At 40.5% G+C, this 57671-nt stretch carries 56 protein-coding genes (2 of these 56 only partly in view); 36 read left to right on the top strand and 20 right to left on the bottom strand.

All coding sequences use genetic code 11. The features are described from left to right. The 3 genes from BUA59_RS17930 to zntR all read right to left on the bottom strand — a co-directional run. A protein-coding gene (locus tag BUA59_RS17930) for a ShlB/FhaC/HecB family hemolysin secretion/activation protein (RefSeq protein WP_084122528.1) crosses the window boundary here: on the bottom strand, positions 1 to 1222 show its 5' portion. It extends 608 nt beyond the left edge of the window; only the first 1222 of its 1830 coding nucleotides appear in the window; it begins with the start codon at positions 1220 to 1222; its stop codon lies off the left edge, out of view. 106 nt (positions 1223 to 1328) lie between these two features. Continuing rightward, positions 1329 to 2345, bottom strand: coding sequence for a helix-turn-helix domain-containing protein (locus BUA59_RS17925; RefSeq protein WP_072841044.1), 1017 nt, complete (start codon positions 2343 to 2345; stop codon positions 1329 to 1331). A 166-nt stretch (positions 2346 to 2511) separates the two neighbouring features. Continuing rightward, complete coding sequence (gene zntR, locus BUA59_RS17920) at positions 2512 to 2946, bottom strand: Zn(2+)-responsive transcriptional regulator (RefSeq protein ID WP_072841043.1); 435 nt, start codon at positions 2944 to 2946, stop codon at positions 2512 to 2514. A 184-nt stretch (positions 2947 to 3130) separates the two neighbouring features. Here zntR and BUA59_RS17915 point away from each other — a divergent pair, with 184 nt between their 5' ends. From BUA59_RS17915 to trhA, 3 genes are all read left to right on the top strand, one after another. Further along, positions 3131 to 3895 (top strand): undecaprenyl-diphosphate phosphatase, encoded by a 765-nt coding sequence (locus tag BUA59_RS17915; RefSeq protein ID WP_072841042.1) that lies wholly within the window; start codon positions 3131 to 3133, stop codon positions 3893 to 3895. Between the two features lie 167 nt (positions 3896 to 4062). Beyond that, positions 4063 to 5157: an amidohydrolase family protein gene (locus BUA59_RS17910; protein ID WP_084122526.1), complete on the top strand. Its 1095-nt coding sequence runs from the start codon at positions 4063 to 4065 to the stop codon at positions 5155 to 5157. Between the two features lie 108 nt (positions 5158 to 5265). Further along, positions 5266 to 5925, top strand: coding sequence for a PAQR family membrane homeostasis protein TrhA (gene trhA / locus BUA59_RS17905; RefSeq protein WP_072841040.1), 660 nt, complete (start codon positions 5266 to 5268; stop codon positions 5923 to 5925). Between the two features lie 43 nt (positions 5926 to 5968). On the opposite strand, the gene BUA59_RS17900 is transcribed toward trhA, so the two are convergent. Next, positions 5969 to 6367: a helix-turn-helix domain-containing protein gene (locus BUA59_RS17900; RefSeq protein ID WP_072841039.1), complete on the bottom strand. Its 399-nt coding sequence runs from the start codon at positions 6365 to 6367 to the stop codon at positions 5969 to 5971. A gap of 162 nt (positions 6368 to 6529) precedes the next feature. Here BUA59_RS17900 and BUA59_RS17895 point away from each other — a divergent pair, with 162 nt between their 5' ends. From BUA59_RS17895 to BUA59_RS17880, 4 genes are all read left to right on the top strand, one after another. Next, positions 6530 to 7693, top strand: a complete 1164-nt coding sequence (locus BUA59_RS17895; protein WP_072841038.1) for an EAL domain-containing protein — start codon at positions 6530 to 6532, stop codon at positions 7691 to 7693. A 253-nt stretch (positions 7694 to 7946) separates the two neighbouring features. Then, complete coding sequence (locus BUA59_RS17890) at positions 7947 to 9566, top strand: methyl-accepting chemotaxis protein (protein WP_072841037.1); 1620 nt, start codon at positions 7947 to 7949, stop codon at positions 9564 to 9566. Between the two features lie 154 nt (positions 9567 to 9720). Further along, positions 9721 to 11340, top strand: a complete 1620-nt coding sequence (locus BUA59_RS17885; protein ID WP_072841036.1) for a methyl-accepting chemotaxis protein — start codon at positions 9721 to 9723, stop codon at positions 11338 to 11340. 162 nt (positions 11341 to 11502) lie between these two features. After that, positions 11503 to 11793 carry a YkgJ family cysteine cluster protein gene (locus tag BUA59_RS17880; protein ID WP_072841035.1) on the top strand — a complete coding sequence of 97 codons (291 nt, stop codon included), beginning with the start codon at positions 11503 to 11505 and terminating at the stop codon, positions 11791 to 11793. Between the two features lie 39 nt (positions 11794 to 11832). Here the strand turns inward: BUA59_RS17880 and BUA59_RS17875 are convergent, their stop codons facing one another. Beyond that, complete coding sequence (locus BUA59_RS17875) at positions 11833 to 12210, bottom strand: VOC family protein (protein ID WP_072841034.1); 378 nt, start codon at positions 12208 to 12210, stop codon at positions 11833 to 11835. 89 nt (positions 12211 to 12299) lie between these two features. On the opposite strand from BUA59_RS17875, the gene BUA59_RS17870 reads away from it, so the two are divergent. Continuing rightward, a complete protein-coding gene (locus tag BUA59_RS17870) occupies positions 12300 to 12638 on the top strand; it encodes a thioredoxin family protein (protein WP_072841033.1) in 339 nt (112 codons plus the stop codon). 21 nt (positions 12639 to 12659) lie between these two features. On the opposite strand, the gene BUA59_RS17865 is transcribed toward BUA59_RS17870, so the two are convergent. Further along, a complete protein-coding gene (locus BUA59_RS17865) occupies positions 12660 to 12929 on the bottom strand; it encodes a hypothetical protein (RefSeq protein WP_072841032.1) in 270 nt (89 codons plus the stop codon). A 115-nt stretch (positions 12930 to 13044) separates the two neighbouring features. Here BUA59_RS17865 and BUA59_RS17860 point away from each other — a divergent pair, with 115 nt between their 5' ends. Beyond that, positions 13045 to 13992 carry an N-acetylmuramoyl-L-alanine amidase-like domain-containing protein gene (locus BUA59_RS17860; RefSeq protein WP_072841031.1) on the top strand — a complete coding sequence of 316 codons (948 nt, stop codon included), beginning with the start codon at positions 13045 to 13047 and terminating at the stop codon, positions 13990 to 13992. 16 nt (positions 13993 to 14008) lie between these two features. Here the strand turns inward: BUA59_RS17860 and BUA59_RS17855 are convergent, their stop codons facing one another. Continuing rightward, the gene (locus tag BUA59_RS17855) at positions 14009 to 14416 is read right to left on the bottom strand and encodes a DUF2721 domain-containing protein (protein WP_072841030.1); all 408 of its coding nucleotides are present in this window, start codon (positions 14414 to 14416) and stop codon (positions 14009 to 14011) included. A gap of 227 nt (positions 14417 to 14643) precedes the next feature. Here BUA59_RS17855 and paeA point away from each other — a divergent pair, with 227 nt between their 5' ends. The 10 genes from paeA (at position 14644) to BUA59_RS17810 (ending at position 26775) form a co-directional block, all read left to right on the top strand. Then, the gene (gene paeA, locus BUA59_RS17850; RefSeq protein WP_072841029.1) at positions 14644 to 15927 is read left to right on the top strand and encodes a polyamine export protein PaeA; all 1284 of its coding nucleotides are present in this window, start codon (positions 14644 to 14646) and stop codon (positions 15925 to 15927) included. A gap of 233 nt (positions 15928 to 16160) precedes the next feature. Further along, positions 16161 to 16301 (top strand): hypothetical protein, encoded by a 141-nt coding sequence (locus BUA59_RS23910; protein ID WP_175550796.1) that lies wholly within the window; start codon positions 16161 to 16163, stop codon positions 16299 to 16301. A gap of 459 nt (positions 16302 to 16760) precedes the next feature. After that, positions 16761 to 17066 carry a DUF883 C-terminal domain-containing protein gene (locus BUA59_RS17845; RefSeq protein WP_072841028.1) on the top strand — a complete coding sequence of 102 codons (306 nt, stop codon included), beginning with the start codon at positions 16761 to 16763 and terminating at the stop codon, positions 17064 to 17066. Positions 17067 to 17083: 17 nt separating this feature from the next. Continuing rightward, positions 17084 to 17461 carry a hypothetical protein gene (locus BUA59_RS17840; protein WP_072841027.1) on the top strand — a complete coding sequence of 126 codons (378 nt, stop codon included), beginning with the start codon at positions 17084 to 17086 and terminating at the stop codon, positions 17459 to 17461. Between the two features lie 3 nt (positions 17462 to 17464). Then, on the top strand, positions 17465 to 17881 hold the full coding sequence (locus tag BUA59_RS17835; RefSeq protein ID WP_072841026.1) for a hypothetical protein: 417 nt from the start codon (positions 17465 to 17467) through the stop codon (positions 17879 to 17881). Positions 17882 to 18094: 213 nt separating this feature from the next. After that, positions 18095 to 19678, top strand: a complete 1584-nt coding sequence (locus BUA59_RS17830) for an ABC-F family ATPase (protein WP_072841025.1) — start codon at positions 18095 to 18097, stop codon at positions 19676 to 19678. 153 nt (positions 19679 to 19831) lie between these two features. Continuing rightward, positions 19832 to 20209 (top strand): MmcQ/YjbR family DNA-binding protein, encoded by a 378-nt coding sequence (locus BUA59_RS17825; RefSeq protein WP_084122524.1) that lies wholly within the window; start codon positions 19832 to 19834, stop codon positions 20207 to 20209. A gap of 299 nt (positions 20210 to 20508) precedes the next feature. Then, on the top strand, positions 20509 to 22410 hold the full coding sequence (locus BUA59_RS17820; RefSeq protein WP_072841024.1) for a PhoX family protein: 1902 nt from the start codon (positions 20509 to 20511) through the stop codon (positions 22408 to 22410). 329 nt (positions 22411 to 22739) lie between these two features. After that, positions 22740 to 25160, top strand: coding sequence for a putative bifunctional diguanylate cyclase/phosphodiesterase (locus BUA59_RS17815; protein ID WP_072841023.1), 2421 nt, complete (start codon positions 22740 to 22742; stop codon positions 25158 to 25160). 52 nt (positions 25161 to 25212) lie between these two features. Next, a complete protein-coding gene (locus BUA59_RS17810) occupies positions 25213 to 26775 on the top strand; it encodes an FMN-binding glutamate synthase family protein (protein WP_072841022.1) in 1563 nt (520 codons plus the stop codon). Between the two features lie 83 nt (positions 26776 to 26858). Here BUA59_RS17810 and BUA59_RS17805 read toward each other — a convergent pair whose 3' ends face one another. The 10 genes from BUA59_RS17805 to BUA59_RS24290 form a co-directional block, all read right to left on the bottom strand. Further along, complete coding sequence (locus tag BUA59_RS17805) at positions 26859 to 27920, bottom strand: protein-glutamate methylesterase/protein-glutamine glutaminase (protein WP_072841021.1); 1062 nt, start codon at positions 27918 to 27920, stop codon at positions 26859 to 26861. Between the two features lie 17 nt (positions 27921 to 27937). After that, complete coding sequence (gene cheD, locus BUA59_RS17800; protein WP_072841020.1) at positions 27938 to 28558, bottom strand: chemoreceptor glutamine deamidase CheD; 621 nt, start codon at positions 28556 to 28558, stop codon at positions 27938 to 27940. Positions 28559 to 28567: 9 nt separating this feature from the next. Beyond that, positions 28568 to 29365: a CheR family methyltransferase gene (locus BUA59_RS17795; protein ID WP_072841019.1), complete on the bottom strand. Its 798-nt coding sequence runs from the start codon at positions 29363 to 29365 to the stop codon at positions 28568 to 28570. A 5-nt stretch (positions 29366 to 29370) separates the two neighbouring features. Further along, complete coding sequence (locus BUA59_RS24295; protein WP_072841018.1) at positions 29371 to 31251, bottom strand: methyl-accepting chemotaxis protein; 1881 nt, start codon at positions 31249 to 31251, stop codon at positions 29371 to 29373. A gap of 71 nt (positions 31252 to 31322) precedes the next feature. Beyond that, on the bottom strand, positions 31323 to 31805 hold the full coding sequence (locus BUA59_RS17785; RefSeq protein WP_072841017.1) for a chemotaxis protein CheW: 483 nt from the start codon (positions 31803 to 31805) through the stop codon (positions 31323 to 31325). A 13-nt stretch (positions 31806 to 31818) separates the two neighbouring features. Then, positions 31819 to 33747, bottom strand: coding sequence for a chemotaxis protein CheA (locus tag BUA59_RS17780; RefSeq protein WP_072841016.1), 1929 nt, complete (start codon positions 33745 to 33747; stop codon positions 31819 to 31821). 33 nt (positions 33748 to 33780) lie between these two features. After that, the gene (locus BUA59_RS17775; protein WP_072841015.1) at positions 33781 to 34146 is read right to left on the bottom strand and encodes a response regulator; all 366 of its coding nucleotides are present in this window, start codon (positions 34144 to 34146) and stop codon (positions 33781 to 33783) included. Between the two features lie 8 nt (positions 34147 to 34154). Continuing rightward, complete coding sequence (locus BUA59_RS17770; RefSeq protein WP_072841014.1) at positions 34155 to 35810, bottom strand: SpoIIE family protein phosphatase; 1656 nt, start codon at positions 35808 to 35810, stop codon at positions 34155 to 34157. After that, complete coding sequence (locus tag BUA59_RS17765; RefSeq protein WP_072841013.1) at positions 35803 to 36081, bottom strand: STAS domain-containing protein; 279 nt, start codon at positions 36079 to 36081, stop codon at positions 35803 to 35805. The genes BUA59_RS17770 and BUA59_RS17765 overlap by 8 nt, the downstream gene beginning before the upstream one ends. Before the next feature lie 19 nt (positions 36082 to 36100). Further along, positions 36101 to 37255, bottom strand: a complete 1155-nt coding sequence (locus BUA59_RS24290; RefSeq protein ID WP_072841012.1) for a methyl-accepting chemotaxis protein — start codon at positions 37253 to 37255, stop codon at positions 36101 to 36103. A 450-nt stretch (positions 37256 to 37705) separates the two neighbouring features. On the opposite strand from BUA59_RS24290, the gene BUA59_RS17755 reads away from it, so the two are divergent. The 6 genes from BUA59_RS17755 to BUA59_RS17730 all read left to right on the top strand — a co-directional run bounded on the left by BUA59_RS17755 (position 37706) and on the right by BUA59_RS17730 (position 42262). Next, positions 37706 to 38119: a VOC family protein gene (locus BUA59_RS17755; RefSeq protein ID WP_072841011.1), complete on the top strand. Its 414-nt coding sequence runs from the start codon at positions 37706 to 37708 to the stop codon at positions 38117 to 38119. Next, positions 38116 to 39051: a 2-hydroxyacid dehydrogenase gene (locus tag BUA59_RS17750; protein WP_072841010.1), complete on the top strand. Its 936-nt coding sequence runs from the start codon at positions 38116 to 38118 to the stop codon at positions 39049 to 39051. The genes BUA59_RS17755 and BUA59_RS17750 overlap by 4 nt, the downstream gene beginning before the upstream one ends. A gap of 37 nt (positions 39052 to 39088) precedes the next feature. Continuing rightward, positions 39089 to 39439, top strand: a complete 351-nt coding sequence (locus BUA59_RS17745; protein ID WP_072841009.1) for a 5-carboxymethyl-2-hydroxymuconate Delta-isomerase — start codon at positions 39089 to 39091, stop codon at positions 39437 to 39439. A 30-nt stretch (positions 39440 to 39469) separates the two neighbouring features. After that, entirely contained in the window at positions 39470 to 40468 is a 999-nt protein-coding gene (locus BUA59_RS17740) for a phospholipase A (protein ID WP_072841008.1), read from the top strand. 181 nt (positions 40469 to 40649) lie between these two features. After that, a complete protein-coding gene (locus tag BUA59_RS17735) occupies positions 40650 to 41165 on the top strand; it encodes a phosphatase PAP2 family protein (protein ID WP_072841007.1) in 516 nt (171 codons plus the stop codon). After that, positions 41162 to 42262: an MJ1255/VC2487 family glycosyltransferase gene (locus BUA59_RS17730; RefSeq protein ID WP_072841006.1), complete on the top strand. Its 1101-nt coding sequence runs from the start codon at positions 41162 to 41164 to the stop codon at positions 42260 to 42262. The genes BUA59_RS17735 and BUA59_RS17730 overlap by 4 nt, the downstream gene beginning before the upstream one ends. Before the next feature lie 28 nt (positions 42263 to 42290). On the opposite strand, the gene BUA59_RS17725 is transcribed toward BUA59_RS17730, so the two are convergent. Continuing rightward, positions 42291 to 43214: a dienelactone hydrolase family protein gene (locus tag BUA59_RS17725; RefSeq protein ID WP_072841005.1), complete on the bottom strand. Its 924-nt coding sequence runs from the start codon at positions 43212 to 43214 to the stop codon at positions 42291 to 42293. A gap of 248 nt (positions 43215 to 43462) precedes the next feature. On the opposite strand from BUA59_RS17725, the gene folM reads away from it, so the two are divergent. The 4 genes from folM to BUA59_RS17705 all read left to right on the top strand — a co-directional run bounded on the left by folM (position 43463) and on the right by BUA59_RS17705 (position 46651). Further along, on the top strand, positions 43463 to 44185 hold the full coding sequence (gene folM / locus BUA59_RS17720) for a dihydromonapterin reductase (protein ID WP_072841004.1): 723 nt from the start codon (positions 43463 to 43465) through the stop codon (positions 44183 to 44185). 73 nt (positions 44186 to 44258) lie between these two features. After that, positions 44259 to 44942 (top strand): GTP cyclohydrolase I FolE, encoded by a 684-nt coding sequence (folE, locus tag BUA59_RS17715; RefSeq protein ID WP_072841003.1) that lies wholly within the window; start codon positions 44259 to 44261, stop codon positions 44940 to 44942. Between the two features lie 189 nt (positions 44943 to 45131). Next, positions 45132 to 45407, top strand: coding sequence for a hypothetical protein (locus tag BUA59_RS17710; protein WP_072841002.1), 276 nt, complete (start codon positions 45132 to 45134; stop codon positions 45405 to 45407). A 68-nt stretch (positions 45408 to 45475) separates the two neighbouring features. Next, positions 45476 to 46651 carry an MFS transporter gene (locus BUA59_RS17705; protein ID WP_072841001.1) on the top strand — a complete coding sequence of 392 codons (1176 nt, stop codon included), beginning with the start codon at positions 45476 to 45478 and terminating at the stop codon, positions 46649 to 46651. A gap of 28 nt (positions 46652 to 46679) precedes the next feature. On the opposite strand, the gene BUA59_RS17700 is transcribed toward BUA59_RS17705, so the two are convergent. Beyond that, entirely contained in the window at positions 46680 to 47891 is a 1212-nt protein-coding gene (locus BUA59_RS17700; protein WP_072841000.1) for an MFS transporter, read from the bottom strand. 380 nt (positions 47892 to 48271) lie between these two features. Here BUA59_RS17700 and BUA59_RS17695 point away from each other — a divergent pair, with 380 nt between their 5' ends. Beyond that, positions 48272 to 49489 (top strand): MFS transporter, encoded by a 1218-nt coding sequence (locus BUA59_RS17695; protein ID WP_072840999.1) that lies wholly within the window; start codon positions 48272 to 48274, stop codon positions 49487 to 49489. Positions 49490 to 49501: 12 nt separating this feature from the next. On the opposite strand, the gene BUA59_RS17690 is transcribed toward BUA59_RS17695, so the two are convergent. After that, positions 49502 to 50425 (bottom strand): AraC family transcriptional regulator, encoded by a 924-nt coding sequence (locus BUA59_RS17690; protein WP_072840998.1) that lies wholly within the window; start codon positions 50423 to 50425, stop codon positions 49502 to 49504. Positions 50426 to 50719: 294 nt separating this feature from the next. Here BUA59_RS17690 and exaC point away from each other — a divergent pair, with 294 nt between their 5' ends. From exaC to BUA59_RS17660, 6 genes are all read left to right on the top strand, one after another. Further along, the gene (gene exaC, locus BUA59_RS17685) at positions 50720 to 52237 is read left to right on the top strand and encodes an acetaldehyde dehydrogenase ExaC (RefSeq protein ID WP_072840997.1); all 1518 of its coding nucleotides are present in this window, start codon (positions 50720 to 50722) and stop codon (positions 52235 to 52237) included. 300 nt (positions 52238 to 52537) lie between these two features. Then, positions 52538 to 53920: an L-serine ammonia-lyase gene (locus BUA59_RS17680; protein ID WP_072840996.1), complete on the top strand. Its 1383-nt coding sequence runs from the start codon at positions 52538 to 52540 to the stop codon at positions 53918 to 53920. A 303-nt stretch (positions 53921 to 54223) separates the two neighbouring features. After that, the gene (locus BUA59_RS17675) at positions 54224 to 55798 is read left to right on the top strand and encodes an inorganic phosphate transporter (protein ID WP_072840995.1); all 1575 of its coding nucleotides are present in this window, start codon (positions 54224 to 54226) and stop codon (positions 55796 to 55798) included. Positions 55799 to 55932: 134 nt separating this feature from the next. Continuing rightward, positions 55933 to 56628 (top strand): hypothetical protein, encoded by a 696-nt coding sequence (locus tag BUA59_RS17670; protein ID WP_139248913.1) that lies wholly within the window; start codon positions 55933 to 55935, stop codon positions 56626 to 56628. Positions 56629 to 56718: 90 nt separating this feature from the next. Then, positions 56719 to 57501: a hypothetical protein gene (locus tag BUA59_RS17665; RefSeq protein ID WP_072840993.1), complete on the top strand. Its 783-nt coding sequence runs from the start codon at positions 56719 to 56721 to the stop codon at positions 57499 to 57501. 120 nt (positions 57502 to 57621) lie between these two features. Further along, on the top strand, positions 57622 to 57671 hold the 5' portion of the coding sequence (locus BUA59_RS17660) for a LysE family translocator (RefSeq protein ID WP_072840992.1). 571 nt of this gene lie beyond the right edge of the window; the window shows 50 of its 621 coding nt (coding positions 1-50); its start codon is at positions 57622 to 57624; its stop codon lies off the right edge, out of view.

The raw sequence follows: 57671 nt of genomic DNA, 5'->3' as shown, positions 1-57671 counted from the left end.
TTCCATTTCCCATAAAGCGATCACGTGAATCGCCAGCCAATTCGATTGTTCCTATCAGCGAGCGTTTATCCTGTAAATGTCCAGAGATACTGTCATCAACTAATGCTTTGGCATTTAGACTGCTATTAAGGTGTAAGTTGAAGTCTCGACTGCGAATAAGACTGTAATCTAATCCTAGGCCTAAAAAGTGAGCATAACCTTCAAGCTCTAGAGTTTTGCCTGTATCATCGATATTGTGATAATCGAGGTATCCGTAATTTGCCTGCGCGATGAAATCACTTACTCCGATAGGTGCACTAAATGAACTGTTGGCGAATGTCTGTCCTTCTGAGGAAACGATAGTCAGCTCTGTCAAATCACCGTGTCCAGATAAGTCTGTAAATGCAGCGCTGGCTCTAAATTGCTCGCGTCCTGTGCTGTATGAGCCAGAATTATCGACGGCAGCGGTTGCTGAAAAGATAGGTGCTTGTTTGACGTTTACAATAAGGTTGCTGGTGTTGGGTTCATTTCCTGGCGCTAGTCGAGCTTTTGCCGTGACGCCTGGGTGATCATTAATACGTAAGAGGGCTTCTTCTAGCTTAGACTTGGTCACTTGATCCGGTGAAATATAAGCATTCGCTATCGTTTGTAAACGCTCTTCATTGGCCCGTACTGATGTCGATCTATCGAAGGCAATGTTGCTTAAACGCCCATCAATAATCTGGAAAGTGATAGCTCCCTCAGTAATGTCTTGTTGTGGCAGTATGACGCTTGCTAATAGATGACCTTGTTGCTGTAGAGCCGATGTTATTGTATCGACGAGCGCTTGAATTCCCACGATACCGAGACGTTTCCCCATAACGTTGTTTGTAATCTGGGTGCGAACTTTTTCGGGTAATAACCTTGTTTTACCAGTAAAGCGTATTTCGCTAACAATAATAGTTTTACCAATTTCTGGTGTTTCTACTGTAGATGACTTTTGCTGTTCTTCTTCCGCCTGTGGAAAGGGGGTTAAACGCTGAATGTCTTGTTGATTTTGTTGTTCGCGTAAAAGAGAACCTGAGTCTTCCGCTTGTGCTGTGTAGAAAGGTGTAAATATCAAAATAGCGGTTGTTGCTGTGATTCGTTTACGCCCATGAGAAAGTGTAGACGGTTTGCCTAATGTGATGGCGCAGCTGGGTTTCTGTACAAACTTGGCGAATGTATTTTTCCAGAATGTATTTGTTATTACTGTTTTAAACATTGCCGCTCTGCTCTTTTATCGGAAAATTCTATCTAAGATACTTGGCAGGAATAAATGGGACTATCCGGTTTCCGCAAAAGTGCAAACAATGTTAATTATTGGTAAGTTAACGGTACTGTTTAGTGAGCGTAGCAGAGGGGGATTCGCTAAATACTTGTTTGTAATCAAGCGCAAAACGACCAAGATGTAAAAAACCAAAGCGCATAGCAAGGGCCGTCACTGTCGTGGTTTGAGGATCTGAAACAAGTAAAGTCGCACGTACTTGATTTAAACGACAAAGTCTAAGGTAGGCCAGAGGTGGCATATTGACGTAAGCACGGAAGGCATATTGAAGCGTGCGCTCAGATACGCCAACGAATGCACAAATATCCGCTATTGTTGGGATGATATCGGCGGCTAGTTTGTGTTCAACAAAGGCACGGGCCATACGGCAGGTATGGAAAGCGCGTTGCCGTTCTGTGGGTGAAGGGGGAGAGTCTTCAAGGTTGGTCGCTGTGACAATGTGTAGCACCTGCTGTAATAAACTATCGCTGACAATATTGTCATCGGCGATAATGCCTTTTGAACGAAGTGCTTCGGCCGTATTAAACCATAGATTTAATGCGGCCTTGAAATGAATAAACTGATCGGTTTTTAGTGAGACTAATTGTTGTGGGGGATTTTCCCACAAGGATGGATTGAGGATACGAGCATTATTTAGAAATGTTTCCTGACTTAAACTTACATAGTTGGTTTGAACACCTGTAGGGACAAAAATGTCGTACTCAGTTTGCTCAGGTAAAAAGAATAACGTATCGGAAATGTCTGTGCTTAGTTCGGTAAAGCGAAAATTTGGGTCAAGTGTGCAATAGGATATGGTGCAAAAGTTTGCAGGCGTTACCCCTACCTTTTGTACAGTCGCTAATTGTGACTCCCTAACAACCTGTTGACGGCCTAGATCAATGATATCCATCTTGGCTAACGTCTTGCCAGAGCTTAGCTGGTAGCATTCCATATTAGCCCAAGGTTGCATTGACGCTTGGATTGTCGCGTCTTCAACCGTCGCTGAATGTAGGTGTTTGTCAGTTATTGAATCAGCACTGTCAGCTTGTAGGTCGACTATTGTTCCTATTTTTTTATTCACCTCTGGCTTTCCTGAAAGATGTGTAAGTAATTATTTAATTATTATGATGCCATAAATATTAATATTTAATTTAGAAAGATAAATATATTATGGTTTATCGTAAGTTTTTTTCAAATGATTTAAATATTTTAAGTGGTTCGCTTTTTTAACTATTTCTTTGCTCGATTTAACTGTGCGAATGCTCATGGCGAACATTGTTTGTATTCGATTCTAGGGCTTCGAGTATGGTGCAATGCTCGGCACTTTCTTCACCACCGCAGCAGGCATCAGATAGGCGTTTGAGTGAGGTCTGAAAGCGAGTAAGTTCCGCAAGTTTTCTTTCGACGTCAGAGAGCTTTGTATCGACAAGGACTTTTACATCGGCACAGGCGTTGTCGGCTTTGTTTACTTCAATAGAAAGCAGCTCACGGATTTCAGCAAGGGTGAATCCGACCCCTTTTGCGCGCAAGATAAATTGCAGAATTTCTTTGTCTTTCTCTGTGTAAAGACGGTAGCCAGATTCAGACCGACTCGAAGGGCTGAGTAGGGCGTTTTTTTCATAAAATCGTAATGTGTCATTGTTTATGTCACATGCTTTAGCGAGTTCTCCAATGCGATACATATATTGCTCCTATTTATTTCCTCCTAGTATAAACCTTAGACTTAGATCCTAGGTCAAGATTTCTTATTGATCATTTTTTATTTTTCTTTCACCTAAGATGCTTTATATTGCTGGCGCAGTTTTTTATGCATTTGATTTTATTGTGTTGTTATTAGTAGTTGTAAATAGTGGAAGGTAGGTTTTAATGGATGTATTGCATAGTGTCATTCTCGGATTGGTAGAAGGAGCGACGGAGTTTTTACCTATCTCTTCAACAGGGCATCTGATTGTTGTCAGTCAATGGTTGGGAATGGAGCAGACGGAAGGCAATAAAGCGTTTGAAGTGATTATTCAGCTGGCTGCGATTTTAGCGGTTGTCGCGAATTATAAAGAGCGTTTTACATTTAAACATTTCCGTTTGTGGTGCCAAGTATTTGTAGCTTTTTTACCTGTCGCTATGGTTGGTTTTTTGTTTCGTCACCAAATAAAAGCCATGTTTTCGGTTTCTGTGGTGGCGACCATGTTTATTGTTGGTGGTGTGATTTTCCTGATGACAGAGAGATGGATCAAACATAAATCACCTAGTGTCGATAACTTGGACAACTTAAATTTCAAGCAAGCTCTGTGGATTGGTATTGCGCAAGTATTTGCGCTTATTCCTGGTACTAGCCGCGCAGGTTCAACCATTGTTGGTGCTTTGTTTGTAGGCTTAAGCCGAAAAGCGAGTGCTGAGTTTTCTTTCTTATTGGCGTTGCCTGTGATGATGGCAGCTTCTGGTTATGATTTGCTTTCAAACTACAAAGAATTTGCCGGCGAGCAATGGATGCCCTTGGTGATCGGCTTTGTGGTGGCTTTTCTAAGTGCTTTTGTTGTTATGAAGCTGTTTATGGCGTTTTTGGAAAAATTCACCTTTGTAGCTTTTGGCTGGTATCGTATTTTGTTTGGCGGGCTTTTGTTGTTTCTTGCTTAGTTAAGACCTTTTTAAGGAGTGAAATCTTGCAAAGGTCTCTTAATCTATACAAGAGCGTACATTGAAACATGATTTACATTGAATAGTGGTTTACACATAGAAAGGGATGTTTTGTAATGTCTCTTGCTGTCTGCCATTTATCATGTATTTAATAGGGAATGTTTGTCATGCGTCGTTGTTTTCCTTTCGCCATTTTGGCTTCTTTATTAGCGGCTGGTTGTGCTTCTTCTGATAACACGCCAGCAAATCGCTCTTTGGATTCCTTTAGAGGCACATCTGCCTGTTATGACAGAGAGACAGAGCCTTACACCTCTGTTGTAGATACGCATTTACATTACCGACCTTTTGATGGCCTGGCGATTCCTTTTAATGAGGTAAATGAATACTTGTCTCGCACCACGGTGCGTTTTGCCAATGTTTACGGTATTGGGCAAATGTTGCCAGCTAATTCATCCTGTTCTAATTACCTGAAATGCCCAGGAACACCAGTTTCTCCAACGATTCGTAATGATTTCGTTAATGCTGCAAACATGCTGGAATACAAACCTGACGACCTTCATCTTACTTTATCGATGACCTTCACTGATTTATCTAATCCAGAGCCGACTATTGAGCTAATGAAGCTTTATGAAAAGGAATACCCTGGTATGTTCCATTGGATGGGGGAAGTTAATTTGGTGAAACAAGCCCAATTTAATAATCGTCATAAGCCAGCAACGCCGAAAGATATTACTAAGTGGGCTGGTTTTATGGCGGAGTTAAGAGCCAGAGATTACCCAATTACGATTCATTCAGATATCGGAAACGATGCATCACCTACCTTGTATTTGCCTTTAATGGAGCAAGCATTAGCACTTTACCCTGAGAATAAAATAGTCTGGGCGCACATGGGCTTGTCTTATGAGCAAAAATCTATGAAGGCATCTGAGCATATTGCTATCTTGTCTCGTTTGTTAGATCAGTATCCCAATTTAATGCTGGATATTTCATGGCGAATTTTGGAGGACTATTACTTTAGTAAATCTGCTTATCGTCCTCAATATGTTGCTTTTATAAATCAATATTCGGATCGAATTTTGCCAGGATCTGACTTTGTTGCCTTTCGAGATAATAGCTTTAAGGTATATCAGCAGGAGCTGGAAGTAACGAGTCGAATACATCAATATCTAGATGACAACGCTTTTCGTAATATTGCCTTGGGGGAAAATTACTTTAAGTTATTAAACCTCGATTATCAGGCACCACAGATATGTAGCAAGTAGTGATATTTGATATGTTCTTGCAGTTTGCATAGTTTATTCGCTGTCTTTCGTTGTTAAATCGATCCACTTGTTCCATGCTTTTATAAGTGCATTTAGGAGGGGTTGTGTATGGGGAAGTATATTTCGACTGTGTCTAATCGAGGGCAGTCATTAGGTGAGGAAGTGGCAAATAGCATCAGCCATGGCTTGGGGCTGGTGGCTGCTATTGTCGGTACCCCATTCCTTATTCTGAGTGCAATCGACTATGCTGATGTGAGTTTTGTTGTTGGGGTAAGTGTTTTCTCCGGCACTATGATTTTGCTGTATTTGGCATCAACGCTTTATCATGCGATGCCAAGAGGCAAAGCCAAATACGTTTTTCGGGTGATTGACCATTCTGCTGTGTACTTATTGATCGCTGGGACTTATACACCTTTTATGTTGGGGGTTTTGGAAGGCGCATGGGGATGGTCTTTGCTTGCAGCTGTTTGGACGTTAGCACTTATTGGTGTTGGTCTTAAGGCATTTGGTAAAGCTTCCCATCCAGCTATATCCACTACACTTTATGTGGTGTTGGGTTGGCTTATTCTTATCGTAATTAAACCGCTTGTTTCCTTGATGGAGCCTAATGGTTTGCTGCTGTTGGTGTTGGGAGGTGTTCTTTACACGCTTGGAGTGGTATTTTTTGTTATTGATTCGCGTCTGCGCTATGGGCATTTTGTTTGGCATTTATTTGTTGTAGGTGGGACGGTTTGTCACTATTTTGCAATTTTTTATTATGGAGCTTAGTAATAGAAAGTTGAGTTACTGCTCTTTTGATTTTCTTAAATATTCATTGGCCTAGTTTTGTTTGCCATCTATGCAGTGTTTTTAACTGCTCTAATAACAAGGATTTGTTGTCTGGTGTCAGCTCGCTGAATAGTTTTAGAGCCACTTGTGTATCGTGGTTGAGCAGCAATTGGTTAATGTTCTCTTCTTTTTTTTCGTCATTCCCTTCTTGTTCTAAAAAATCCGAAATATTAGTTATTGGCTGTTCGCTGGCTGCATAGAGCACAGATGGCTTGGTATTGAGTGCTTTAGCTAGTTTTTGAAGTACTTTTTGGGACGGTTGCCTTAAGCCTTTTTCAATGCGTGAAACATTACTGGTAGCCATATCAGCCTCCAGTGCAATTTGTTCTTGTGTCATCTTACGTTGAATACGCAAAATTTTAATAACGTGGCCAATGTTCATGGCAAGATTATCTGTTTAATTTTGCCTATGTGGCAAAACCTGTGAGGCAATTCACTTGACACTATTTGCCATATAGGCAATATTGACGAACCTTTGTGTCTAAAAGACAAATAATTGATGGTGATCTGTGTTAATCGAAGCATGCAGTAGAAGGATTTTTTTGTGAAAACGGATAGTTTGAATACTGAGCGTGATTGGCAGGAGTTACAAGAAACGAATAGTCGCTTTATTGTGTTAGACAGTAATGATCTGATTGTTTCGTGTAATGACAAGGTAAAGCATGCTCGATTAGACTTACACAGAGAGGATATTCTTCCGTCAGATTGCTTCTGGCTAGACGCCGATCAACGTACATTTTGCTTTAATGAATTCAAAGAAATTGCTGGAAAAGAAATCAAGCTTCTATTTATGCCGAGTGGCTCCGAAGCTCGTAGAGTGAAAGTGCTGGTAGAAGCGTTTCAGTTATTCAATCAACAATATTACAGCCTCCTTATCCAGGACGAACATGTAGAGTTTGTCCAGAACGAGTATGTAGAATTTGATCAGGGCAAAACACATCCATTTTATGGCATGGCTCAGGCGTTAAGTGCTGATTTGAAAAACAGTCTGTTAGAGCTGCACTATCAACCTCAGATAAATACTGTTGATAACAGTCTTTATGGAGTGGAAGTCTTAGCTAGATGGACTAGCGATGAATTTGGAAGTGTTACACCTGATCGCTTCGTTGCTCTTGCTGAAGAATTTGGGCTAATTGCTGAATTAGATTTATGGGTATTACGCCAATCATGTCTACAATTAGCTTCATGGCGAGATAGAGGAATTCATATTCCTATGATTGCTGTTAATTTCTCCCCTCTCAGTTTTAATTATCCTAGCCTAAAAAATGAGATTCAAGCCCTTCTTGATCAGACTGGTCTTTTGGCTTCTAGCTTGGTGATTGAAGTCACAGAAAGTAAGAAAATAAAGACATCAGATCTTTTCATTGATGCAATTAATGACCTTCATTCAATTGGCGTAATTATTTCCTTAGATGATTTTGGTACAGGATATTCTAATTTAAAAAGGCTTCTGAAGTTTCCAGTATCTCAATTGAAGTTAGATAGAGCTTTTGTTAGTGACTTACCGAATAAGCTTTCTAAAGAGCTCAGTGCAGTAGTGCTTTCTATTAGTAAAAAAATAGGTGCTGTAGCGATAGCAGAAGGTGTTGAGACTCAGCAGCAGCTGTCTTGTCTAAAAAGTATGGGTTACGAGGTTGTTCAGGGTTATATATTTTCTCCCCCTTTATCTAAATCTGAACTAGAACATTGGTTTTATGCTGTGGAATAAATTAGAAAATCACTGATTGAAAAACATTTATTTTAAATTAATTTTGTCTTTACAAAAGTATACATTATTTATCTGATGGGTTTTTCTATTTTATTTATTTTATTATGTATTTACAAATCTACACATTTTTATTTTTTTCTTCTTGATATGTTTAATTTGAATAAAATAATTGTTTAATCTTTTAGCACTTAATATTCATTAGTTGTTTCTGATGTGTTGTGCTTTTAAAACGGAAATTTTAAGAGGAATAGAAATGTTACGGAATGTAAGTATTAGGTCTCGCCTGTTATTGGCTTTTTCGGGTGTTATTTTTTTGATGGTTTTGTTGGGAGGTGTTGCCATCTCTTCTATGGGGAAAATCCGAGCAAATTCAGAAATGATTGAAACGAATATTTTGCCAGCGATTACAAGCTTAGGCGACGTTAATAGTAACTTGATGCGAGTTAGGATTTTTACCTTAAGACTGCTGAATGATACTAGTGAAGAAGATAAAAAAAGTACCTTGGCTGCGCTTGAAAATATTAAAAAAGAAGTTGCTAAATATCGATCAGAATATGAAGCGACTATTTATTTAGATAGTGAACGTGGCTTGTTTGAAGAGTTTAAAAAGGCAGAATTAAATTATTATAAATTGCAAGATGATGTTTCTTCCTTATCAATGCAAGGAAATAAAGATGCTGTATTGGTTTTAGTGCCAGATATGAATCACGCAGCTGATAGTATGGTGCGACTACTGAAAGAAATCGTAGTTGCCAATCAAAAAGGCGCAGATGAAGCCAGTATGGACTCTGAAAAATCATATGATGAAGGCTTTATTTTGATTAATATTGTTATCGCCATAGCTGTAGCTATGGCGATAACTATTGCTTTAGTACTATCAAAGAGTATCAATGCACCGTTAAATGATGCTGTTATTTCAGCAGAAGAGATTGCTAAGGGAGATCTTACGCAGTTAATTACTGCGCAAGGAAATGATGAATTAACGCGTTTAACCAGTGCATTAAAAGCGATGCAGGGTAATCTACGAGAAGCGATTATCCACATTGGCGATTCATCGAGTCAGTTAGCATCAGCGGCAGAAGAATTAAATACGGTTACGGAAAGTTCGTCGAATGGATTGATGTTACAAAATGAAGAAATCCAACAAGCTGCAGCGGCTATTACTCAGATGAGCTCTGCGGTAGATGAGGTGGCTCGAACTGCGCAGCAAACTTCTGAGGCTTCAGCAGATTCGGCTAAGTTGGCTGCCGAAGGTAAAGCGCGTGTAGGTGATACGACGGCCGTTATTCTTGATATGAATAAAGAAATGACGACCAGTACCCGAGTGATTAACCAATTGGCTGAACAAGTTGCATCGATTGGTCAGATTCTTGACGTGATTCGTGCTGTTGCAGAACAGACCAATTTGTTGGCTCTAAACGCAGCTATCGAAGCAGCGCGTGCCGGTGAAGCGGGTCGAGGATTTGCGGTAGTGGCGGATGAAGTAAGAAGTCTTGCTCATCGAACTCAAGAATCTACTGGTGAAATTGAAACCATGGTTCGTCAAGTTCAGCTTTCAGCAAATGAAGCCGTGTCTTCAATGGAAAGCACGAGCCAAAAAACCAATCAAGCTCAAACGGTTGCGGCTGAAGCGGCGAAGGCGTTGGAGCAGATTACTGCACGTATTATTGCGATTAGTGATAGTAACCGTGTTATTGCTAGTGCCGCAGAGGAGCAGTCTAATGTTGCGAAAGAAATTGATGGCAACATCACGACCATTAGTGATTTGGCTGCGCAAACAGTGGTTGGTGCAAACCAAACTAGTGCAAGTACAGCAGAATTAACTCGATTAGCCATTGAGTTAAATGAATTGGTGGTTAAATTTAAGGTATAAATTTTAACTGTTAGTTTTTTAGGTTTAATTTAAAATATATTTTTGATCTAGTTTGGTAAGTTTATATTCCATTAATAACTTCCAAACTAGATTAAAAAGATGTTTTTTTTGTGATAAAGTAATAAGGGTTTTTTTCTTTAAAAAGGATGGTAAAATGTTAAGGAAAATCAATATCAGGTCACGTTTAATGATGGCCTTTACTATAATTATATTTTTACTGGTTTGTCTAGGTGGCGTTACTATGTCAGCTATGAAAGACATTCGAGCTAATTCTGAGATGATTGAAACGAATATATTGCCTGCTATTACAAGCCTAGGTGATGTGAATAGTAATTTAATGCGAGTGAGGATTTTTACTTTAAGATTACTGAATGAGACTAATGAAGGTGATAAGAAAGCAACCTTAGTCGAACTTGAAAATATAAAAAAAGAAGTAGGAAAATACCGATCAGAATACGAATCAACTATTAACTTAGATAGCGAACTGCATTTATTTGAAGAGTTTAAAAAAGCAGAAGAAAGTTATTATAAATTACAAGGCGATGTCTCTTCGTTATCTATACAAGGTAATAAAGAAGCGGCTTCAGCTTTAGTGTCTGATATGAATAGTGCGGCTGATAATATGGTGCGTCTACTGAGGGCACTTGTAAAAGCTAACCAAGAAGGTGCGGATGAGGCCAATTCAGATTCGGTAAGAGAATATGATGCAAGCTTCACACTAATTATCGTTATTATTGGAGCTGCCGCCGCAATAGCATCGACCATTGCGGTTGTCCTTTCTAAAAGTATCAATACTCCATTACAGGATGCTGTTATCTCAGCAGAAACCATTGCCAAGGGGGATTTGACTCAACCAATTACAGCACAAGGAAATGACGAATTAACGCGTTTGACTAATGCTTTAAAAGCAATGCAGGGTAATCTACGAGAAGCAATTATTCATATTGGCGATTCATCGAGTCAGTTAGCATCAGCGGCAGAAGAATTAAATACGGTTACGGAAAGTTCGTCGAATGGATTGATGTTACAAAATGAAGAAATCCAACAAGCTGCAGCGGCTATTACTCAGATGAGCTCTGCGGTAGATGAGGTAGCTCGAACTGCGCAGCAAACTTCTGAAGCATCAGCAGATTCAGCTAAGTTGGCAGCCGAAGGTAAAGCGCGTGTAGGTGATACGACGGCCGTTATTCTAGATATGAATAAAGAAATGACGACCAGTACCCGAGTGATTAACCAGTTGGCTGAACAAGTTGCATCGATTGGTCAGATCCTTGACGTGATTCGTGCTGTTGCAGAACAGACCAATTTGTTGGCTCTAAACGCAGCTATCGAAGCGGCGCGTGCTGGTGAAGCGGGTCGAGGCTTTGCGGTAGTGGCGGATGAAGTGAGAAGTCTTGCTCATCGAACTCAAGAATCTACTGGTGAAATTGAAACTATGGTTCGTCAAGTTCAGCTTTCAGCGAATGAAGCCGTGTCTTCAATGGAAAGTACGAGCCAAAAAACCAATCAAGCTCAAACGGTTGCGGCTGAAGCAGCGAAGGCGTTGGAACAAATTACTGCACGTATTATTGCGATTAGTGATAGTAACCATGTTATTGCGAGCGCAGCAGAGGAGCAGTCTAATGTTGCAAAAGAAATTGATGGCAACATCACGACCATTAGTGATTTGGCTGCGCAAACGGTGGTTGGTGCAAACCAAACCAGTGCAAGCACAGCGGAGTTGACTCGATTAGCCATTGAGCTAAATGAGTTGGTAGTTAGATTTAAAGTATAGTTTTAGCTATTAGGTTTTACGCTTTTTTATCGATCTGGTTTGGTAGGTTTGTTTTTCATCAATATCTTCCAAACTAGATCACGTGTATATTGCTCCCTTCTGTGTTGGCTTGGTTCGCGAAATCGGGCAAAATTTTCTCTTCTTGGTAATCCGTCGTTATTTATGAATATCGCTCTCAAAAATATTGCTGAATCAGATGTTACTTGCTCTAACTGCCAAGCTTGCTGCTGTCGTATGGAAGTGATGATTATTAGTGATACTGGTGTGCCAGACAAACATGTATCGGTAGATGAGTGGGGAGGAGAAACCATGCTTAGATTAGATGATGGTTGGTGTTCGGCTGTCGATAGAGATACTTTTTTATGTACAATTTATGAAAATCGTCCATGGATTTGTCGTGAATTCGAAATGGGCTCTGACGAGTGTCGAGAAGAGTTTAATGTTATCAGGTAGTAACTGAACTGATAGCGACTACCTGATGCGATTAAATGATCAAAGTTTATACAAAGCGCAAAGCTTATTGCCGGATGGATCACGTAAATAAGCTAAATACAGCTTAATACTGCCCATTTCACGAATGCCTGGTAGATCTTCACAAGTGGTCCCACCGTTTGCTATGCCCGCTGCATGCCATGCATTGACAACTTCTTCAGATTTTGCTGAAAATCCTATTGTGCTGCCATTTCCGTGACACGCTGCTTCGCCGTTAATAGGTTTTGTAATGGCAAACGAACCTGTATCTGTGCGATAAAAACATCTTCCTTTTGGATCGACAAAGCCTTCGCCGTAGCCAAGCGTTTTAAAAGTAGCATCGTAAAATGTTTTTGAAGCTTGTATGTCATTAGCGCCTAGCATAACGTGACTGAACATGGTGTCTTATCCTTACCTTATTATTATTTAGTAATGCTTTATCTCATATAGACGTGATTTGTTCAAACATTGAAGAGAGGGCTTTTTTGATGCACGCAACGCAAATAGGGTTTAATCCAGAATATAAAGAAGAATCCCCAAGTCTTGATGAGATCAATAGCCTAAAAGGCATGGCTATTTTGGAGTTTGGTGCGCCTTGGTGTGGCCATTGTCAGGCTTCACATGACTCGGTCGAAGAAGTAATGAAGGAAAATCTAGAGCTAACTCATATTAAGGTGTTTGACGGTAAAGGAAAGCGGCTAGGTCGCCAATTCGGCGTAAAGCTTTGGCCTACATTAGTTTTGCTTCGAGATGGGCAAGAAGTTGCTCGCATTGTGCGTTTTACATCGGTTGATGAAATTCACGAGTTGCTGGACTCAAATGTTTAAGCTGTAAGTAGATCGGATTGTTTAGACTGTTATGTCGATGAGGCGGCCAATGGTCTTATCGGAAGTATCTAGAACTTTGGCATTCGCTTGCGCTTCTAATACACTGCTTTTTGCTTCTATCAAGCCATCTTGAATAGGAGAGCCGTAAAGTCTAGAGTTTTGGGCGGAAGCGGGCTGGCTCAATGTTTGAGTCGACGCATCGGCTACTTTTTGGCTTGCTTGATCTAGCTTGTCTTGGCTACGCTGTAGACCTTGTTGGCCATAAATAAATGACGAGTTATTGATTTGCATTGTCGAGCCTTTATTTCAAATTATCAGTTGAGTCTAGCACAATAGGGCGATTGTTTTTTAAACAAGGATTGTTTTTTTATGTTTCAAATTGAAAGCTGTATGAGCAGGAATGTGTATGAAGGGTAGTTTTAAAAAGGCGGTTGTTGCTAGTACGCTTATTCTTTTCTTGTCGCCTGCTATGGCTATTAATGCACTTGATTCGACGAATAAAGTGCTTTTCTATAAAATAATAGATGATAACTCTACTAAACTTTCCTCTTCTTCAGCTTCGACTCATGCAGAAAAAATAGATACTTTGAGTCGCACTTTACTTGGTTCTGAGTATGTAGGTGGTAGCGTTGGGGAAGGAGAACAAGGGAAATATGATAAAGACCCTCTTACTCGTTTTGATGTATTTGATTGTACTACCTATGTTGAAACGGTATTGGCTGGTGCTATGTCATCCACTTCTGAAGCATTTAAAGCAAACTTGATGCGTTTGCGTTACAAAGATGCAAAAGTTTCCTTTGTGACGCGAAATCATTTCCCTAGCTTAGATTGGTTTCATAATAATCAAGCTATTTTGCAAGATATAACGCCAGATGTTGCTAATGGTGGTGCTCGAGTTGCAAAGACGATTGTCGATAAAGCCGCCTGGTATCAACGTATTAGCAGTGATGTGATTCATTGTGATGCAGAATTTTCCCGCGATTGTCGAGAGTTATTGGCTCAGTTGCATGCAGAAGGAAAGGCTTTTGTTCCAGAACCGGCTTATTTGCCTTATGTTCCTTTAACTGAATTGTTTCTTGGCAGTGATCGGCACGTTAACCAAGAGGTATTAGATCGTATTCCTTCCGGCAGCGTGATCAGTATGGTTCGCCCTGATTGGTCATTAAGACAATATATTGGTACGAATATGAACGTCTCACACCAAGGGCTTGCTATTCGCAAAAATGGCACGCTGTTTCTTCGGCATGCCAGCTTAACCCATAAAAAAATAGTGGACGAAAACTTCGCCGAATATTTTTCGCAGTATTCTGCTAGCTCTTCTTTGAAAGGATTTAATGTTCAAATTTTAAGATAGCGAAGCCTGATTGGCTCTATTTTTTTCGATTTTGTTTTTTAAAATTGGTACTAAAGTGTTGCAAATGTACTTCTAAGGCATCGCAAGAGATCGTGATCTCTCTGACAGATAGATACAGAGAATACATCAGGCAAATAAGGCTAGCACCAAAAATGTAACTGCCTATTTGTTGGTACTCAAGATAGATCGCCATCATGGATAATACACAAAGGAAAAAGCTGATAACACCGGCTTCCTGCATGCGTCTTATCAAATAAATTCGCTTACGTAAGTTGGTTATTTGCTCTGTAATGTTTGCGTCTTCTAGCTTTGGGTCAAAGTTACGAATAATCGAGGCCAGTGTCACAAAGCGGTTGGTGTAAGCCAATAGCAACAGTGAAACCGCAGGAAACAACATGGCTGGTGTAGTGAGTGTGATAATCATGGTCAACCTTGTGAATTAATAGATGTTTTTAATACTGTTTAATTGCTTTATTCTACGTCTTCGTAAAGGTATTTAGTATTGCATTTTACCCTTCTGAAAGTATAAAAAATAAGCGTTGTATCGACTCAACTTCCTTCTATAATGCGCTTATATTTATATATTTTGCCCTAGGAATAGAATATTCCTGCCCGCGTTTGAGTTAGCATTTTCGTAAAAGAGAGAAAGAAATGAGTGATATGTTTAGTATTGGCTTATTGATTATTGCCAGTGCATTGTTTGCTATGTCTGAAATAGGCATGGCGGCCGCGAGAAAAATTAAATTGCGCGTCCTCGCTGACGAGGGCGATGTTAAAGCGCAAGCTGTTCTTACCTTGCAGCAAAAGCCGGGTGCTTTTTTTGCTATGATTCAAATCGTACTAAATGCGATTGCTATTTTGGGCGGTATTGTGGGTGAGCAAGCGCTTACACCATATATAAAGCAAGTGGTAAACTTGCTTTATTCTGGACCCTTATTGGATCAAGTCAGCTTTGTCTTTTCTTTTCTTTGTTTAACATCACTGTTTATCTTATTTGCCGATCTGTTACCTAAGCGTTTGGCGATGATTATGCCTGAAGCCGTAGCAATTCGAATGGTTACGCCTATGCTTTGGGTGACTTTCTTATTAACCCCCGTGGTTTTTTTGTTTAATGGTTTTACCAATTTAATTCTACGTTTGTTTAATGTGCCTATTGAGCGCCAAGAAGTTGTTACCACAGAAGACATTGTCGCCATGATGGACGCTGGTGCTGAAGATGGTAGTTTGCAGAGTCAAGAGTATCAGCTTATTGGTAATGTGTTTGAATTAGAAACTCGAAACATTTCTAGTACCATGACGCCTCGTGATCAAATTATCTATTTTGATATTGATGACAGTAGTGAAGAAATCAGCCAGAAGATTATCGATCATCCACATAACGATTTTCTAGTCTGTAATGGTAGCTTAGACAAAATCGAAGGTATTATTGAATCGAAAGAAATATTACGTTTGGTACTAAAAGGTGAGCCGGCGCAAATTAAACCGGAAAAAGTTGATAAAGAAGTATTTTATCTGCCGGAAACTTTGACGCTTTCCGAGGCTCTCAACGCATTCAGAGTGGCGCCACAAGCTTTTGCTGTCATTGTAAATGAATACGCGACTATCGTAGGTATCGTGACAGTGAAAGATTTATTGGGTGGCTTTATGGGCGGTTTATTAACACCGCATGATGAAGAGCAAATTGTACAGCGTGATCCGAACTCTTGGTTGATTGAAGGGTTAACGCCGATTAATGACGTGATGCGCAGTTTGAGTATAGAAGAATTTCCTGACCGAACTCAGTATGAAACACTTGGTGGCTTTATTACGTACAGCTTAAAACGCTTGCCTAAGCGTACAGATTTTTTTGTCTATGAAGGCTACAAGTTTGAAGTACTGGATTTGGAAGGCGTGAGAGTCGAGCAGCTATTAGTAACGCGGATGAAAAAATCATGACACTTTTTCTATCATTGTCTTGCTAGAGTACCAATCTCCTTAAAGCATTCATATAGTGTTATTTTTAGGCGTATTAGAGTGTTTTTTACCTCATATAAGAACTATACGTCAAGAAACTAAAGGATAGTTCGAGTAATAGGGAAATAGACTTTCTTTAGGGGTTGCTGACGTACCCTTTAGTTTTTCAATGCTAGCATGATATTTCCAAAATCATGAAAGATAAGGAAGCTTAGATGTCTCGTTTAATTAAAAAATTGATTAACGTACAAGTGTTTAATAGACGCGCTGAACCCCTTGAAGATATTGAAACAGTAAGTAATTCTGATATGGATGAGTGGAAAGGGTGGGATGCCTGGGTCGATATTAAAAAATAAAGTTTCTTCTGCCCCATGTTCGAAAAATATATGAACTCGGAATAAACGCAGAGTGGTCGTTATGAGTCGATTCTAAAAGGGCAAAAATGTACTAAATAGTATGTTTTTGCCCTTTTTATTATCAACATATTCAAAAAAAATGATGCTTCTATTCATTTTAGAGGGTCGCCCTTAGTTATTTATAAGATGTTTCATTCTTTAAAGATCAACCATAAATAAAGGAAAGATGATGCGTTTTGCTGACTGTATTTGACCATCATAAATTAACCAAGTAGTGTAAATAGCGGAATGTAAGGGGGCTTTCTTGTTCAGTTTTTTTATATCTCTACTATAACTAATACAAGAAACTCTATTCTTACCTTATTTGTAATGCCCACTAAGCGCTATAAGCTTAGTTAGTTTTTTTGTCGCTAGATTGGCGTTGAAAAGTTAATTTTAATTCTAAAAGGAGAATAAAGAATGGCTACAACAACCAAAAGTACGACCCAAGCAAAAGCACATGAAAAAGTAGATAGTGTTGCTGAAGCGGCTCATAAAGGAGTAGATGGTGCTGCTGAAATGAAAGAGCACAGCCAAGAGCGCATCGAAGAAGTGGCTCACCAAATCAGTGAGCAAGCACATAAAATCGCGGATACTGCAAAAAACCAATCTGAAAAAATATCTTCAGCAGTTGGTGAATATGCTAAAGAACATCCTGTTAAAACCATTGGTATTGCGTTCTTAGCAGGTGCGCTAGCTGCTAGTTTCTTATGTAAACGTAAATAAGCATGGAAACCGTATAGATGGAAACACCACAGCACTCTGATTCACCGCAAAAAAAATCTGACTTGGATGATGTGATTGATACTCATAAAAGTTGGTTAAAGAGTGTATTGGGGCTTGGAGCATTAGAAGCGAAGTTATGGGTGACGTCCAGTGCCCAGCTCCTTGCCTTAATGTGTGGTGTGATCTTCCTATTGCTTACTACTTGGTTATTAATTATCGCCAGCAGTGCCGCGATTGCATGGAGCTACGGATTTTCTCTTGCTGGTATTTTGTTAACCGCTACCTTAGTGACCTTCTTAAGCTCCATCGTCTTGCTTTATTTTGTGAAACGAACATTGAAAAGCATGGATTTTACTCGTACTTTGGATGCCATTATTCCAACTGATGAGGAGTAGGATATGTTTGGTCTTAAACAAATGCACCAAAAGCGAGAGCGCCTTTATTTGCGTACTCAGGTTTTGGAAAAACGTGCCAAATTGTCACGTGATAACGCTGTTGATAATATTCTAGACAAAGCGACTAGCCCGACAGGGTTGATTGCTAGCTTTGTTTTAGGTGCAAGTACACAGCTAGATATCACTAGAAAGGCCAGAAAAAATTTGCTTAATGGCGCTAGCCGAGATGTATTAAGCTTTTTAGTAGCACAAGTTTCTGCTTATGTGGCAAACAGTACCGCGCAAATGAATGCGTCTGCAGAAAGCACGCCCTCTAAAGGTGAAGAGCAAACTACTGCTTCACAACAACCTCATTCTGATGAAGAAAACCTCTCCCAAGAAACACCTTCTGCCGCACCAAAAGATACTGGCACTTTATAAGACAGCATCGATCATGCACCGTGATTGAGCGTTGTGAGTTCGTTTAATAAACAATCATTGCTAATACACTCACTTGTTCAAAAAAACGACACTTAATCCTCGACTTTAGAGCCTTAAGTCTCTATATTCGCCCATCTTTGTGTTTGTCATTTGACCCTGCTTTTGTGGTCTGTATGAACGTTTTTCTTTTCTCTCTGTTTAGGGCTTTTTCCTTTGATCTCCACGGCTAATATCACCATGCAATTTGGCGCAACGCCATTGTTTGAAAACATCTCTGCAAAATTCGGTAACGGCAATCGCTATGGCTTAATTGGCGCGAACGGATGTGGCAAGTCTACCTTCATGAAAATCCTTAGTGGGGCGCTGACGCCAACGTCTGGTAACGTTTCTATTACTCCAGGTGAAAAAGTCGGTACCTTGAGTCAGGATCAGTTTGCTTTTGAAGAATATACTGTTGTTGACGCCGTTATTATGGGGGATGTGGCGCTTTGGAAAGTCAAACAAGAGCGTGATGCCATTTACTCTAAGCCAGAAATGAGCGAAGAAGATGGTATGCGCGCGGGTGAGCTAGAAGCGGAATTCGCCGAGATGGATGGTTACAGTGCGGAAAGTCGAGCAGGTGATATTCTATTAGAAGCGGGAATCGTAGAGGAATTTCATTTTGGCCTAATGAGTCAAGTTGCACCGGGTTGGAAACTTCGTGTTTTATTAGCACAAGCCTTGTTTGCTAATCCTGATATTTTGCTATTGGACGAACCGACCAACAACTTGGATATCCATACCATCAACTGGTTGGCTGGTGTGTTGAATCAACGTAAATGCACCATGATTATCATTTCCCATGACCGTCACTTTTTAAACTCTGTATGTACTCACATGGCAGACATCGATTTTGGTGAATTGCGTATTTACCCTGGTAACTACGAATACTTCATGGAAGCCTCGTCTTTGATTCGCGAACAGTTATTAACTGAAAATGCGAAGAAAAGTGCGGAAATGGACGATCTTCAAGCGTTCGTGAATCGCTTTTCTGCTAACGCATCAAAAGCAAAACAAGCCAGTTCTCGCGCTAAGAAATTAGAAAAAATTGAATTATCAGAAGTGAAACAGTCAAGCCGAATGACACCATCGTTGTCTTTCAAACAGGACAAGAAACTTCATCGTCATGCTTTGATTTTAGAAGATATTGGCCACGGCTATGATGAGTTACTTTTTTCTGGTGGTAGTATTATTTTAGAAGCGGGTTCTAGACTGGCTATTATTGGTGAAAACGGCGCAGGTAAAACTACTTTCTTACGTTGTTTGATGAAAGAACTAGATGTAAAACATGGCGAGATTAAATGGGCTGAAAACGCCGTGATAGGTTACTGCCCACAAGATAGCACTGATGATTTCGACTGTGATTTAACCTTGTTTGATTGGATGTCCAAATGGCGTACCGTTAAACATGACGACCTAAAAGTACGAGCGATGCTTGGGCGTTTGTTGTTCACTGCAGACGATTTCAACAAAAAAGTACGAGTATGTTCTGGTGGTGAGAAAAACCGCTTATTGTTTGGTAAGTTGATGATGATGGACTTAAACGTCTTAGTTATGGATGAGCCAACAAACCACATGGACATGGAAGCCATCGAAGCCTTAAACAATGCCTTGTTAGATTTTGACGGCACGCTGATTTTTGTAAGTCACGATAGAGCGTTCGTTTCTTCATTGGCGAACCGAGTGATTGAAATTAAAGGACAAAAAGTCGTTGATTTCCAAGGCACATACGATGAGTACCTTGCTCACCAAGGCTAATATCGTGTAGATATAGTGTCTATTTAAAGCCACTTACTGGATGCCAGTAAGTGGCTTTTTTACGACTACCGATGACAAAAACGGCTTGCAGCCAAAGCAGGTCTTGATCATGATAAGTTGATGACATTTTCTACTATTACTATGGAGTCGTTTTTGGATATTTTAATAATAAAAGACTATCTCTTATCTAAGCCTGAAGCGGTCGAGGATTATCCGTTTGATGATAAAACAGCGGTGTTTAAAGTTCAGGGGAAGATGTTTGCTTTATTAAGTAAGTATCAGGGGCGTCAGTTGCTTAACTTAAAGTGTAATCCAGACCATGCCATTGAATTACGCGATATATTTATGGAGATCATTCCGGCTTACCATATGAATAAACGCCATTGGAATTCAGTTATTTTAGATGGCGATTTACCAATGGGAGAAATAGAAAGGTTGGTTGATCATTCCTATAGTTTGGTAGTAAAAGGCTTAAAAAAATCTATCAGAGAAGGCTTGGAAGTTCGCCATGGTGGTGAAATTTATAAATAAAAAACGATGCAGTTTTGTATCGCATATTCCTTGCTGTGTTGATTTAAATTACATGGCCTTATTTCTCTTCTTTATCTTTTTTCTTAACTATTTTTCAGATTCATTGCTGATGTCGTTTTACTGTCATTTCTATGTAATGTTTTATCCGTAAATTCATTTCTAGCTTTCTTTTGCAGGGGAAAGCAACTTATTCAAAATTTACGATAAAACGAGTAGTCAAGGATCGATTAATAAAGGGTCAAGTACCTAAAATTCGACAGCCTAGGCGACTAATATTTAATAAATAATAGGGCAGTGTTATGAATATTATGAACAATGGAAGACTAGGGTTTGATGAATTAGATGAGCTGGTACGCCCAGCACCCGAAGTTGTAGAGTTCGAAGAAGTTGCTAATAAAATGGTGTCTCGCCGTGGTTTTCTAGGTGGTGGTGCAGCAGTGGGTGCAGGTGCTTTCGTAATGGGGTCTACGACCTTAGCGGCTGGTAAAGCGTTGGCCGCTGGAGCGACAGAATCTCGTCTTGCATTTAGCATGGTAAAAGCCAATTCATTGGATACCGTGACTGTACCAGAAGGTTACAAATGGGAAGTGGTTGCTTCTTGGGGCGATCCATTGTTTAGTAATGCCCCAGCTTTTGATGCGACAACAGGCGGCACTGGCGCTTCTCAAGAGTTAGCTTTTGGCGATCATAATGACGGCATGGCTTTCTTCTCTAAAGATGGCAAACAAATCATGGCCATTAACAATGAATATACCAATGAGAAAACACTTCACGCTAATCGTGGTGATGGCATGCCTGCAACAGCTGATGATGTCCGCAAGAACAAAGCAGCCCATGGCGTATCTATTATTGAGGTGGCGCAACGTGGTGGTAAATGGGGTATTGTTCTGGATTCTCCTTACAACCGCCGCATTACTGCTGATACAGCCATGGATATTACTGGCCCAGCACGTGGTCATAAATGGATGCAAACATCAGAAGACCCTAAAGGTTTAGTAGCTAAAGGGACTTGGAATAACTGTGGTAATGGACAAACGCCATGGGGCACTTATTTAACCTGTGAAGAGAACTTTAATGGCTACTTCACGGCAAACGACAAAGATTACAAAATGCCTGAAGCATTCAAACGCTACGGCATGAGCACCGAAGGTCGCTACAACTGGGCTATGGCGGATGACCGTTTTAACCTAGTTAAAGAGCCAAATGAGCCAAACCGCTTTGGTTACATTGTTGAGATCGATCCACTAGATCCAACTTCGCGTCCTAAAAAGCGCACGGCTCTTGGTCGTTTTAAACACGAAAACGCTGAACTGACTATCGCAGCGAATGGCCATGTCGTGGTTTACCTCGGTGATGATGAGCGTGGCGAATTTTTATACCGCTTCATTTCTAAGCACAAATATTTGGCTGGCGGCAATAATCGAGACCTCCTGGAAGAAGGTACTCTTTATGTTGCCAAATTCCATGATAACAACCGTGGTGAGTGGCTGGCGCTTACGCCTAAAACTACAGGTATGACTGACGCAGAAATTTCGATTCATACTCGTATGGCCGCATCTAAAGTCGGCGCTACAACCATGGATCGTCCAGAGTGGGTAGCGGCTCATCCTCATAAAGCGGAAGTATATTGTTCATTGACGAATAATAAAAATCGCGGCGTTAAGCCAAATGCGGGTGGTGATGCAACGCCAGCTGGTGGTCCAAACCCTCGTGTAAAAAACAACTTTGGTCAAATCGTACGTTGGATGCCAATGGACTCGGATCATACTCATAATGAGTTCAAATGGGACTTGTTTGTTTTGGCGGGTAACCCTGCAGTGTATGACGATGCCAATGCAGGTTCTAAAAATGTTAATCAAGACAATATGTTTAACTCGCCAGACGGCTTGAAGTTCGATTCTAAAGGCTTATTGTGGATTCAAACAGACGGTAATTACTCCAATGAAAAAGGCTTCCAGGGCCAAGGTAATAACCAGATGTTAGTTGCCGATCCTGAAACTGGTGAAATTCGTCGGTTCCTAGTAGGACCAAAAGAATCTGAAATAACGGGTTCTGCCTGGAATGCCGAGCGTACGACTATGTTTATTGGTGTTCAGCACCCAGGAGAAGAAGGCCATTCTCATTGGCCTGATGGCGGTCAGTCTGTACCGCGTTCTAGTGTGATTGCCATATCTCGTGAAGATGGTGCAGTGATAGGTTAACTATCTGCTTTATCAATATTTAGTCGCTTCTAAAGCCAGTATGTTTTCATACTGGCTTTTTTATTTACAAATTGGGGGAATGTTTTGCTCCCTATACTCATAGTGACTTATATCATGACTTATATCATAGGAAGTATAAATTATTTTTATATCGTCTTGTTTAACATTGAATAAAGTGTCAGTCTTGGCAATGTGCACAATAAATGCAAAAAATTAGGTTTTTTGTCTGGTGGATAAGGTGTTATTTCTAGTCTCTTTTGTGATTTTTATTAGTATGGATGCTGTGAAGGTGATGTGGCAGCAGGATATAAAAATTTAAGTGAGTAAAAATGGGTGTCGTATTTTCTAAATCATTATTTACTAAACAAGCAATTTTAACCTTAGCACTTGCGATTGTTTTGAGTTTAGTCAGCAGTGGTATTCAATTCGTTGATGGAGTGCGATCTCAAAAAACTGAAATAAATCAAGACTTTAAAGAGTTACTTACAGTGGTTGAAAAGCCGTTGTCTGAAGCTGTATTTCGATTGGATACCGCCTTTGCTCAACAACAAATTGATAGCTTACTCTTTAATCCATCTATTGCTCATGTAGAAGTTCGTGATGAGTCTGGTGAGCTATTCGTAGAAGCAACAGCAACTAAACGCCATTTTTCAGTATCTAATTCATTAGCCAATTACTTTCTATCTGACCTTCAGGATTATAGCCGCGAACTTCGTTTGGAAACGCCTATTTTTCAAGCCGGACGATTGCTTATATTGCCTGAAAAACGCTTTCTTCTTGATAAAATATTTAAAGAACATCTTGCCAGTTTGATCTATAATTTATTTAAAGATGTGTTGTTGGCGTCATTGATATCGTTAGTTTTTTACTTTTTAGTTACTCATCCCTTGATGCGCCTCACTGAATCCTTATCGACAGTTGGTTATAAAAAAGAGTTGCCATTGCCTAAGTCATTTTATCGACATCATAAGTCTGATGAACTAGGTGATTTACATTCTACTTTTGCGCGATTATGGAAGAAATTAAATACAGCGCTGAGTGATTTAGAGAGAAGTGATAGTCATACCAAGGCAATGATAGAGCATGCCGCCGATGGTATTCTGTTGTTGGATGAAAATAATCAAATTATCTTAGTAAATACTGCGGCTGAACGCATGCTAAAAATGAGTGCTGAAGAACTCAAGTCTAGTTCTTTGGAAACTCTTCATACCTCTTCGTCTTGGTTGCCATTTTTAAACTCATTAAGCGCTGTCGAGGTCAACTCGCCATTAACAGTTGAAACCATTTATCTGATTCGAGATGTTGAACTTCCTGTCGAAATACGCTTAGCAAAATATAAAGTATTAGATAGAACAGAAGTGTTGCTTCTGATCCGTGATGTTTCTGAACGTAAAGAAACGGAAGCACATATACATCATTTAGCTTATTACGACTCGGTAACCAATCTACCTAATCGCCAATATTTAGCTGATAAGCTTAATGAAACCTTTAAGCGTAAGCAGCAGAAGCTTACTTTGAGCTACTCTGCTGTTGTTTTTATGGATCTTGATAGATTTAAAACCATTAATGATTCATTAGGCCATAATGTTGGTGACCAATTACTTTGCTGTGTTGCTTCACAACTTTCTTCGTTGACTGAAGAGAATGTGGTATTTGCTAGAATGGGTGGTGATGAGTTTGCTTTTTTATTGACTTATATCGGTGATGATAAAGATAAAGTTGAAAAGGCGATCAAGGGCTTTGTTGAAAGCATTATGTATGCCTGTCAGCAAGTCAAAAAAGCAGGCCATCACGAAGTTCATATTACCGCGAGCCTAGGAGCCACTATTTTTGATGGTAATGAAGGTTCAGCTGAGGCCATTTTAAAGCAAGCAGATACCGCGCTCTATCGTGCCAAGGAATCTGGACGTAATACCTTTGCTTTATATAAACCAGAGATGCAGGCGGTTTCAGATGCTCGCCTGGATATGGAGAAGGCACTACATCATGCAACTGAATTTAAATTGTTTGAGTTGTATTATCAGCCGCAAACCAATGATAAAAATGAATTGATTGGTGCTGAAGCGCTTATTCGTTGGAAGGATGAGAAAAAGGGCTTTATTTCACCCGCTGAGTTTATACCTGTAGCAGAAGAAATAGGACTTATTGTTGAAATAGGCCATTGGGTTTTAAATGAAGCTTTGTCCCAAGTGGCGACTTGGCTGAAAGAGGGGAAGTGGCAATTATCATGGCGTATGTCGATTAACGTTAGCCCTATTCAGTTTCAACAAGCGGGTTTCTTGCCTATGTTGAAAGCACAGTTAGAAAAACATGATGTTCCGGCAAGTTGTGTTGATCTGGAAATCACGGAAAATATGCTACTTAATGATCTTTCGTCTTGTTTGAAAAAAATGAATGCTATAAAGGCACTGGGTGTTCACCTTTCTATCGATGACTTTGGAACGGGATACTCTTCTCTCAAATATTTAAAATCTTTGCCAATTGATAGATTGAAAATTGATCAATCATTTGTACGTGATTTATTGACAGATAAAAGTGATGAAGCAATTGTTCATGCTGTTATTGCGATGGCTAAGGCGCTTAATATCAGTGTTCTTGCCGAAGGTGTAGAAACCTTACCCCACTATAATCGCTTGCGTGAGATAGATTGTTTTTATTATCAGGGATATTATTTTGGGCATCCTTTGCCGCCAGAGGAGTTTATTGCTGCATTTGTCCATGATTCAGCCACGCTGAAGCCTTCTTTATAGCGTAATATTAAAAATCAATTCACATATCATCATTTCATTTTAAGGGCTAAGTATGGATTTTTTGTCTTCATTGGCTACATTGACCATTCATTGGGGCGCGTTGCTATTCGTATTTTTACTGTTTTTAGCTCTTATTTCAGTGGTGGTGATGTACTGGGTTGATACTCATCAAACCAGTCATACAATTAGACGAAACTATCCTGTTGTTGGGCGTTTTCGCTATCTCTTTGAACATCTAGGCGAGTTTTTTCGTCAGTATTTTTTTGCTATGGATAGAGAAGAGCGTCCATTTGATCGTGCTGAGCGTTCTTGGGCGTACCGAGCGGCTAAAAAAGTCGATACCACGATTGCTTTCGGTTCAACTCGCTCTTTGGAAACACCGGGAGATATTTTCTTTTTGAACTGTGCTTTTCCAACTTTAGATGAGGATGCAGCCCAGCCTAGAGAAGTTTGTATCGGTGAATATACTGCGAAAAAACCTTATCGCACTCGATCTGTGGTGAATATTTCTGGTATGAGTTTTGGTGCTTTGTCTAAGCCTGCAGTTCAAGCCTTGTCAAAAGGGGCTCGTAAAGCGGGGATCTGGATGAATACTGGAGAGGGTGGATTATCGCCTTATCATCTTGAAGGTGGCTGTGATTTGGTGTTCCAGATTGGTACAGCGAAATACGGTGTACGTAATCTAGAAGGGCATTTAGATGATACCAAATTGGCAAGTTTGGCAGAACATCAAAATGTGCGCATGTTTGAAATTAAAATGAGCCAAGGTGCCAAACCAGGTAAGGGCGGCATGCTACCTGGCGCGAAAGTGACGGAAGAAATTGCTCATACCCGAGGTATTGCAGTGGGTCAGGACTCAATCAGTCCAAATGGTCATACCGATATAAAATCCATTGATGATTTATTAAATATGGTTCGCCATGTCCGTCAAGTTACCTCTAAACCTGTCGGCTTTAAAATGGTGGTTGGGGATTTGAAGTTTTTTGAAACCCTATGTGAGTTAATACATAAAAAGGGCATCGATTACTGTCCTGACTTTATAACGATTGATAGCTCAGACGGCGGAACTGGTGCAGCTCCTCAGCCTTTAATGGATTATGTTGGTATGCATTTACGTGAAAGCTTACCAACTGTGGTGAATATTGTGACATCTTATGGTTTACGTCGATATATCAAAATCATTGCATCAGGGAAGTTGATTGTTCCTGGCAAAGCAGCTTGGGCATTGAGTGCTGGTGCGGATTTTGTTGTCACTGCTCGTGGCTTTTTGTTTTCACTTGGTTGTATTCAAGCATTGCAATGCAATAAAAATACCTGTCCGACTGGTATTACTACCCATAATCCTGATTTACAAAAAGGCTTAGTGGCTGGTGAAAAATCTGAACGAGTTGCTAACTACGCTGCAGAGCTATTACATGGTATTGGGATGATTGCGCATTCTTGCGGAGTGAAAGAACCAAGAGAACTAAATCGCTCTCATGTTCGAATTATCGAAAATCAAAGTCGTTCAGTATTGTTCTCAGAGATTAACCCAATGCCGAATGTACGACCTGAGTATATCAATATGGCTGCGCTTCAAGAAAAAGCCTCATCTGTGGAAGATAGGTTGCAGTAAGTGATTTTTGGCTTTGGTGTTTAATAAAATTGGAATGAAGTTTTAGAAGCTTCATTCCAATTTTTGATTCGCTTTGAATATTATTAGAGAGTCTTTTGAGAAGGTTTTAAGCGTAATTTTTCGACGAATGTTTCATTTATGTTATTTAATGGTGTAATAACACTGGCTGCATCCAATTCGACTGCGACTCTAGGCATGCCATATACTACACACGAAGACTCATCCTGTACGACAGTAAATCCACCCGCATCTTTAATTTTTTTTAGTCCTCTTGCACCATCTTTACCCATTCCAGTTAATAAGGTTGCAAACGCATGGCGGCCAATTTCATCCGCTACGGACTTAAATAACACGTCAACGGAAGGGCGATGGCCAGATACCTTTTCTGCTTTAAATATTTCTGTATAAAGTTGATGATTAGAACGTATCACCCTCATATGAAAATCACCAGGTGCAAGATAGGCAACACCTGGACGAACAAGTTCCCCTCCTTGTGCTTCTACAACGGTGAAGCTTGTTGTTCTATCTAGACGACTAGCAAAAGTAGAGGTAAAGCCAGCAGGCATATGTTGGACAATTAGAAGGGCAAAATTAGCGCTAGGTAGTTTGCTAAGCAAGTAGTTAATGGCTTCGGTTCCTCCAGTAGATGCCCCTATAGCTAATACTCTGTTTGCTGAAAATGATTCAGCTTTAAAGGGTGCTGTATTTGCGGATTGTTGGTCGATACCTGTTGAAATGTTACATGATGCGGCCATTCGAATTTTTTTGATGACCATTTTGCTATAGCGTAAAAACATTTCTTTTTGTTTCAATTGCGGCTTGGCAATGTAATCAATAGCTCCTAGTTCTAATGCCTGTAATGTCGTATCGGCATTTACTTTGGTCAACGTCGAGATCATCACCACGGGTGTTGGTTTAATTTTCATTAATACCTCAAGAAAACGTAAACCGTTTACTTGAGGCATTTCGACATCAAGGGTGATTACATCTGGGGAAAGGTCTTTTACCATCTGCTTAGCTTCAAAAGCATCGCTTGCTGCACCAACCACTTCTAACCCCGGGTCAGATTCGATGACCTCTTGGAGAACTTTTTGGATAGATATAGAGTCGTCAACGATAAGAACTTTAATTTTTTTAGGCTGCATAGGCTTCCATATAAATACTAAAACAAATCGACATCGCCTGAATCATTACCCTTGCCAACAGTAGAAATGGCTTTTCTATAACGCAATTCACAATTGATTGCTTCAGTATCATGATGTTGGCGTAACTTTTTCATCATTACTCGGCCAGTTGAAGGGAAAAAATTAACACGTCTAGGGTAAATATCTAACAAATCTGAGGACTCAATAGAAATGCCCTCATTTTTCAAATAGGACTGAATGAAATCGACGTTTTTCTTGCCGATATTATGAGTTGTCATACCTTTAATGACGCTACCACCACCAAAAACTTTAGCTTTAAAATGCTCTCTACGAGCACCCAGTTTAATCAGGTGGTTAATTAGTAGTTCCATGGCATATACGCCATAACGTCCCGCAGAAGATAAGAGATCATTTGCATCACCTCCTTCGGGAAGGAGAAAGTGGTTCATACCACCTACTTTCGCAGTAGGATCATATAGACACACAGAGACACATGACCCCAATAACGTCGTAATCATCACGTCATCTTTGGTGGCATAGTATTCTCCTGGTAGCACTTTTACTGACATAATATCAAAAGTATTGTCAAAGAATTGTCGTGTCGAAAAATGCTCAATTACCGCTTCTTTTAATGCCATAGGACAGCCTTATAACTTAATGTATGCCGTGCGACCAATTGGCTTTATCAGGTTAGAAAATTGAGAAAAATTTTCTGAATGTCCTGCAATATAAAGACCACCAGGTCGAAGTTTCGCTAATAGCTTGGTTAATATTTTGGCTTGCGTGTCTTTATCAAAATAAATCATCACATTACGACAAAAAATAACATCTAAATTTGGTTCTATGGGAAGACTTTCATCCAGCAAATTAATGCGGATGAATTCAATCATGTCACGTAGTTGTGGTACCACTTTAGCTAAGCCTTCATTGCTGCCTTTACCTTTTACAAAAAAGCTTTTTTTATCGGGCAGTGCTTCTACTTTTTCTAAAGGATAAGTTCCTTTATTGGCCGCTTCGAGAACTTTACTGTCGATATCTGAGGCAATAATTTGAACATCATGATCGAACTTTCCATAAGCCTTCACTAAGCTCATGGCAATCGAGTAGGGCTCTTCCCCTGTACTCGATGCCGCACACCAAATTCTTTTAACCGATTCACCTTGGTTTATGTATTGCGCCAAAATACTGAAATGGTGCGGCTCTCTATAGAAAGAGGTCAGGTTTGTTGTTAAAGCATTGATAAAGTTTTCTTGTTCATCAAGATGGTCTTCCAAATACTTTAAATACTCTTTGGTGCTTTTTAACCCCAGCTTACGGATTCTGGGGGTTAGGCGGCTGTATACTAACGACTCTTTTGAGTCGGCGAGCTTTATCCCTGTCAGTCCGACAAGGATAGTACGCACCTTATTAAAATCGCTTTGAGTGAACCCAAATTCCCTTTCCATACGATTTAGAACTCCTCCCAACCATCGTCTTCATCATCGATTTGAGGCTTTGGTAAAGGCTTCGCTTTTTTAACCGGAGCTGACGCAGAAGGCAGTTTTTTCACAGCAGAAGGTCTTGAAGGTGTCGATTTCGTTGTGTGGGCAATTTGTTTAATATTCTGAGACTGATTGTCATCATTCAATATGAATTTATTGACGTTCATCGTTAATTGATCTGCTTGGCCCAATAGACTTTCAGATGCGGCGGCGGCTTCTTCTACTAGCGCGGCGTTTTGCTGAGTCATTTCATCCATTTGACTGACTGCTTTGCCTATTTCGTCTAATCCCGATGATTGCTCAGCTGAAGCACTGGCGATTTCAGCCATAATGTCATTAACCTGCTTGATGGCAGAAACCACTTCTCGCATGGTATTTCCTGACTTATTAACCAGGTCATTACCATTGTTTATTTTTGTCGCTGACTCAGAAATGAGATCTTTAATGTCTTTTGCGGCATTGGCTGAGCGTTGCGCTAAGGTTCTTACTTCAGAGGCAACAACGGCAAAGCCTCGTCCCTGCTCGCCAGCTCGTGCTGCTTCAACCGCTGCATTTAGTGCTAGGATATTGGTTTGGAAGGCAATCCCATCAATCATGCCAATAATGTCGGCAATTTTTTGTGATGACTCATTAATCGATGCCATGGTTTTAACAACATCTTCTATTAGGTGACCGCCATCTATTGCTACCGTCACGGCATTGGAAGCCAAGGTGTTGGCTTGTTTGGCGCTGTCAGCATTTTGGCGAACGGTGCCAGTTAACTCCTCCATGCTAGACGCTGTTTCTTCTAAGCTAGAAGCTTGTTGCTCGGTACGGTTAGAAAGGTCTGTGTTGCCATTAGAGATTTCACGAGCACCGGTATACACAGCATCTGATGCATTTTTAATATTGATGATGATTTCAGTCATCGTATCGAGCAGAGAGTTAACACCTTGTGAGATACTCAGCATCATGTCAGATTTATCTTCAGTCTCTACTCGCTGCGTTAGGTCATTATTCACCGCTGCATCGATGGCTGCGTTGACTTGGCTCACAGTAAGTTGGAGTTGCTGTTCTGCTTCTACTTCAGCAGTAATGTCCGTCGCAAATTTCACAACTTTATAAGGTGTGCCACTTGGGTCTCGGATAGGGCTGTAGTTAGCTTGTATCCAAACAATTTTGCCATTTTTGTGAATACGTGGGTAACGCCCGATAAAATGCTCGCCGTTTGCAAGGCTGCGCCAGAAATTACGATACTCTTCTGATTTCTTGTATTCAGAATCTACAAACAGGCTATGATGTTTACCTTCAACTTCGCCTAGCGTATAGCCGAGAGCATTCAGAAAATTATCATTTGCTGAAAGAATGGTGCCATCGAGTTCAAAAGAAATAACCGCTTGTGACTTAGATATCGCGTCTAGCTGGCTTTCATAATCGGAATTTTGCTTTTTCTTTTCGGTGATATCGGTCGCAAATTTAACGACTTTGAATGGCTTGTTATTGGCATCAAAGATAGGGTTGTAGCTTGCCTCAATCCAAACGGCTTCACCGTCTTTTGAATAGCGGCAGAATTCACCACTTTGGAATTCACCGTTGTTTAGTTTGGTCCAAAACTCTTTGTAATCTCGGCTATTACGGTATTTGTTATCAACGAAAATACTATGGTGTTTGCCTTGAACTTCTTCTAAAGAGTAACCAAGCGCATTAAGAAAATTGTCATTGGCAAATAAAACATTACCACTCATGTCAAATTCAATAATTGCTTGCGAACGTGTTAAGGCATTTAATTGACCTTGAGCGTTTACCCAGTTGTCTTTGGCAATAATCATTTGATTATCATCTAATCGCTTTGAAAATAGGCTTTTTAACATGGCATTAACCCTTCCTATGAATCTTGTTTACTTTGAAGCCTTGAAGGCTAACTGTGAATAATGTTTATCCTTTATGCGCTTTCGAATACGCCGATTTCATCACTAGATATGAGCTCTTCAATATCGACAATGATGACCATCTGATCCTCCAAAGCAGCAAGTCCATGCAAATAACGACTGTCGAAAGCAACGCCAAACTCAGGTGCTGGTTTAATTTCCTCGGCTTCTAGGTTCATTACATCTGAAACGCCATCAACCACAATGCCTACCACTCGATCACGCACATTTAGCATAATCACAATGGTCCATTCGTTATAAGTGGCTTCTCCTATGTCGAATTTAATGCGTAAATCAACAATCGGTACGATATCGCCACGTAGGTTAATAACGCCTTTAATATAACTAGGCGCATTAGCGATTTTGGTTGCCGGTTCGTAACCACGAATTTCTTTAACAGTCATAATATCAAGCGCATAGGTTTCATCGCCTAATACAAATGTTAAGAACTCTTTGGCAGGCATTGAAGACGTATTGCCCTGCTGAAGTATTGCCATAATAAATGCCTCCTTATAAGTTCAACTGAATGAATTGTGTCATGGAGTCAACGTCCAAAATTAACGCGACACTTCCATCGCCCATTATGGTCGCACCAGCAATTCCTTCTACTCGACGATAATGTCGTTCTAAGTTTTTAATCACGACTTGTTGCTGACCTAAAAGGGAATCAATCACTAAACCAAATCGTTGCTTTGAAGTCTCAACTAAAACAACAATGCCCGTTTCTAAGTTCGTTGCTGTTGTATTTCCGCCTAATGTTTTTCCAATATCGATGAGAGGCCAGTATTCTTCTCGAACCCAAAGTAGTTGCTTTCCTTTTATGCGTTTAATCTGTTCTGCAATCGGTTGAATGCTTTCTACGATATTGACTAGAGGAATAATAAATACCTGATCTGAAGCCTCAACCGTCATCCCATCAAGGATGGCTAACGTTAAAGGTAAGCTGATGGTAAATACTGTTCCAATTCCTGCCGCTGACGTGATATCAATGCGTCCACCTAAAGACTCGATATTTCGACGCACCACATCCATACCAACGCCTCGACCAGATACATCTGTGACCTCTGCTGCGGTGGAAAAGCCCGCTTCGAATATAAGCTGCCAAACGGCATTGTCAGATAAGGGTTCTGGTAAAGAGATTTCTTTTTCTAACGCCTTTTCGATGATTCGTTCTCTATTTAAGCCTGCACCATCATCCGCTATGGTAATTACAATTTCACCGCCCCTTTGAGCTGCAGAAAGCTTAACTATTCCGGTTTCATCTTTATTTACTTCCATACGTTTTGATGGCATTTCAATGCCATGATCAACACTGTTTCTTATTAAATGTAGAAGAGGGTCGGATATTTTCTCTACTAAATTTTTGTCAATTTCTGTATTTCCGCCTTCAATAACCAGATTTATTTTTTTCTCTAACTTCGTTGATAAATCTCGGACAAGTCTGGGGAAACGGTTAAATACAAATGAAATAGGCAGCATTCGAACCGACATAACGGCTTCTTGAATTTCTCTGGTATTTCTTTCAAGCTCGATTAAAGCTGATTGCATTTTATCAGCGATGCTTTCGTGGACTTCGCTGCCAATTAAGTTCAACATCGATTGGGTAATAACTAGTTCGCCGACTAGGTTGACCAGTTTATCGATTTTATTTGTTTCGACCCGAATGCTTGAGGCTTCCGATTTTGTTTCAGACGTTTTACTTGGTGCTGTCTTGTTTGCTAATATTTTTGGTGTGGTTGATTGATCCGTTGGCAGCGAGATTTTAATATTCCCTTGTGCTGGCGTTTCCACTTGGGGCTCATCATTAAAGAATCCATAGCCTATGTTTTCATCTTCACTTGGCGTTTCATTTGATTCGCCGATATTTTCATCGAAAAAACCAAAGCCAACATCCTCTTCATTTGTGGAGTCTTTGACAACATCAAAGTCTTCTTCAAAAAAGCCAAAACCTTGATCTTCCTCATCCTCATCGTCGTTATTATCAAAAAAGCCAAACCCTTGATCTTCCCCATCTTCTTCAAGGAGGGCATCAACTCGTTCACCTGAGCCTGTTACTTCTTGTAATGTCGCTCCTAGCCTTGCTTTACTTGCTTCGATGATTTCCCAATCAATTTCACTTTCTTCGCGATAACAGCTAAGAATATTTTTAAGGACGTCTGTTGTTTCCAGCAGAACAGTGATGAGATCGGTTGTTAAGATCAGCTCATTATTTCTCGCAGAGTCCAGCATGTTCTCCATGACATGAGTCAGCCCTGTCAAAGCTTTGAAGCCAAATATGTCACTTCCACCTTTAATGGAGTGAGCGGCTCGAAAAACACTATTTAGCTCCTCCATATCAGGCGCATCAATATCGTAAGCAAGTAATAGTGTTTCCATTGTCTCGAGGTGCTCTTGCGCCTCCTCGAAAAAAACCTCATTGTATTGACTTAAATTATCCATACTGTCTCTCAATGAACTCGCAAAATGAGGCTCTTAACGAAGCACTTTCGCAACGACTTCAAGCAGTTTTTTAGGATCAAATGGTTTGACCATCCATCCAGTAGCTCCTGCTGCTTTGCCTTTCTGTTTCATGGTTTCCCCAGCCTCTGTTGTTAGAACAATAAGAGGAACCCGAGCATAACTTGGCATCGCACGTAGCGATTTTATTAATGTAAGGCCATCCATATTGGGCATATTTTGATCGGTCAGTACAAAATCAAATATTTCCGTCTTACAAAGGCTTAAGGCTGCTTGACCATCATTCGCTGTTTTTACAGCGTATCCAGCCCCTTTTAAGGTCATTTCCACCATCTGGCGAACAGAAGGTGAGTCATCTACGACAAGTAGTTTTTTGCTCATAATTCATCCTAGTATCGTAAGGTTGCATGTGTTGTATTGGTATTTTGATCATAGATAAAGTCATTGCATAAGGTATTTAAAATGCCTAAGCCTCGACCGTAGGTCTGATCGTTTGAAGTGTTTATTTCTTTATCTATTTGGTAGCCATTACCGGAGTCAGATACGCATAAGAAAAGCGATTTCTTGGATGATTCCCAACTAAGTGATACGGTGATTTTTTGGTTATCACTTAGGGTACTAATAGCTGCATTTCTATTATCAAGATAAGAAATAAAATCTGCTTTTTTCAAATTGGATTGAATATTTAAAATTCCGTGATCCACTGAATTAACGATTAGCTCTGTCATCACGGTAAAAAAACGTTGGCAAAATGACTGAGAAAAGCCATAGCTTTCAATGAGTTCTACTAGTTTTAAAGTGAAATGATCATTTAATAGCGAGTCTCCAAATAGTTCAAAGCTAAATGAAAAGTTCCCTTTGGGGCTGTGTTTCGCTACAGGGCTGTCTGAGAGTTCTTGTCTCAATATTCCTAGATTTAAACTGCATAAGGTCATGTCATCATGGCTGCTGTTTAAATCAGCTTCCATGGCATGCATTCGAGTAATTGTATACTCTGGGTCGCTCGGGAATTCAGCAATAATAGAATAGACATCATCGAAACTAAGTGTTTGTTCTTTATGGCGTTTATTTTCAATTAAGCCATCGCTAAAAAAAGAAAGGTATTCAATGCTATTAAGTGGGAATGTTTCAAATTTAGTGCTTATATCGTTGGTTGGCAAAATACCTATAGCCATGTTTTTCGCCGTAATTTGATCGATTAGTTGTTTATGGTGATCGAAAATAAGTACATTCGGCATCCCGCCATTCCAGATACTAATAGTATTTTTCGACAGAGATATTTCGATTAAAATACAGGCAAAAAAACGGTTACTGGGTACTGTTTCTGAGTGTTTGTCGCTCAGTTCTCGTAGAATAGCACCTAGTGATAAGCCTTTTTTTACCATGGCGTTAAAGGTCACAACCATTGGGTAAACGGTAATGGCCGCAGCCATACCGTGTCCCGTTGCATCGCCCAGCATAATAATTAAGTTGCCGTTTGGGGATTTTGCCGATATTAGAATATCACCACAAAACCTTCCGCTAGAGAGAGTGGCGACATCAACACCTTCAATAGAGCAAGAGTGGGTATGTAAGATATGATCGTAGACAAAAAAAGCGAGCGCTTCTTCTTGCTCTTTTTCTTGCATGATACTGAGGTAGTTTTCATTTGCTCTAAAGAGAGCCAATTCTACTTCTGACCAATCAAGAAAACTTTGTACTTTGTTTGATAAGAGCAGTGGTAGAATCGGTTTTTGAATAAAATCTTTTACGCCAGCATCAAACAAACGAGCCATGTGCGAGCTATCATATTCTGCTGTTATCATCAAAATAGGTGCCATAGGGTAGAGTCGACGAATCTGTGGAATTAATTCATCAGACATTCCATCCGGCAAATGAACATCCAATAAGAAAAGTTTTATAGAGTTATCACCAAAACACTGACGAGCCTCTTCAAGCGTCGATGTTAAGATCACCTCAATTCCTTTTATTTGAAGTGCCTTAGACACAATCAATCGAGTTGAAGCGTTATCCTCTAATAAAAGAACTTTGCTTATCTTATTCATAGCTAAATAGCTTCTCAAAATTAGCCATATCTAAAATGTCTTTTGCTGTACCGTGTATATTTCGGATGGCGCAGTGACCAGAGTTCGCACTTAATTGACGATGCAAAAGTACCATCATTCCGAGAGCTGATGAGTCAACGTAGGAGACACGAGAAAAGTCTAAGACTATCTTTTTTGTTTTCCTTAATGCTTCTTCATAGGCCTTGGTAAACCACCCATGTGTACTAAAATCGAATCTTTCAGGCATATTAATAATTATTAATTCTGACATGCGAACCTCTCGTCCTTATTTAAAACAAATCAATGTCGCCGCTTTCAATATTTTGTTGAGAAACAGGGTTATGTTTTTGCTGGCTACGTTGTTTGATTATTTCTAATTTATCCCTTAAAACATGCTCTATATTGTCTGACGAGTCATCGTTGACAGAGCTCAGCTGCTCACCCATAAACTCTAAGACTTCAATTGTGTAGACAATGTTTTGTCCATTAATATCGTCAAACTGTAGTGCTCTGGTTGCATCAAATATGGCTGACTCTAAGGACTTAGCAAGATTCTCTAGCTCTAGTGTAATACCCGCATCTTCTTCGGCTTTGTTAACAATATGCTCCAAAGCACTATTCATAGTTTTTTTAGACTCCATGATGTAGGTCACATCATGGGCGGCCAGTTTTTCCATAGATTTCGTTAGGTTAGAAACCTGGTCTTGGATTTTGCTAAGGCGAGATTGGATAGCAATACTAAAGCCTGAAGAGCGATTTGATAGCGAGCGGACTTCATCTGCAACAACTGCAAAACCTCGTCCAGCTTCACCGGCTCTGGCAGCTTCAATAGCCGCATTAAGTGCTAAAAGATTGGTTTGATCAGCAATATCATCAATGTCTTTTAAGGCTTTTGCTATCTCAGGCATTTCATCATGAATTTCATTTACTTTTGAAAGGAGCTCCATGGATGAGGCTGACATTTCAATTGTACTTTCGATGAATTTATCTAGCGTGGTTGCCGTCTGTGCGGCAAAGTCACGCATGACTTCACTGTAATATTTATTATCCTCACTATCGGTTTCTACCAAATGGTGAATGCAATTGGCTTGTTGTTCGATTAGCGAGTTCGTCTCTACAAATGCATTATTTAATAGCTCTACAGCACTTTTTTGTGTAGCAAGTACATTACTAAGGTCATTTGAACATACGTTTAATATAGGTACTAAGTCTCTGCTAAAAAGTGCTTCAGGGATAGATACATGATCAGCTTGATGCGGTTGTGTTATTAGTACGTTTTCAGGACGTGCAGAGGATCTAGGGTTATCTTTTTTAGATCGAGATAAAAAAGTTGGAATAAAACCCAAAATGGCAAGAACAGTGAGGGCTTCCCACATTAAAGATTCATATACCAGAATTCCTGCTATAACCAACGCAAAACAATGACAAAGAAGAAATCGCAACATGTTTATCCTTAAGCTGTTTGTACCATTCAACAAAGTAAGTGTAGTCAATAAAATAAAATATTTTTAAAAATGACCATTTAATTTAATAAGTTATTTTCAGCAGTATATTAATAATGATTTTCTTGTATATGCCCCTTTGCAAATCGATACAAAATACCATCAAACGTGACAAAGCCTTGATACAAAAATACATTTTTAGGGATGTTGTTAACGGATAAAAAAAGAGTGATGTGAATGAAATTAATGAAAATTCGAAGTTATAGAGACATTGATTTATGAGGTTTAAGATGTGGGTGGATACGGTAATTTCGATACTCTGCAGTTGTTTTAGGGGCGTCAGGTATTTCTTTTTTTAACGCTTGCTATACATCTCTGTATCAGAGCTGCATGTTTACTTTTGCTCTGAGTGCTGTATTTTCCTAACCTAATTCATTTTTGTTGGGACTCTTTATGTCTGCTTTATTTCACTATGCCTTTCATGTTACTTCTTTAGACGAAACACGCCTTTTTTATACTCAGGTTTTAGGTTGTACAGAGGGGCGCAGCACTGAGACTTGGGTGGATTTTGATTTTTACGGACATCAATTATCCCTTCATTTAGGCGAACCAAGCCCGACGACAAAGACAGGTAGAGTGGGAAACCATCTTGTTCCTATGCCTCACTTTGGGTTGATTTTACCGTTAGATGAATGGCAGAAGTTGGCAAAGCGTTTAACGGAAGCCAATGTGGCTTTTGATCTTGCTCCAAGTGTTCGCTTTGAAGGCTTGCCAGGCGAGCAGTGGACTATGTTTTTTAAAGACCCAAGTGGTAATGCCATTGAGTTAAAAGGATTTAAAGACTTGGCTCAGGTGTATGAGAAATGATTCCTTTTATTAGTCGTGCAGATTTGGCAGAACAAAATATTTGGATTAAGCATTTATCAGCAGCGATGCCCAATGAAGTGATTGTCCCTTTTGCCGATTTAACTGCAGAGCAAAAACAGCTGTGTGAAATCGCTATTGTCGCCAACCCAGATCCTCAAGATTTACTGTCTCTTCCTTCATTGAAGTGGGTTCATAGTGTATGGGCCGGTGTAGAACGCATGATCAATGAATTATCGTCGCCATCTTTTTCGATTGTTCGGTTAGTTGACTCCAATTTGGCTGAAACCATGTCAGAAGCCGTTTTAGCCTGGACGCTTTTCCTTCATAGAGATATGCCAAGATACGCTAAACAACAGACTTTACAGTCTTGGGTTCAGCAGCCTATGGTGCGCGCTCAGGATCGTCGAATTGGCGTACTTGGGTTGGGTGAATTAGGGCGTGTTAGTGCGCAGCGTTTAGTTGCTAATGGTTTTTCTGTTGCTGGGTGGAGTCGTAATCCAAAGCAGGTTGAAGGCGTGGAGTGCTTTCACGGTGAAGAGGGGCTCATCCCATTGCTGAATCAAAGTGATATACTCGTTTGCCTTTTGCCCTTGACGATGGAGACTAAGGGTCTGCTTAATCATCAAAACTTGTCTTGTCTGCCTGTTGGAGCAAGCATAATTAATTTTGCCCGTGGTCTCATAATTGATGATGAAGCTCTGTTGGCGAAACTTGATCAAGGGAATTTGTCTCACGCTGTATTGGATGTTTTCATGCAAGAGCCGTTGCCTATAAATCACTCGTTTTGGCTGCATGATTCTATTACAGTATTACCACATATTTCAGCACCAACACACCCTGTTAGTGCGAGTGAAATTGTTGCTACGAATATTAAACAGTATCGATTAACGGGTAATATTCCGCCGACTATTGATATGCTTCGTGGTTATTAGTCAAATACGTCCAATAAATCTAAAAATGGAGTCTTAAATGCCACATTGCATTGTTGAGTATAGCCAAAATTTAGAACAAGAAGTGCCACCAGTTGACCTTCTTGAAGCCGTCAAAGGCGCTTGTATTGCCTCGACATTGTTTACTGAAGAAGACATCAAATTACGCAGTTTTCCATATAAGAGTTTTTTAACAGCAGGAAAAGAAGATGCATTTGTCCATGTCATTCTGCGAATGCTTTCTGGTCGCACAATAGAGCAAAGAAAGTATCTTTCTCATTTGGTTCTAGAAGCATTAACACAATTTTCATTAAAAGATGTTAGTTTTTCGGTCGAAGTGTGTGAAATGGAACGTGATACCTATGCTAAAAAGGTCGTTCTGTCCCAATGAAATAGTGTTTTTCACTTAAGGGTTTTAGTAATGAAAGCCATTGTATGCTCAATAATGCTTCTTCCAAGTTTGCTATGGGCTGAAGTGGAATCAACTACGTTAGATAAGTCAGGTGGTAGTTTTTTTAATACCTCTGATACAGCGACGGTTGTGGAAGGCGAGGAGGATGATGCTTACTCTCCTGAAGAGCCCCAAGTGCCTGAATCTACTGCTAAGCGGGCTAAAGAAGACAACGGGTTATTGCGACAAAGAGAGAATAGAGAAACAGCGACAGTGAATAATCCGTTTGTTTTAACGCCTCATAAACCCAATTATTTTTTACCTATTGCTTATACATCTAATCCTAACGATCGTGCTTTTTTAGGCGATGCGAGCGATTCTGAAAGTTTACAAAGTGTGGAGTTTAAGTTTCAATTTAGCCTTAAGTTTCCCGTTGCATATGATGTAGTGGGTAGAAACAGTAGTTTGTGGTTTGCTTACACTCAGCAAGCTTATTGGCAGGCTTATAACAGTAGTATCTCTGCACCTTTTCGCGATACTAACCATGAGCCTGAAGCGTTTATTGTTACCAAGCCAAAGCATGGTTTTCTAGGTATTAATCCAGATTATGTGTCTTACGGCTTTGTCCATCAGTCCAATGGCCAGTCAAATGAGCTGTCTCGCTCTTGGAATCGATTTTATGTGGATTTTCTGTTTGAGCATGGCGATACCGCTTTTTCTTTTAAGCCTTGGTATCGGATTCCTGAGAGCTCAAAGGTTGATGATAACCCGAATATTGAAAACTATTACGGCTATGGTGAGTTCAATATAATACACGTTATTGATGATTATACGATTGACGTAATGTTGAGAAATAACCTTAAATCATCAGAAAATAGAGGGGCTATACAGGTAGGTTTTACTTTTCCTTTGTGGGGTAAAACGCGCGGCTACATTCAATACTTTAATGGTTATGGACAATCTTTATTGGATTATAATCATCAAACTCAGTCGCTTGGTATTGGGATAATGCTTACTAACTGGTTATAGCTTGATAATAGGCTTTAAATAATCTGATATTTTATGTTTCTAAGTGCCTCGTTATGACGAGGTATTTTTTTGCCTGAAAGTTGTAATTACTGTCTGTCACTAAGTTGTCATAGTAATGCCACAGAACGGACATTTTACTGGTTTATGTTGAAAGTAAGACAAAACCAGTGAGGTGATAAGTATGAACATACTTCAGAATATCCACGCAGTAGATGTACAGACTTTTTCTTGGTGTATGGCTAGAAAGCACCGAACGACACTGACTCGTATTGGGCGCGCTGTCTCATTTTCAGCGGATGGCCCGATTTATGCTTTTTTAGCGCTTTTATTTTGGTTTGCTGGAGAGCTCACTTTGACGCTTGTTTTGCTGTTGGGCTTTGCTGTCGAGCGTATTCTATATCTTGTTTTAAAACGAGGTTTTAAGCGTAATCGTCCAGCTGATGCGCTCGATAATTTTAGCAGCTTTATTATTCCTTCTGACCAATTTTCTTTTCCATCAGGACATACCTCAGGGGCATTTTTTATGGCCTTTTGTTTATCTGAGTGGTTTCCAAGCATGAACCTGATGTTGTATTTTTGGGCGGCAAATGTGGGCTTATCGCGCATTTTTCTTGGCGTTCATTTCCCAACGGATACCGTAATTGGAGCCTTGTTAGGCACAGCTTGTGCTGCGTTAGCAATAGGGATACTAGCATGAAAATATTGTACGGTGTTCAAGGAACAGGTAATGGCCATATTACTCGAGCAAGAGCTATGGCAGCAGAAATGCATGCTGCTGGCGTAGAAGTTGATTTTGTTTTTTCTGGTCGTCCGCCAGAAGATTACTTTGATATGGCAGTATTTGGTAACTATCGAACCTTCCAAGGTTTGAGCTTTGTGGCGCGAAATGGGCAACTAGATCTGTACGCAACTTGTAAAAGTGCCAATTTTTATAAGCTGTACCGAGACATTCGCTCGATAGATACCCGTGGTTACGATTTGGTGATTACGGATTTTGAGCCTATTGTCGCTTGGGCGGCCAAACGTCAAGGTGTGCCTTGCGTAGGGTTTGGTCATCAGTATGCATTTAAATATGATATTCCTCGCTATAAGAAGAACTTTATTGCCCAGTGGATAATGTCAAACTTTGCGCCCGCTGCGACTCAGCTAGGTGCTCATTGGCATCACTTTGGTCATCCCATTTTGCCGCCACTTATTCATGCCCAGCAAATAAAAAACATGGCCGATCCTGAGCAAGTTTTAGTTTATCTGCCTTTTGAAAACAGTGAAGCTGTGTTGGATTGGCTAGATGGCGTGCCGAATTATCGTTTCCGTCTTCATTGCAAAGATATTGAGCCTGGTGTGTATGGCAATATAGAAGTGTTCCCTTTTGGTCGAGAAGTATTTCAAAAGAACTTAGGTGAATGCGAATCTGTACTTTGTAATGCAGGATTTGAATTAAATTCTGAGGCCTTACAGCTTGGCCGTCGTATTTTAGCAAAACCATTAAAAGGTCAAATTGAACAGCATTCCAATGCCATTGCACTAGATTTTTTAGGCATAGCTAAAACAAGTGATGTTTTAAATTCACAAGTGATTAAAGAATGGCTAGAAACTAGCCGAGTGGTACAGATATCTTACCCGAATGTCGCCCGTGCAGTTGTTGCTTGGCTGCAATCTAGTAATGATATCAGCGTATCTGATTTGTGTGAGTCCTTGTGGCGACAAACACCGAATGTTCGCGGTATTGATTTTAAATACAATGAAGCATCGTCTTCCATTAATGTGAAGAATATTAAAGGCGTTACGGCTTAAGCTAGTCGTCCGTAACGCCTTACATAGATTAAGCGCTTAATGTCTTTTTGAAAAAACTAATGGTGCGTTCCCATGCCAGCTCGGCGTTTTTCTCTTGGTAACGAGCTGTGGAATCATTGTGAAAACCATGATTTGCTTGAGCATACACATAGGCTGTGTAATCAACCTTATTAGCCTTTAGCGCTGCTTCGTAATCTTGCCAAGTATCATTCACTCGTTTATCCAATTCGGCAAAATGTAGCTGCAACGGTGCTTTTATTTTATCTATGTTGGACTTAGCTGGTGTGCCGTAATAAGGTGCGCCAGCATCGATAGTATCTGGCATTGAAGCGGCCAAGGCATTGGTTAAGTAACCGCCATAACAAAAGCCGACCATGCCGACTTTGCCAGTACTTAATTCATGTTTTTTCAATAAAGTTGCCGCATCCATGAAATCACCTTCAATCTTATTTCCATCCAGTGTTTTCTGCATTTCTCGGCCTTTATCGTCATTGCCAGGATAACCACCCAAAGGGAACAGCGCATCAGGAGCAAAGGCGATAAATCCTGCTTTTGCTAAGCGTCTGGCGACATCTTCTATATATGGGTTAAGACCACGGTTTTCGTGAGCAACCAGCACGGCTGGGGCTTTGTTGTCATCATTGACGTTTTTTGGAATAACTAAATAGCCGCGAGCTTTACCGTGCCCATTGGGTGAATCGTATACCACATAACTAGCTCTAATATCTGGGTCATTAAATGACACTTGCTCCGCCAACGCGTAGTTGGGGGTTAGTGCTCCAGCGACGACGGAAAGAGTTAATCCAGTTACGCTAAGTGTTCCAAGGCGAGATAAAAAGGTGCGCCGATCTATGTCGCCATGAGCGTATTCGTCGTACCAATCGAAAGCTTCCTGGGGAATACTGCCGCTTGTTAATGATGTATCGGTCGATCTTTCTGTTAGTAAGGTCATCGCAATTCCTTCTTTTAGTTGGATAGTGAAATTCAACAACGCATTTTTTAGAACTTATTAATGAAAAGTGGTTCAATGGATACGTAGAAAAAAATGTTTTAGATGATATCGATTGATCTCTTTTTTAAAAGCGCACGTATCTAAGGTTAGCCGAAGAATTAAACGTTGGCTGAAACAAAATACAGATGTTGAATCGATAGTATTTTTTCATGTAGTTAATGATGATAACTCAGTAGGAACGGATACTAATGACGCGTAAAATGCCAATTATTATTACAGGCGGAGGGCAGCGCCTAGGTCTTGCCTGTGCTAAAGCGTTAGTTGCTCAAGGATATGAGGTAATTATTACTTATCGCAGAGAACGAGAAGACATTGCCATATTAGAAGGACAGGGGATTTCTTGTATACAGGCTGATTTTTCATCCATCTCTGGTGTGGATGAATTTATTGCTAGAATACAAGGTCGGTATTCGGCACTTGGTGGGATTATTCATAATGCTTCTGAGTGGGAGTCTGAAGAAGATTGTTTGGATACGGCGTTATTAATGGAAAAAATGTGGCAAGTCCACGTATTTGCGCCTTATCGTATAAATCTGGCCTTCGAAGCATTATTATGTGCGGGTTCTGAGCAAGACGGACAAGCAGACATTATTCACATGACGGATTATGTAGCTGAAAAAGGCAGTGATAAACACATAGCTTATGCTGCGAGTAAAGCAGGCTTAGCAAACTTAACTTGCTCGTTTGCTAAACGATTTGCACCTCGAATTAAGGTTAATGCGATCGCACCGTCACTTTTAATGTTTAACAGTGGCGATGACACAGAATACCGGAACAAAGCATTGAATAAATCCTTGCTGCGCAAGGAGCCAGGGGAGCAAGAAGGTGTGCTAGCGATACAGTACATATTAGACAGTCGCTATATGACAGGTCGAACCTTGTCACTTGATGGAGGCCGGCATTTGGTCTAACTCGCCGAATGGGACTTCTTTTTTTGAACGCCTTCATGTCATGAGACAGGGTTAAGCAACTTAGGACAAACATATGAAAGCTAACACAGCTGAACAAACTAATTTAAACCGCCTTGTGTTGTCTAATGAGGCGATAAAAGTACGCGATGCTCTTATCAATAGTGGTTTAGAAACCCCGATGATTGATAATGGTTTGACGAGCGAAGAAAAATACCAGCGTATTAAAAGTGCATTTGAAGATGTGGTTACAACGCTTGGTCTAGATTTGACCGATGATAGCTTGGCTGAAACGCCACACCGTATTGCTAAAATGTACGTCAAAGAAATCTTTTCTGGTTTGGATTACGCACAGTTTCCAAAAATTACTGTGATCGAAAATAAGATGCAAGTAGATGAAATGGTGAAAGTAAGCGATATTAGTTTCACCAGTACTTGTGAGCATCATTTTGTGACCATTGATGGTTTAGCGAAAGTTGCTTATTTACCTAAAACGAAAATTATAGGTTTGTCTAAAATCAACCGTATAGTGCGTTTCTTTGCCCAGCGTCCGCAGGTACAAGAACGTCTTACTCAGCAGATTCTAGTCACCTTGCAAGCCTTACTTGAAACCGACAACGTTGCGGTAAGTATTAGTGCCGTGCACTATTGCGTAAAAGCTCGAGGCGTTATGGATGCGAGTTCTTCAACTCAAACCACCGCTCTAGGTGGACTGTTTAAACGCAGCGACAAAACGCGTGGTGAATTCCTTGCAAGATAAGAGCTCGCAAGATAAGAGTCTGTAAGATATAAGCTGACTAGATTAGTACTTTAGACATAATCATCAAGCACAAAAGTAGAATTATTAATCTCAATAAAAAGAGTCTGCTCACGTAGGCTCTTTTTTTATGGGCTGAATTAAGGCAAAGTGTTTCAGCATATAGCATTATTTAGCTCTGGGGTTTTTGATATGACGGATAAAAAGAAGACAGTTTGGTTTCCAGCAAAAAAGAATGGTTGGGGTTGGGGTAGGCCAAACACCTGGCAAGGGTGGGCTGTTTTAGCCCTATACCTGTTGACGGTCGTCGTTATTAGCATCGTGAATGATCCAAAAACTGAGCTGCTTAAATGGGCCGTGTCTATGGTAATTAGCACGCTTATTTTGATTGCTTGTTATTACTGGAAAGGTGAAGCGCCAAACTGGAAATGGAAGACTATTGAAAAAGATAAGCGTAAGTGGCATTAAGTTATTTTAAAGATTTTATTTGTCCAATGAATGGGTTCAAATAATCTTTATTTGAACAAGGATATTTCATGCGCACATCTGGCGTGTTGTTATTTATTGCCTATTTAGGCTTTATTAGTCTGGGCTTACCTGACGCCGCGCATGGTATCAATTGGCCATTTGTTCGGACTGAATTTGGTGTCCCTACCGGCTGGCTGGGTTTAGTTATTGCCGCTGGTGGCGTGGGCTATCTAATGTCGAGCTTTTCAGTCGGTTATTTCATGGCTCGCTTTGGTGTCGGTTGGTTGCTAGTTATCAGTAGCTTGCTGGTGAGTTGCGGTCTTTTCGGTTTCTATTTCAGTTCCTCATTTATTATTTTTGTCTTGTTTTCTATTGTAATTGGTATGGGCTCAGGTGCTATTGATGCAGGGCTTAATGCTTACGCAGCAGAGCATTTTACTACCCGTCATATGAATTGGTTGCACGCCGCATTCGGTGTAGGCGCAACCGCTGGACCTATTATTGTTACAACAGTTTTGGTAAGTTTTTCTCAGAATTGGCGGTTGGGTTATGCTGTTCTCGCGACTATATTGTTTGTCATGGCGATGGTATTTATATTTAGTCGACACCTTTGGGAAAGCGATAAACATGCCCCCAAAAAAGCTGGCACTCAAGCAGATGACACGCCAGCAATTACCCAATTTCAGGCATTGAAGCACCCCGTTATTCGTTTTCAAATTGCGTTTTTCTTTTTATATTCAGGTGTTGAAGTGGGTGTTGGGCAGTGGGCATTTACTGTGATGACGGAATCTCGCGGTATTTCATTAGCCAGCGCAGGAACTTGGGTAGCTGTTTATTGGGGCGCTTTAGCATTTGGTCGGGCAATTTTTGGGTTCCTAGTGGAGCGTTTTGCCGTAGATCAATTATTGCGTCTTTGTTTGGCTGGTGTCGCCTTAGGCGCACTCTCTTTTACAATGAGTGCGACACCTTATACGAGTTATTTTGGTTTGGCATTAATGGGCTTCTGCGCGGCGCCCATTTTCCCTTGTATGATTTCACAAACAGTCACACGAGTTGGAAAAAAGTATTCAGTGCATGCAATCGGCTTTCAAATGAGCGCTGCGGTGTCTGGAGCCATGACCTTGCCATTTTTAAGTGGTTTGATTGGCGGACACTTTGGGCTGACCTCTTTAACCATCAGCTTTTTGTTTTATGCGGTGCTACTGTTTGGTTTGTTCCACATTATTTTAAGACGTGCTTCCTGAGTGTAAGCACAATCCCAACATAAGAACGCTAATCGTTTTCTTTGTCTAATGTGTGACGCTTTAATAAGGTTGGGAACAAATACATCCAAATACCAACGATAGCAATGGTTCCGACTCCGCCGATAACAATGGCTGGAACCACGCCGAACCATGCTGCAGTTACCCCAGATTCAAATTCCCCTAATTGGTTTGAACTGCCAATAAATACAGAGTTAGCGGCACTGACTCGACCGCGCATTTCATCCGGAGTTTCTAACTGTACAAGCGTTGAGCGGATAACAACGCTGATCATGTCAGACGAGCCTAGGAGAACTAAGGCAAGCATCGATAGAATAAGGTTTTCAGATAAACCAAATAGAATGGTTGCAACACCAAAAATAGCCACTGCGGCAAACATAATTTTCCCCACGCTGTGGGTTAACGGACGACGTGCTAAGTACACCGACATGAGTAATGCGCCAAGTGCTGGAGCACAACGTAATAAACCTAATCCCCATGGACCAGTATGAAGAATGTCTTTTGCCACAATAGGTAAGAGAGCGGTAGCGCCACCTAATAAAACCGCGAACATATCTAATGATACCGAGCCTAATATGACTTTGTTTCCGCGTATAAAAGTGAGTCCACCGAATAGGTGCTCAATGCTAATTGGCGACTTAGTTTTTACCGTAAAGTTGTAATGTAAAAAGAACATAATGACGCAAGAAATTAAGAAGCAACTCATGCTCGATAAATAGAGTGTAGTTGGCCCTAAAAGATAAATTAAGCCACCAAGTGCAGGCCCTGCGATAACCGATATTTCTCTTGCTGAGGCAATCGCGCTGACAGCTCGAGATAATAGTTCGCTAGGAATAAGATTGGGTAAAATAGCCTGATTTGCAGGCATTTCAAAGGCTCTCGCTGTGCCTAGGAGTGCAGCGCAAATATAAATCATCTCGGCTGAGATAGTCGATGTCATATTACCATAGGCTAGTATTCCGACCGTCATAGCCATGGTGAAGCGAGTGCAAACGCAAATTAACCGACGGTTGTAGCGATCTGCGACATGTCCTACTACCAAGGTTAGTAGTAGTTGCGGGAGAAACTGGCAAAGTCCCACTAGACCTAGTGCCATTGGGCTGTTGGTTAGATCGTACATTTGCCAGCCAATACCAACACTGAGCATTTGAAAAGCAAAAGAAGAGGCTATCTGCCCGATCCAGAAATGGACAAAATTTGGGTGTTTAAAAAGAGGCTGCATGATTTCCTTTCTTTTTCATTGCTGAAACAGTCATTAGCGCACTCGTTAAGCACGTTAATTTTGGGAATTCGGCCATTTTTAACGGGAGTGAGCGAGAAGGTACATTTATTATAAAAATGATTTTACGCATTTTTCTATCGTTGGTGCAAAAAGAAAACCTAAGCTTTTCTGATTATTTCTTGATAGTCGTTATTTCCATTTTAAATCCTTGGTTTTACTCATAATGGCCAGAAAAAAACACCAGGATATGATAATTTATTGCGCAGTTTATCAGGATGATAAATAGCCCTTTTATGAGATCAAGTTTACGCCACCTGCTTGTTTAAAAAGATCTGCTATTTAGGCAGACTGAACTGCTAGTTTGATATCAAGGATATGCATTGATTAATTCCGAAACCTACTCCTCTCTTCATGAGCGTTTGTCCCGTTGGTTATTGTTATCTTGTTTGATGGCGGTAGGGATTGGGCAGTCTTTTATATTTACGTCTTTACCGCCAATTGGTCGTGAAATTGGTTTGGCTGATGTTCGAATCAGTACGCTTATTACCGCAGGCGCCGCAACCTTTGTTGTTGCTGCTTTTTTATGGGGTGGCATCATTAATCGAATTGGCCGTGTGCGTTCGGTGATTATCGGTATGAGTAGCTATGCAGTGACCATTACGCTGACAGGATTTGTGCTGCAAGAAGCCTTGGCTAAGCATTTGTCAGCGGAGGAAACCTATTATTTGGTGTTCGGTTTGCGTATTATTTTTTCCCTTGGAATTGCTGGTGTTTTACCTTCTGTTCAGACCTATTTAATCGCTCATACTGACATTAAACATCGTAGTTCTACCATTGCTATGATTGGTGCAGCTTTTAGTATAGGGATGATTTTAGGTCCAGCTTTTGCGTCTTTATTGAGTAGTTTAGGACTGACTGCGCCTTTCTATATCATTGCCTTTTTGGCGGGTAGCATCGCTTTGCTGGTGGTATTTTTTGTAAAAGATACTAAGCATGTGCGTCAATTTGTGAAACCACCTAAGATCAATTGGCTTACTCAGCCGGTTATGCCATTTTTGTGCATGTCTTCTTTGTCCATCTTATCGATGACAGGTGTTCAACAAATTATGAGCTTTTTGATTCAGGATAGGTTTCAGCTTGATGTCGCCCAAACTACGCATCAGTTGGGGTTTGCCATGATGACTATGTCTTGCTTTAGCATTCTAGTACAAATGATATTGGTACCACGATTCCAGCTTGGTGTAGTGACTTTGATTTTTTCTGGGGTTGGCGTCGGAGTGCTGGCTCAGCTGGCATTTATCTTTTTAGATTCCTACGCTGGTGTTTTGTTTGCCATGGGATTGTTTGGTGCAGGCTTTGGGTTCTTGTTTCCGGGCATAGTGACCGCGCAAACTTTGTTGGTAAAAGATGATCAACAGAGTCGCTTGGCAAGCATGAATGCTTCTATGCAAGGGCTGGGAGCTGCATTGGGGCCTGTTATTTTGGCTTCTTTGTACCAGCTTGGTCAGTTGGTCCCATTTTTTGGTTTAATGTTTGGGCTAATTTTTATGCTGGTTGTTTTCATGTACTGCAAATCCAAGTCAGGACACGCCTTTTAGTTCTATCTTCTGTTATGAATTGAGCTGAGTTTGTGTTGCTTGACGAGGCGACATACCAAAGTGTTGATGGAAACGTCGGCTAAAGTGACTCAAACTTAAGTAACCTAGTTCATAACTCACTTCCGTTACTGAACATTTTTCTTGTAGACGCTGGTAAGCGCGGCTCATTCTGCGTTGATGTTGATATTCTAATGGCGTGCAGCCTAGTTGACGTTTAAAGCTTTCGTAGAAGCGACTACGGCTCATACAGGCCATCTTAGCTAGCTGATTTATATCCAAAGGTTGTGCTAGGTTTTGTTCGATACATTGGATAACACAAGTGAGACCATTTGCATCTGGTGAGCGTTGGGTGAAGCGTAATAGAGCGTCTCGACCATGATGTCGGATTATTCGAGTGACCAATTCACTTACACCAAAGTCGACGAGTAAATCTCTGTCTGGATCATTGCGAAGAAAGTCACTGGTAAGTCTATCGATGACCTGCTGCGTTGCTTGAGTATGTAGGGTGTGCAGGTGTTGGTTTGGATCTAGTGCGACGCCAGAGGGTAAAGATTCCACCATAATGTCATTCATGCGATCACAAATTTGTGCTACTCGTTCTTGTGAAATAGCAATGGTGAGACATGTAGTTGGGCGATGAAATTGTGCTTCGGGGAAATCAATAAAGACTTCTTCTTTTGGTGCCAATATAAAAGATTCATGGGGAAGAAAAGGAATATTGTCATGCTCTTTGGTGTGCATGACTTTTGCTCCTGTAACCATTCCACAATAAAGCAAAGAGTCGGCTTTTAAGCTGACTTTTTGTGCTTGCTCATAAGTGTCGTAAATACTGAGCTCGGAGTGTGGCCCAGCAAAACAAACACGATTTTCGACCAACTGTACTGGCGCGCGCTTATGTTGCAGTAATATTTTCTCTGTTGAGATAGAGCGACTCATTTACACACCTCTTTTGTCTCAATGTTTTTTATTTTAATTGTGCGGCGTGGCTAATTATCTTTTACTCATCATCACTCTTGCTTGCTCGTGGGTCAATACTAAAGCACAGCAGAAATGGATCGCTAGACAAGTTTCATGGACTCACAGGCAAGTTTTCTTCTCGTTTTCTTCCTACTCTTACTATCAAGGTTAAAACAAAGATTAAAAACCTAAAGAGAGCTTTGCACGAAGTTGCGAGTGCAGCAGGCATCAAAGTCCTCTTTAAATAAAAACAACAAGAATGGAGAATATTTTATGATCTACGCTCAACCTGGTACTAACGGTAGCCTTATTACGTTTGAAGCTGAGTACGGTAATTTTATCGGCGGTAAATGGGTCGCACCGGTGAAAGGTCAATACTTCGATAATATTAGCCCAGTTAATGGCGAAGTATTTTGTCGAATTCCTCGTTCTACTGAAGAAGACATCAATTTAGCCCTAGATGCTGCACATGCTGCACGCGCGGCTTGGGGTAAAACATCCGTTACTAATCGTTCCAATATATTGTTGAAAATTGCAGATCGCATCGAGCAAAACCTAGAAGCACTTGCTGTAGCCGAAACATGGGACAATGGTAAAGCAGTTCGCGAAACCTTGAACGCAGATATTCCTTTAGCAGCAGATCACTTTCGTTATTTTGCTGGCTGTTTACGTGCGCAAGAAGGCAGTACGGCTGAGTTAGACGAACATACTGTGGCGTATCATTTTCACGAGCCATTAGGTGTTGTTGGTCAAATTATTCCTTGGAACTTTCCGATCTTGATGGCTGCATGGAAACTTGCTCCAGCGCTTGCCGCTGGTAACTGTGTGGTTCTAAAACCAGCAGAGCAAACACCAGCCTCTATTCTTGAATTGGTCAAAGTGATTCAGGACCTTCTACCACCAGGTGTGCTTAATATCGTCAACGGTTATGGTAAAGAAGCGGGTGAAGCGCTAGCGACCAGTAAACGTATTGCCAAAATTGCCTTTACTGGGTCGACGCCAGTTGGTTCGCATATTTTGAAATGTGCGGCAGAGAATATCATTCCTTCTACGGTTGAGTTAGGTGGTAAGTCGCCGAATATCTACTTTGCAGACGTCATGCAACATGAAGAAGCTTTTATCAGCAAATGTGTTGAAGGTTTGGTGTTGGCTTTCTTTAACCAAGGTGAAGTTTGTACTTGTCCATCTCGTGCCTTGATCCATGAATCTATCTATGATGAGTTCATGGCATTGGTTATTGAACGTACTAAAACTATTAAACGCGGCAACCCATTGGATACTGACGTGCAAGTTGGTGCTCAGGCATCTAAGCAGCAGTTTGATAAAATATTGAGTTACATTGATATCGGTAAAGAAGAGGGGGCGGAACTATTAATTGGTGGTGGCATCGAATCGGTAGATGGTTTGGATAAAGGTTTCTATGTACAGCCAACCTTGTTCAAAGGCTCTAATAGCATGCGTATCTTCCAAGAAGAAATCTTTGGTCCAGTTGTCAGTGTGACGACGTTTAAAGACGAGGCTGAAGCACTTGCTATCGCCAATGACAGTGAATTTGGTTTAGGTGCTGGGGTTTGGACGCGTGATACCAACCTTGCGTATCGTATGGGGCGTAACCTAGAAGCCGGTCGCGTTTGGATGAACTGTTATCACCAGTATCCAGCTCACTCTGCTTTTGGTGGTTATAAAAAATCTGGTGTTGGTCGTGAGACTCATAAAATCGCTCTGGAGCACTACCAACAAACTAAAAACATGCTGATAAGCTATGATGTGAATCCATTAGGATTCTTTTAATTCAGTCAAAGTAGATCGCTGACTCATCATGAATAATAATGAAAAACCAAAAGATTTCGGTCTTTTGGTTTTTTTCTTTTCTTTTCTTTTCTACTTTAAGGACTAATTTCATCACCAATATAATGATCTTTAAACGTCAAAAAGTTGCCTCTTTCGAAACTTGTAATTGATATAGACAAAAAAAATCTGTTTCCAATTGGAAACTTTATCTCATAAGTGATAATTTCTTTTGCCATTGAACTCGTACTTTGTATTTTAATCGCCGTGTAAAAAAGCATTTATCGGCAGAGGGAAAAGGCTATGGCAATCAGTTTATTTGACCTTTTTAAAGTGGGAATTGGTCCTTCCAGCTCTCATACAGTTGGCCCTATGGTGGCTGCAAATCAATTTGTTCATCAGTTACAAGATCGGCATCTATTACCTAAAGTGAGTCGGTTAAAAATTGATTTATATGGCTCGCTTGGTGCTACTGGGAAAGGACATGGTACTGGATCAGCAGTTTTAATGGGGCTTGAAGGTGAACTGCCAGATTTGATTGATCCTAGCCGTGTTAATGAGCGAGTTGAGCAAATAGAGACATCTTCACATCTTAATCTATTGGCTCAGCGGCCTATTTTTATTGATGTCACGACAGACTTAATTTATCACCGTATTGATCGTTTAGACTTTCATGCTAATGGCATGGTGTTGGTTGCCTTTGATACTGAAGGCCAAGTAATTCACCAAGCGACCTTTTATTCAGTTGGTGGTGGCTTCATTGTGCAGGAAGATGAGCACGGAAATGTGGCGTTGGTTGAGGATGCCACTGAACTTCCTCATGTGTTTCATAGCGCCGAAACATTGATTCAGCTTTGTCGAGCACAAGACAAAAGCATTGCGCAGATCATGATGGAAAATGAAAAACATTGGCGGACCGAAGATGAAATCAAGCAAGGCATTCTTTCCATCTGGTCTGTAATGAGGGCCTGTGTCCAGCAAGGTATTCGTAGTGAAGGAATCTTACCTGGTGGACTAAAAGTAAAGCGTAGAGCCGCTAGCCTATACAGAGATTTAACCAGTAAAACACGCATGGATATGATTACACCATCGTTAGGTGCTATGGATTGGGTCAATCTTTATGCCTTGGCAGTGAATGAAGAAAATGCCGCTGGTGGGCGTGTAGTAACGGCTCCGACAAACGGTGCAGCGGGAATTATTCCGGCTGTATTGCATTATTATTGGGAGTTTTGTCCTCGTTCTAGTGAAGAGGGCGTGATTAATTTTTTCCTTACTGCAGCGGCTATCGGGTTGTTGTTCAAAGAAAATGCGTCTATTTCTGGTGCTGAAGTGGGTTGCCAAGGGGAAGTGGGATCGGCTTGTGCTATGGCTGCGGCTGGATTGGCAGCGGCGACAGGCGGTTCTCCTGAACAAATAGAAAACGCGGCAGAAATTGGTATGGAACATAATTTGGGTCTGACTTGTGACCCTATTGGTGGTTTGGTGCAAGTGCCTTGTATAGAGCGCAATGCCATGGCATCAATTAAAGCCATTAACTCTGCGAGTATGGCACTTCGGGGCGATGGAACGCATTATGTTTCCCTCGATAAAGTCATTCGTACCATGCGAGACACAGGAAGAGATATGAATGATAAGTACAAAGAAACATCTCGAGGCGGACTAGCCGTCAATGTGATTGAATGCTAGCTGCTTAGTAATATTATATTTGTAACAAAACAGTCATATTTCTGTAGTATCTTTTCATTCAGTGCCTATTTAGGCACTTTTTTTGTCCTTTTTCGAGTCGTAGCTATCAGCAAGTTTAGGGGTTTTTATCTGAAGACTCCCAGTGTAGAATGGCGCCGAATTTACATTTTTCAAAAAATGTGACGGGATGAATTGAGAGCCAAATTTATTTGGGATGCTAGGATAAGCATGTCGTCGGTAGTTTAAGCATCGTTTAAATTATCAACGGTTTGGCATAGATTAATTATAGAAAGAAGAGCCCGTATGGATCTTACAAATAACCCGAAAGAAGAATCCACGTTATTGAGTGGTCATGAGTTTGTCCGTGTATTGATTGCCTTAGCCTTTGTTTTGCTATCAGGTTTTTATGCTTCAGCTAATGGTGTTGGGGTTTCTAATTTATCTATATTAGCCATCGCAGCGGCAATTGGCGCCTACATGGCCGTAAATATTGGCGCTAATGATGTGGCTAACAATGTTGGGCCAGCGGTAGGGTCTAAAGCCTTATCCATGACTGGAGCAATTTTGATAGCTGCTGTTTTTGAAGCTGCTGGTGCTTTGATTGCCGGTGGTACAGTTGTTGGTACTATTAAAAATGGCATTATTAATCCTAATTCAATTGGCGACGCTGAAACCTTTATTTGGGTTATGATGGCGGCCTTATTAGCTGGTGCAATTTGGCTAAACTTAGCGACCTATCTTGGTGCTCCTGTTTCGACAACTCATTCTATTGTTGGTGGTGTACTTGGTGCAGGTATTGCTGCTGGCGGTTGGGATATTGCGAATTGGGATAAATTGATTGCGATTGTTGCTAGCTGGATCATTTCGCCAGTGATGGGGGGCGTGATCGCTGCGTTATTCCTAATGTATATCAAACGTTCAATTACCTATAAAAGCGACATGATTGATGCGGCTAAAAAGGTTGTACCTTTATTAGTTGGCCTAATGGTTTGGGCGTTCTCAACGTATCTTATTCTTAAAGGTCTTAAACATCTTTGGAAGCTAGATTTTGTTACGGCAGCGATGATCGCTTTTGCAATTGCATTAACTGTTTACTTCCTCATTCGTCCTATGATCGATAAAGCGGCAACTGCATTGAAAAATGATAAAGATGCTGTGAATAGTTTATTTACACTTCCTCTTATTGTATCTGCTGCTTTGCTTAGCTTTGCTCATGGTGCTAACGATGTTGCCAATGCGATTGGGCCACTTGCTGCTATTAATGATGCTTTAATGACTGGTGCTGTTTCTAGCAAAGCATCGATCCCTATTTGGATTATGATGGTTGGTGGTATTGGTATTGCTGTTGGTCTTGCTCTATTTGGTCCTAAGCTTATCAAAACGGTCGGATCTGAAATCACTGAATTGGATAAAACACGAGCTTTTTGTGTTGCCATGGCAGCTGCTATTACGGTAATTGTCGCTTCTCAGCTTGGTTTACCTGTTAGTTCTACTCACATTGCTGTGGGCGGGATCTTTGGTGTTGGTTTCTTACGTGAGTACTTGAAACAATCGTATGAGAAAAAACTGGCGTCTATCATTTCTCATTCAGAATCTGCGGGTCACAATGGTCAGCAAACACAAGAGTTTGTGAAACGTTTCAAGTTGGCGGATGTCGAGGAAAAGCGTGCAATTTTGAAAGAATTGAAAGCCGCGCAAGCTTCATCCCCTATCTCATCTGAAGAACGTAAAGGCTTGAAGAAAGCAACGAAGAAAGAATTGGTGAAACGCTCTGCTTTGTTACGTATTGCTGCTGCATGGGTGATTACTGTTCCTGCTTCTGCTGTACTTTCAGCTATAATTTTTTATATGTTACTCGGCTTTTCTGTTTCTCGATAAGTCTCTTTCAAGATAAACAAAAAAAGATCAGCTTCTCTGATCTTTTTTTGTTTTCATCCCGCCGTCTGTGTTATATAAAAGTAAGTTACTTTTTTATTTCTATATAAAGTCGCAACTTAGGTAACTATTAAGTAATGAAATTAAGTATGTTGATTTTAGTTGCCGTTATCTTTTTGGCCGTTCTTTGCTTGCTGCCTGCTTTTTTCCGTTGGAGAAGACATCAAAGGGAGTTAAAAAAGAAGCTACTTTCTCGTTTATCGAATCGAAGTGATCGCTTACTTTATTCATTAGAAATGATTTCTGATCGTTACATGGCGAGAGATACCAAAATCTTTCTCATAGAATATTTGCTTTCTGTTATAACTCAACTTGTGACATCTAATTATAAGTCGGAGTTTGTTTCAAAGCAGGCTGATCTACTAAGACTGTTGACAGAACTGAAGTTAGGGCGTCAAGTAACAGCAAAGGATCGTGTCGTCAGTCAAGAGCAGTTAGATCAAATCCAAAACTCACTTCAATTTATGCTCAGAGAGTTGAGAAGCATGGGTGAAAGTTATGGTGCGAGTAGAGTAATAATAAGGCATCATATTGTTTTGATACGTTATGCGCATGCTTTGGCTTATCGCGATCTTTTAGTACGGCAGGCTAGACTTGATTTAGATAATGATAGGAAAAATAGAGCGCTAGAAAAATATCGAATTGCGTTATCAGTTATGGAAAAAAATGCTTCTGTGAGTAGCTCAAAAAGAGAGATGGCACGTCTACAAAGCATGATACAGGAAGTTGAAAAGGTTTTATTTTCAAAGAACAATAAAGCGGAGCTCAAATAGAAGTAAGTTGGCGAATTTTATTCGTATTCGTACTTTTGAAGCCTGCAGGCGTTTCGTATATAAATATTACTAAGGTAAACTACTCATCATATGACAGCCGTTACCATTACAGTGCTTTTGCTCGTTATCGGTGGATTTATTGCCTTCGCAATTTTTCTGCAGTTAAAAGAGCAGGCTCGATTGGAAAAATTGCGTAAAGTGACAACGCTTAATAATCAATTGCGTCAGGTGCGTCGCTATCTTGATGAGATGCCTCCCCAGTATCAGCCCAAAGATATGAGAATGTGGTTATTTTCTCGAATGATCGCTATATACGATCAGCTTATTGAATTGCAACCAGATCCAACATTAACTCGTCGTCGCGGTCATTTAGCAGAAGAAATGGCAGAGTTCCAAACGAACACGCAGAAAAGACGTGCTAAGCCGATGAATGATGAATTGCTTATAATAGAAGTAAAGCGCCTCTTTGAGTCCTTCAAATCCTATTTAATTTTATCGCAGAAAGAAAAAACCATCGATCAAGATGTTGTTTATCGATACAGTAAGTTATTAAATTTTTATCACTACAAAGTTAATTCGGATTATCATGCCTACCTTGCTCGTAAGGCATTTTTGAGTGGTCAAATGGACACAGCTATAGAAATGTATAAAGAGGCTTTGTCGCAATTAACGCCCATCAAAGAGTCTGTCGAAGCTCAACCTGCTATTCTTAAGCTTAAAGATCTGCTGCAAGAAATTGAAGACGATCTTGCTTTGCAAAAAGCAGAAGAAGAGATGACTAAAAATATGGATAGTGAAGATGAGGGTGAGTTGGATGATGAATGGAGCAAGTTTATTGAGGACTCCACATTTAAAACAAAAAAACATTTTTAGTTTCCCTTCTGTTGATATTTTAAGGTCAAGTCCATTTATCCGTATTTTAGTACTTGCTACTTATGCTAAGTCATGAGAATTTTGTCCCATAAATTACTACATGTTAGATAAGGATCTCTTGTGAATTTAGCACTGCTCTCCGCCTTTATACCAACCTTCTTTTTTGTCTC

This window comes from Marinomonas polaris DSM 16579, from assembly GCF_900129155.1.
Lineage (GTDB): Bacteria > Pseudomonadota > Gammaproteobacteria > Pseudomonadales > Marinomonadaceae > Marinomonas > Marinomonas polaris.
This window is presented reverse-complemented; position numbering and strand designations above follow the sequence as displayed.

Excerpts from the sequence above, each read along its gene's own strand:
- zntR (WP_072841043.1), bottom strand. The coding sequence starts at position 2,946 with ATGTATCGCATTGGAGAACTCGCTAAAGCATGTGACATAAACAATGAC.
- BUA59_RS17915 (WP_072841042.1), top strand. The coding sequence starts at position 3,131 with ATGGATGTATTGCATAGTGTCATTCTCGGATTGGTAGAAGGAGCGACG.
- BUA59_RS17910 (WP_084122526.1), top strand. The coding sequence starts at position 4,063 with ATGCGTCGTTGTTTTCCTTTCGCCATTTTGGCTTCTTTATTAGCGGCT.
- trhA (WP_072841040.1), top strand. The coding sequence starts at position 5,266 with ATGGGGAAGTATATTTCGACTGTGTCTAATCGAGGGCAGTCATTAGGT.
- BUA59_RS17900 (WP_072841039.1), bottom strand. The coding sequence starts at position 6,367 with ATGAACATTGGCCACGTTATTAAAATTTTGCGTATTCAACGTAAGATG.
- BUA59_RS17890 (WP_072841037.1), top strand. The coding sequence starts at position 7,947 with ATGTTACGGAATGTAAGTATTAGGTCTCGCCTGTTATTGGCTTTTTCG.
- BUA59_RS17885 (WP_072841036.1), top strand. The coding sequence starts at position 9,721 with ATGTTAAGGAAAATCAATATCAGGTCACGTTTAATGATGGCCTTTACT.
- BUA59_RS17880 (WP_072841035.1), top strand. The coding sequence starts at position 11,503 with ATGAATATCGCTCTCAAAAATATTGCTGAATCAGATGTTACTTGCTCT.
- BUA59_RS17875 (WP_072841034.1), bottom strand. The coding sequence starts at position 12,210 with ATGTTCAGTCACGTTATGCTAGGCGCTAATGACATACAAGCTTCAAAA.
- BUA59_RS17870 (WP_072841033.1), top strand. The coding sequence starts at position 12,300 with ATGCACGCAACGCAAATAGGGTTTAATCCAGAATATAAAGAAGAATCC.
- BUA59_RS17865 (WP_072841032.1), bottom strand. The coding sequence starts at position 12,929 with ATGCAAATCAATAACTCGTCATTTATTTATGGCCAACAAGGTCTACAG.
- BUA59_RS17860 (WP_072841031.1), top strand. The coding sequence starts at position 13,045 with ATGAAGGGTAGTTTTAAAAAGGCGGTTGTTGCTAGTACGCTTATTCTT.
- BUA59_RS17855 (WP_072841030.1), bottom strand. The coding sequence starts at position 14,416 with ATGATTATCACACTCACTACACCAGCCATGTTGTTTCCTGCGGTTTCA.
- paeA (WP_072841029.1), top strand. The coding sequence starts at position 14,644 with ATGAGTGATATGTTTAGTATTGGCTTATTGATTATTGCCAGTGCATTG.
- BUA59_RS23910 (WP_175550796.1), top strand. The coding sequence starts at position 16,161 with ATGTCTCGTTTAATTAAAAAATTGATTAACGTACAAGTGTTTAATAGA.
- BUA59_RS17845 (WP_072841028.1), top strand. The coding sequence starts at position 16,761 with ATGGCTACAACAACCAAAAGTACGACCCAAGCAAAAGCACATGAAAAA.
- BUA59_RS17840 (WP_072841027.1), top strand. The coding sequence starts at position 17,084 with ATGGAAACACCACAGCACTCTGATTCACCGCAAAAAAAATCTGACTTG.
- BUA59_RS17835 (WP_072841026.1), top strand. The coding sequence starts at position 17,465 with ATGTTTGGTCTTAAACAAATGCACCAAAAGCGAGAGCGCCTTTATTTG.
- BUA59_RS17820 (WP_072841024.1), top strand. The coding sequence starts at position 20,509 with ATGAATATTATGAACAATGGAAGACTAGGGTTTGATGAATTAGATGAG.
- BUA59_RS17815 (WP_072841023.1), top strand. The coding sequence starts at position 22,740 with ATGGGTGTCGTATTTTCTAAATCATTATTTACTAAACAAGCAATTTTA.
- BUA59_RS17810 (WP_072841022.1), top strand. The coding sequence starts at position 25,213 with ATGGATTTTTTGTCTTCATTGGCTACATTGACCATTCATTGGGGCGCG.
- BUA59_RS17805 (WP_072841021.1), bottom strand. The coding sequence starts at position 27,920 with ATGCAGCCTAAAAAAATTAAAGTTCTTATCGTTGACGACTCTATATCT.
- cheD (WP_072841020.1), bottom strand. The coding sequence starts at position 28,558 with ATGGCATTAAAAGAAGCGGTAATTGAGCATTTTTCGACACGACAATTC.
- BUA59_RS17795 (WP_072841019.1), bottom strand. The coding sequence starts at position 29,365 with ATGGAAAGGGAATTTGGGTTCACTCAAAGCGATTTTAATAAGGTGCGT.
- BUA59_RS24295 (WP_072841018.1), bottom strand. The coding sequence starts at position 31,251 with ATGTTAAAAAGCCTATTTTCAAAGCGATTAGATGATAATCAAATGATT.
- BUA59_RS17785 (WP_072841017.1), bottom strand. The coding sequence starts at position 31,805 with ATGGCAATACTTCAGCAGGGCAATACGTCTTCAATGCCTGCCAAAGAG.
- BUA59_RS17780 (WP_072841016.1), bottom strand. The coding sequence starts at position 33,747 with ATGGATAATTTAAGTCAATACAATGAGGTTTTTTTCGAGGAGGCGCAA.
- BUA59_RS17775 (WP_072841015.1), bottom strand. The coding sequence starts at position 34,146 with ATGAGCAAAAAACTACTTGTCGTAGATGACTCACCTTCTGTTCGCCAG.
- BUA59_RS17770 (WP_072841014.1), bottom strand. The coding sequence starts at position 35,810 with ATGAATAAGATAAGCAAAGTTCTTTTATTAGAGGATAACGCTTCAACT.
- BUA59_RS17765 (WP_072841013.1), bottom strand. The coding sequence starts at position 36,081 with ATGTCAGAATTAATAATTATTAATATGCCTGAAAGATTCGATTTTAGT.
- BUA59_RS24290 (WP_072841012.1), bottom strand. The coding sequence starts at position 37,255 with ATGTTGCGATTTCTTCTTTGTCATTGTTTTGCGTTGGTTATAGCAGGA.
- BUA59_RS17755 (WP_072841011.1), top strand. The coding sequence starts at position 37,706 with ATGTCTGCTTTATTTCACTATGCCTTTCATGTTACTTCTTTAGACGAA.
- BUA59_RS17750 (WP_072841010.1), top strand. The coding sequence starts at position 38,116 with ATGATTCCTTTTATTAGTCGTGCAGATTTGGCAGAACAAAATATTTGG.
- BUA59_RS17745 (WP_072841009.1), top strand. The coding sequence starts at position 39,089 with ATGCCACATTGCATTGTTGAGTATAGCCAAAATTTAGAACAAGAAGTG.
- BUA59_RS17740 (WP_072841008.1), top strand. The coding sequence starts at position 39,470 with ATGAAAGCCATTGTATGCTCAATAATGCTTCTTCCAAGTTTGCTATGG.
- BUA59_RS17735 (WP_072841007.1), top strand. The coding sequence starts at position 40,650 with ATGAACATACTTCAGAATATCCACGCAGTAGATGTACAGACTTTTTCT.
- BUA59_RS17730 (WP_072841006.1), top strand. The coding sequence starts at position 41,162 with ATGAAAATATTGTACGGTGTTCAAGGAACAGGTAATGGCCATATTACT.
- BUA59_RS17725 (WP_072841005.1), bottom strand. The coding sequence starts at position 43,214 with ATGACCTTACTAACAGAAAGATCGACCGATACATCATTAACAAGCGGC.
- folM (WP_072841004.1), top strand. The coding sequence starts at position 43,463 with ATGACGCGTAAAATGCCAATTATTATTACAGGCGGAGGGCAGCGCCTA.
- folE (WP_072841003.1), top strand. The coding sequence starts at position 44,259 with ATGAAAGCTAACACAGCTGAACAAACTAATTTAAACCGCCTTGTGTTG.
- BUA59_RS17710 (WP_072841002.1), top strand. The coding sequence starts at position 45,132 with ATGACGGATAAAAAGAAGACAGTTTGGTTTCCAGCAAAAAAGAATGGT.
- BUA59_RS17705 (WP_072841001.1), top strand. The coding sequence starts at position 45,476 with ATGCGCACATCTGGCGTGTTGTTATTTATTGCCTATTTAGGCTTTATT.
- BUA59_RS17700 (WP_072841000.1), bottom strand. The coding sequence starts at position 47,891 with ATGCAGCCTCTTTTTAAACACCCAAATTTTGTCCATTTCTGGATCGGG.
- BUA59_RS17690 (WP_072840998.1), bottom strand. The coding sequence starts at position 50,425 with ATGAGTCGCTCTATCTCAACAGAGAAAATATTACTGCAACATAAGCGC.
- exaC (WP_072840997.1), top strand. The coding sequence starts at position 50,720 with ATGATCTACGCTCAACCTGGTACTAACGGTAGCCTTATTACGTTTGAA.
- BUA59_RS17680 (WP_072840996.1), top strand. The coding sequence starts at position 52,538 with ATGGCAATCAGTTTATTTGACCTTTTTAAAGTGGGAATTGGTCCTTCC.
- BUA59_RS17675 (WP_072840995.1), top strand. The coding sequence starts at position 54,224 with ATGGATCTTACAAATAACCCGAAAGAAGAATCCACGTTATTGAGTGGT.
- BUA59_RS17670 (WP_139248913.1), top strand. The coding sequence starts at position 55,933 with ATGAAATTAAGTATGTTGATTTTAGTTGCCGTTATCTTTTTGGCCGTT.
- BUA59_RS17665 (WP_072840993.1), top strand. The coding sequence starts at position 56,719 with ATGACAGCCGTTACCATTACAGTGCTTTTGCTCGTTATCGGTGGATTT.